The sequence below is a fragment of the Agaribacterium haliotis genome (assembly GCF_002312815.1).
Taxonomy (GTDB): domain Bacteria; phylum Pseudomonadota; class Gammaproteobacteria; order Pseudomonadales; family Cellvibrionaceae; genus Agaribacterium; species Agaribacterium haliotis.
In genome coordinates this window covers 461,370-518,921 of record NZ_NKQJ01000001.1, presented here as the reverse complement: position 1 = coordinate 518,921, position 57,552 = coordinate 461,370, and the positions used below count along the sequence as shown (strand labels likewise).

General features: G+C 52.2%; 52 protein-coding genes and 1 tRNA gene (2 of these 53 running past the window's edge). 37 read left to right on the top strand and 16 right to left on the bottom strand.

The annotated features are described in order from the left end of the window. Both ald and CFK45_RS02300 read left to right on the top strand, forming a co-directional pair. On the top strand, positions 1 to 987 hold the 3' portion of the coding sequence (gene ald / locus CFK45_RS02305; RefSeq protein ID WP_096084769.1) for an alanine dehydrogenase. It extends 129 nt beyond the left edge of the window; only the last 987 of its 1,116 coding nucleotides appear in the window; the start codon falls outside the window, past its left edge; its stop codon occupies positions 985 to 987. A gap of 83 nt (positions 988 to 1,070) precedes the next feature. Next, positions 1,071 to 1,910: a glycosyltransferase family 2 protein gene (locus CFK45_RS02300; RefSeq protein WP_096084768.1), complete on the top strand. Its 840-nt coding sequence runs from the start codon at positions 1,071 to 1,073 to the stop codon at positions 1,908 to 1,910. A 66-nt stretch (positions 1,911 to 1,976) separates the two neighbouring features. On the opposite strand, the gene CFK45_RS02295 is transcribed toward CFK45_RS02300, so the two are convergent. From CFK45_RS02295 to CFK45_RS02275, 5 genes are all read right to left on the bottom strand, one after another. After that, entirely contained in the window at positions 1,977 to 2,957 is a 981-nt protein-coding gene (locus CFK45_RS02295; RefSeq protein ID WP_096084767.1) for a glycosyltransferase family 2 protein, read from the bottom strand. A gap of 6 nt (positions 2,958 to 2,963) precedes the next feature. Then, on the bottom strand, positions 2,964 to 3,461 hold the full coding sequence (locus tag CFK45_RS02290) for a YqhA family protein (RefSeq protein WP_096084766.1): 498 nt from the start codon (positions 3,459 to 3,461) through the stop codon (positions 2,964 to 2,966). Positions 3,462 to 3,488: 27 nt separating this feature from the next. Continuing rightward, complete coding sequence (gene lpxL, locus CFK45_RS02285) at positions 3,489 to 4,412, bottom strand: LpxL/LpxP family Kdo(2)-lipid IV(A) lauroyl/palmitoleoyl acyltransferase (RefSeq protein ID WP_096084765.1); 924 nt, start codon at positions 4,410 to 4,412, stop codon at positions 3,489 to 3,491. A gap of 23 nt (positions 4,413 to 4,435) precedes the next feature. After that, positions 4,436 to 5,509 carry a glycosyltransferase family 4 protein gene (locus tag CFK45_RS02280; protein WP_239923510.1) on the bottom strand — a complete coding sequence of 358 codons (1,074 nt, stop codon included), beginning with the start codon at positions 5,507 to 5,509 and terminating at the stop codon, positions 4,436 to 4,438. A 97-nt stretch (positions 5,510 to 5,606) separates the two neighbouring features. Beyond that, a complete protein-coding gene (locus CFK45_RS02275; protein ID WP_158224581.1) occupies positions 5,607 to 6,599 on the bottom strand; it encodes a Stealth CR1 domain-containing protein in 993 nt (330 codons plus the stop codon). Between the two features lie 89 nt (positions 6,600 to 6,688). Between CFK45_RS02275 and CFK45_RS02270 the strand changes: the two genes are divergently transcribed. Then, positions 6,689 to 7,855, top strand: coding sequence for a glycosyltransferase (locus CFK45_RS02270; protein WP_096084763.1), 1,167 nt, complete (start codon positions 6,689 to 6,691; stop codon positions 7,853 to 7,855). A gap of 2 nt (positions 7,856 to 7,857) precedes the next feature. Here the strand turns inward: CFK45_RS02270 and CFK45_RS02265 are convergent, their stop codons facing one another. Together CFK45_RS02265 and CFK45_RS02260 are read right to left on the bottom strand one after the other, a co-directional pair. Continuing rightward, complete coding sequence (locus CFK45_RS02265; protein ID WP_096084762.1) at positions 7,858 to 8,697, bottom strand: glycosyltransferase family 2 protein; 840 nt, start codon at positions 8,695 to 8,697, stop codon at positions 7,858 to 7,860. 49 nt (positions 8,698 to 8,746) lie between these two features. Next, the gene (locus CFK45_RS02260) at positions 8,747 to 9,565 is read right to left on the bottom strand and encodes a glycosyltransferase family A protein (protein WP_096084761.1); all 819 of its coding nucleotides are present in this window, start codon (positions 9,563 to 9,565) and stop codon (positions 8,747 to 8,749) included. Positions 9,566 to 9,730: 165 nt separating this feature from the next. Between CFK45_RS02260 and ruvC the strand changes: the two genes are divergently transcribed. From ruvC to rimI, 20 genes are all read left to right on the top strand, one after another. Beyond that, positions 9,731 to 10,255 (top strand): crossover junction endodeoxyribonuclease RuvC, encoded by a 525-nt coding sequence (ruvC, locus tag CFK45_RS02255; RefSeq protein WP_096084902.1) that lies wholly within the window; start codon positions 9,731 to 9,733, stop codon positions 10,253 to 10,255. Next, complete coding sequence (gene ruvA / locus CFK45_RS02250; protein WP_096084760.1) at positions 10,252 to 10,866, top strand: Holliday junction branch migration protein RuvA; 615 nt, start codon at positions 10,252 to 10,254, stop codon at positions 10,864 to 10,866. The genes ruvC and ruvA overlap by 4 nt, the downstream gene beginning before the upstream one ends. 67 nt (positions 10,867 to 10,933) lie before the next feature. After that, on the top strand, positions 10,934 to 11,968 hold the full coding sequence (ruvB, locus tag CFK45_RS02245; protein WP_096084759.1) for a Holliday junction branch migration DNA helicase RuvB: 1,035 nt from the start codon (positions 10,934 to 10,936) through the stop codon (positions 11,966 to 11,968). Between the two features lie 6 nt (positions 11,969 to 11,974). Further along, complete coding sequence (locus CFK45_RS02240; protein ID WP_096084758.1) at positions 11,975 to 12,568, top strand: YbgC/FadM family acyl-CoA thioesterase; 594 nt, start codon at positions 11,975 to 11,977, stop codon at positions 12,566 to 12,568. Next, positions 12,565 to 13,242 (top strand): protein TolQ, encoded by a 678-nt coding sequence (tolQ, locus tag CFK45_RS02235; RefSeq protein ID WP_096084757.1) that lies wholly within the window; start codon positions 12,565 to 12,567, stop codon positions 13,240 to 13,242. Before CFK45_RS02240 ends, tolQ begins: the two co-directional genes overlap by 4 nt. Before the next feature lie 9 nt (positions 13,243 to 13,251). Next, entirely contained in the window at positions 13,252 to 13,665 is a 414-nt protein-coding gene (gene tolR, locus CFK45_RS02230) for a protein TolR (protein WP_096084756.1), read from the top strand. Positions 13,666 to 13,679: 14 nt separating this feature from the next. Further along, a complete protein-coding gene (gene tolA / locus CFK45_RS02225) occupies positions 13,680 to 14,420 on the top strand; it encodes a cell envelope integrity protein TolA (RefSeq protein WP_143247450.1) in 741 nt (246 codons plus the stop codon). A gap of 5 nt (positions 14,421 to 14,425) precedes the next feature. After that, the gene (gene tolB / locus CFK45_RS02220; RefSeq protein WP_096084901.1) at positions 14,426 to 15,706 is read left to right on the top strand and encodes a Tol-Pal system beta propeller repeat protein TolB; all 1,281 of its coding nucleotides are present in this window, start codon (positions 14,426 to 14,428) and stop codon (positions 15,704 to 15,706) included. 100 nt (positions 15,707 to 15,806) lie between these two features. Next, positions 15,807 to 16,301 carry a peptidoglycan-associated lipoprotein Pal gene (gene pal / locus CFK45_RS02215; protein WP_096084754.1) on the top strand — a complete coding sequence of 165 codons (495 nt, stop codon included), beginning with the start codon at positions 15,807 to 15,809 and terminating at the stop codon, positions 16,299 to 16,301. Positions 16,302 to 16,367: 66 nt separating this feature from the next. Next, positions 16,368 to 17,111, top strand: a complete 744-nt coding sequence (locus CFK45_RS02210) for a YbgF trimerization domain-containing protein (protein WP_239923509.1) — start codon at positions 16,368 to 16,370, stop codon at positions 17,109 to 17,111. Between the two features lie 144 nt (positions 17,112 to 17,255). Next, complete coding sequence (gene queE / locus CFK45_RS02205) at positions 17,256 to 17,906, top strand: 7-carboxy-7-deazaguanine synthase QueE (protein ID WP_096084752.1); 651 nt, start codon at positions 17,256 to 17,258, stop codon at positions 17,904 to 17,906. A 1-nt stretch (position 17,907) separates the two neighbouring features. Next, a complete protein-coding gene (queC, locus tag CFK45_RS02200) occupies positions 17,908 to 18,588 on the top strand; it encodes a 7-cyano-7-deazaguanine synthase QueC (RefSeq protein WP_096084751.1) in 681 nt (226 codons plus the stop codon). Positions 18,589 to 18,840: 252 nt separating this feature from the next. Continuing rightward, a tRNA-Lys gene (locus CFK45_RS02195) sits at positions 18,841 to 18,916 on the top strand. A gap of 104 nt (positions 18,917 to 19,020) precedes the next feature. Next, a complete protein-coding gene (nadA, locus tag CFK45_RS02190) occupies positions 19,021 to 20,067 on the top strand; it encodes a quinolinate synthase NadA (protein WP_158224574.1) in 1,047 nt (348 codons plus the stop codon). Positions 20,068 to 20,346: 279 nt separating this feature from the next. Next, positions 20,347 to 22,440, top strand: a complete 2,094-nt coding sequence (locus CFK45_RS02185) for an ATP-binding protein (protein ID WP_096084749.1) — start codon at positions 20,347 to 20,349, stop codon at positions 22,438 to 22,440. Positions 22,441 to 22,539: 99 nt separating this feature from the next. After that, positions 22,540 to 22,911, top strand: a complete 372-nt coding sequence (locus tag CFK45_RS02180; RefSeq protein ID WP_096084900.1) for a response regulator transcription factor — start codon at positions 22,540 to 22,542, stop codon at positions 22,909 to 22,911. Then, positions 22,904 to 23,356, top strand: a complete 453-nt coding sequence (locus CFK45_RS02175; protein WP_096084748.1) for a chemotaxis protein CheX — start codon at positions 22,904 to 22,906, stop codon at positions 23,354 to 23,356. The genes CFK45_RS02180 and CFK45_RS02175 overlap by 8 nt, the downstream gene beginning before the upstream one ends. 457 nt (positions 23,357 to 23,813) lie before the next feature. Further along, positions 23,814 to 25,361, top strand: coding sequence for a 2-isopropylmalate synthase (locus tag CFK45_RS02170; protein WP_096084747.1), 1,548 nt, complete (start codon positions 23,814 to 23,816; stop codon positions 25,359 to 25,361). Positions 25,362 to 25,448: 87 nt separating this feature from the next. Continuing rightward, entirely contained in the window at positions 25,449 to 26,438 is a 990-nt protein-coding gene (locus CFK45_RS02165) for a hypothetical protein (protein ID WP_143247449.1), read from the top strand. Then, complete coding sequence (gene rimI / locus CFK45_RS02160; protein ID WP_096084745.1) at positions 26,438 to 26,920, top strand: ribosomal protein S18-alanine N-acetyltransferase; 483 nt, start codon at positions 26,438 to 26,440, stop codon at positions 26,918 to 26,920. Before CFK45_RS02165 ends, rimI begins: the two co-directional genes overlap by 1 nt. 114 nt (positions 26,921 to 27,034) lie before the next feature. Here rimI and CFK45_RS02155 read toward each other — a convergent pair whose 3' ends face one another. Genes CFK45_RS02155 through CFK45_RS02145 form a run of 3 tightly spaced genes read right to left on the bottom strand, consistent with a single transcriptional unit; the run spans position 27,035 to position 29,811 of the window. Beyond that, a complete protein-coding gene (locus CFK45_RS02155; protein WP_096084744.1) occupies positions 27,035 to 27,595 on the bottom strand; it encodes a hypothetical protein in 561 nt (186 codons plus the stop codon). Next, positions 27,589 to 29,031, bottom strand: a complete 1,443-nt coding sequence (locus CFK45_RS02150) for a capsule assembly Wzi family protein (protein WP_239923507.1) — start codon at positions 29,029 to 29,031, stop codon at positions 27,589 to 27,591. Before CFK45_RS02150 ends, CFK45_RS02155 begins: the two co-directional genes overlap by 7 nt. A gap of 21 nt (positions 29,032 to 29,052) precedes the next feature. Continuing rightward, positions 29,053 to 29,811, bottom strand: coding sequence for an exodeoxyribonuclease III (locus CFK45_RS02145; protein WP_096084743.1), 759 nt, complete (start codon positions 29,809 to 29,811; stop codon positions 29,053 to 29,055). A gap of 93 nt (positions 29,812 to 29,904) precedes the next feature. Here CFK45_RS02145 and CFK45_RS02140 point away from each other — a divergent pair, with 93 nt between their 5' ends. Then, positions 29,905 to 31,323, top strand: coding sequence for a DNA recombination protein RmuC (locus CFK45_RS02140; protein ID WP_096084742.1), 1,419 nt, complete (start codon positions 29,905 to 29,907; stop codon positions 31,321 to 31,323). Positions 31,324 to 32,295: 972 nt separating this feature from the next. Here CFK45_RS02140 and CFK45_RS02135 read toward each other — a convergent pair. The 4 genes from CFK45_RS02135 to hemN all read right to left on the bottom strand — a co-directional run bounded on the left by CFK45_RS02135 (position 32,296) and on the right by hemN (position 38,982). Further along, positions 32,296 to 35,376, bottom strand: coding sequence for an efflux RND transporter permease subunit (locus tag CFK45_RS02135; protein ID WP_096084741.1), 3,081 nt, complete (start codon positions 35,374 to 35,376; stop codon positions 32,296 to 32,298). Between the two features lie 9 nt (positions 35,377 to 35,385). After that, entirely contained in the window at positions 35,386 to 36,510 is a 1,125-nt protein-coding gene (locus tag CFK45_RS02130; protein WP_096084740.1) for an efflux RND transporter periplasmic adaptor subunit, read from the bottom strand. A 122-nt stretch (positions 36,511 to 36,632) separates the two neighbouring features. Further along, on the bottom strand, positions 36,633 to 37,463 hold the full coding sequence (locus CFK45_RS02125) for a putative RNA methyltransferase (protein WP_096084739.1): 831 nt from the start codon (positions 37,461 to 37,463) through the stop codon (positions 36,633 to 36,635). Positions 37,464 to 37,575: 112 nt separating this feature from the next. Further along, positions 37,576 to 38,982, bottom strand: a complete 1,407-nt coding sequence (gene hemN, locus CFK45_RS02120) for an oxygen-independent coproporphyrinogen III oxidase (protein ID WP_096084738.1) — start codon at positions 38,980 to 38,982, stop codon at positions 37,576 to 37,578. A 631-nt stretch (positions 38,983 to 39,613) separates the two neighbouring features. Here hemN and CFK45_RS02115 point away from each other — a divergent pair. Beyond that, positions 39,614 to 40,861 (top strand): DUF5610 domain-containing protein, encoded by a 1,248-nt coding sequence (locus CFK45_RS02115; protein WP_096084737.1) that lies wholly within the window; start codon positions 39,614 to 39,616, stop codon positions 40,859 to 40,861. 18 nt (positions 40,862 to 40,879) lie between these two features. Here CFK45_RS02115 and CFK45_RS02110 read toward each other — a convergent pair whose 3' ends face one another. Together CFK45_RS02110 and CFK45_RS02105 are read right to left on the bottom strand one after the other, a co-directional pair. Next, on the bottom strand, positions 40,880 to 41,818 hold the full coding sequence (locus tag CFK45_RS02110) for a DUF4124 domain-containing protein (RefSeq protein WP_158224573.1): 939 nt from the start codon (positions 41,816 to 41,818) through the stop codon (positions 40,880 to 40,882). Positions 41,819 to 41,929: 111 nt separating this feature from the next. Continuing rightward, entirely contained in the window at positions 41,930 to 42,688 is a 759-nt protein-coding gene (locus CFK45_RS02105) for a TrmH family RNA methyltransferase (RefSeq protein ID WP_096084735.1), read from the bottom strand. A gap of 694 nt (positions 42,689 to 43,382) precedes the next feature. Between CFK45_RS02105 and gyrA the strand changes: the two genes are divergently transcribed. The 12 genes from gyrA to CFK45_RS02045 all read left to right on the top strand — a co-directional run. Further along, positions 43,383 to 46,025: a DNA gyrase subunit A gene (gene gyrA, locus CFK45_RS02100; RefSeq protein ID WP_096084734.1), complete on the top strand. Its 2,643-nt coding sequence runs from the start codon at positions 43,383 to 43,385 to the stop codon at positions 46,023 to 46,025. Continuing rightward, entirely contained in the window at positions 46,025 to 47,152 is a 1,128-nt protein-coding gene (gene pheA, locus CFK45_RS02095) for a prephenate dehydratase (protein WP_096084733.1), read from the top strand. Before gyrA ends, pheA begins: the two co-directional genes overlap by 1 nt. Before the next feature lie 3 nt (positions 47,153 to 47,155). Further along, entirely contained in the window at positions 47,156 to 49,387 is a 2,232-nt protein-coding gene (locus CFK45_RS02090) for a bifunctional prephenate dehydrogenase/3-phosphoshikimate 1-carboxyvinyltransferase (protein ID WP_096084732.1), read from the top strand. A 25-nt stretch (positions 49,388 to 49,412) separates the two neighbouring features. Beyond that, positions 49,413 to 49,973 carry an outer membrane beta-barrel protein gene (locus CFK45_RS02085; RefSeq protein WP_096084731.1) on the top strand — a complete coding sequence of 187 codons (561 nt, stop codon included), beginning with the start codon at positions 49,413 to 49,415 and terminating at the stop codon, positions 49,971 to 49,973. Positions 49,974 to 50,142: 169 nt separating this feature from the next. Further along, complete coding sequence (locus tag CFK45_RS02080) at positions 50,143 to 50,454, top strand: ComEA family DNA-binding protein (protein ID WP_096084730.1); 312 nt, start codon at positions 50,143 to 50,145, stop codon at positions 50,452 to 50,454. A 78-nt stretch (positions 50,455 to 50,532) separates the two neighbouring features. Then, complete coding sequence (pyrF, locus tag CFK45_RS02075; RefSeq protein WP_096084729.1) at positions 50,533 to 51,228, top strand: orotidine-5'-phosphate decarboxylase; 696 nt, start codon at positions 50,533 to 50,535, stop codon at positions 51,226 to 51,228. Further along, entirely contained in the window at positions 51,228 to 51,887 is a 660-nt protein-coding gene (cmk, locus tag CFK45_RS02070; protein WP_096084728.1) for a (d)CMP kinase, read from the top strand. Before pyrF ends, cmk begins: the two co-directional genes overlap by 1 nt. Before the next feature lie 10 nt (positions 51,888 to 51,897). Further along, entirely contained in the window at positions 51,898 to 52,326 is a 429-nt protein-coding gene (locus tag CFK45_RS02065) for a LapA family protein (RefSeq protein ID WP_096084727.1), read from the top strand. Further along, positions 52,319 to 53,500 (top strand): hypothetical protein, encoded by a 1,182-nt coding sequence (locus CFK45_RS02060; protein ID WP_096084726.1) that lies wholly within the window; start codon positions 52,319 to 52,321, stop codon positions 53,498 to 53,500. Before CFK45_RS02065 ends, CFK45_RS02060 begins: the two co-directional genes overlap by 8 nt. A 45-nt stretch (positions 53,501 to 53,545) precedes the next feature. Then, positions 53,546 to 54,976, top strand: a complete 1,431-nt coding sequence (locus CFK45_RS02055; protein WP_239923506.1) for a two-component system sensor histidine kinase NtrB — start codon at positions 53,546 to 53,548, stop codon at positions 54,974 to 54,976. A 486-nt stretch (positions 54,977 to 55,462) separates the two neighbouring features. Further along, positions 55,463 to 55,645, top strand: a complete 183-nt coding sequence (locus tag CFK45_RS02050; protein ID WP_096084725.1) for a hypothetical protein — start codon at positions 55,463 to 55,465, stop codon at positions 55,643 to 55,645. A gap of 304 nt (positions 55,646 to 55,949) precedes the next feature. Continuing rightward, positions 55,950 to 57,552, top strand: the 5' portion of a protein-coding gene (locus tag CFK45_RS02045) for a hypothetical protein (protein WP_096084724.1). Its footprint extends 176 nt past the window's final position; the window shows 1,603 of its 1,779 coding nt (coding positions 1–1,603); its start codon is at positions 55,950 to 55,952; its stop codon lies off the right edge, out of view.

Sequence of the window (57,552 nt, the reverse complement as noted above, 5' to 3'; positions counted from 1 at the left end):
GGTTACGACGATGAGCTCTACCGTCAGGCCGGCGCCACTATTGTTGAACAAGCCGCTGAGCTTTGGGCCAGTGTACAGCTATTGGTAAAAGTTAAAGAACCTCAGCCACAGGAATATGCTTTTCTGCGCGAAGACTTGATTCTGTTTGCTTATCTGCACCTGGCCGCTGAACCGGAGTTGAGCCGGGCGCTGGTCGACTCAAAGGTCACCGCCATCGCCTTTGAAACCGTTCGCGACTCGTTTGGCAAATTGCCACTTTTGGCGCCGATGAGTGAAATTGCCGGGCGCATGAGCATTCAAGCGGCTGCGCACTGCCTTGAAAAATCCCAGGGTGGCAGCGGCTTGCTGCTCGGTGGTGTGCCCGGCGTTGCCCCGGCCAAGGTGGTGGTGATCGGCGGCGGTGTGGTCGGCATTAATGCTGCGCGCATGGCTATGGGGCTCGGCGCCGACGTCTATATCCTCGATAAATCTCTTGAGCGCCTGCGCGAATTAGACGCGCTCTATGGCCCGGCCTTAAAAACGCTGTATGCAAGTGAGCAAAACGTGCTGGAGCTTTTGCCCAGTGCCGATGTGGTGGTCGGTGCGGTGCTGATTCCGGGGGCCGCCGCGCCCAAATTACTGAGCCGGGCCATGCTGGCCGAATTGGCGAGTGGTTCCGTGCTGGTTGATGTCGCCATTGATCAGGGCGGTTGTTTTGAAACCAGTCGTGCAACTACACACGCAGAGCCGACCTATGTGATCGACGGTGTTGTGCACTATTGTGTGGCGAATATTCCCGGCGCCGTCGCGAGAACATCGAGCCAGGCCCTGACGAACGCTTTGTTCCCCTACGTTCGACACTTGGCAGATAGCGCTTTAAAAGCGCTTGAGGCGGATAACAACTTTGCCGAGGGTCTCAGTGCCCATAAAGGCTCGCTAATCAGCGGCGATTTTGCCGAGCTTTTTGAGCTTCCCGCACTGCCACTTCAGCAGCTGCTTAAGCACTAGTTAAAGTGGTATTCTTGGCCGCTTAAATTTGCCCTGAACTCGCCGTTGATGTTTGGGGCTGGTGACAGCTGTTGAGGATAACTATGACCGCCGAATTTACGCTTGCGATATCGACCTTTGGCAACCGCCTGCTTATGGCGCAGGCGGTTGTTGAACAGGCTCAAAAAGTGCTGCCCGAGCTCGATATTGTGCTGATACATCAAGTGCCAGAGGTATTTGTGCTGGATGAGGCGGCGCTTAGGTTGCAGCAACGCTGGCAGCGCAGTGGCGATGTAAACTATGTGCTGTCCACGACTCAAGGCCTGACTAAAAGCAGGAATTTAGCGTTTGAACACGCCCGGCACGCGTGGGTGTGGTTAATGGATGACGACATTGTTTTTTGTGAGGGCGCGTTTTTAACGCTTTGCCAGCGGCTAGCCGGCGCTTCGCACTTGGCCTGTCTGTGTTTTGAATCGCTGCGCGAATCGGGCGGACGCCGCGCTGTGTATCCTGAGGACGGTGCTGAGCTTAACGCCAGGCAGCGGCTCCGTGTTGCGAGCTTTGAAATAGTGGTTAACCGGGTGTTTTTAGCCGAGCGCGGCGTCAGCATGCGCGAGGATATGGGCGTAGGCAGTGGCTGTGGTATCACTATGGGTGAAGAGAGTGTGCTGCTCAGCGATATTTATCGCGCCGGCGGCCTTGTGCAGCACTGCGCTAGCGCGTTAGTGGTGCACCCAGATATTTCCACTGGCGTTATTGTTAGCAAAGAAAACACCTACTCAAAAGGTGTGGTGTTAAAGCGCTGTTTTGATGGCGGCGAAAAGTTTAAGTTTTTCTGCAAGGACCTGCTAAAAATCCTCAAAGATAGAGATAAAACACGCGGTACTTTTTCCAAGCGCCTGGCTTTGTCTGCCGCCCTTTTTAAGGGCTGCTACCGAAGTTAGTTTTTGTCTCGCGTTAACAAGGTGTTTGGGCTTGGGTTTTGGCCGCGCAAGCGCTCGTTTTTCTATTCAGGTTTTTTTAAGTTTTCGCAGCACACTGCAATAGCGCTGATAACGAAATAGCGAAGGCAGTGTTGCGCGCGCTGTGAGCAAACTCAGCAGGTTTATCTGCCAGTCTTGCTGGCGTTTTACCATCGCTGCGAGCACGTCGCTTCGCATGCCCGGAGCGATATCGCGGCTTTCTTTTGCCATTTGCAACAGCGTGCGCACCTGCAAACTTTGATATTGACGTTTTTGCTCGGGTGTTGTGATAAACCTGGCGCAGCTTTCAATGCTGTCTAACCATGCATTATAAGCGCCGTTGTGATATTTATTTCCCGTGCAGCTACTCGAGTGCAAACGGTAGTGATAAACAATATCGGGCAATACAACCAGGTCTTTTGCCTGGCTGAACGCTTCGGCGCAAAAGATCAGGTCTTCGGCCATGGTTACGCCCGCCGGAAAGCGCAGCTTCTCTATCAGTTGCCGGCGAAATAACTTGCCCCAAGGGTGACCTCGAACGAGCTCGTGAGCAAACAAATTACTCAGTACCGCCGGGCCTTTGAAGTAGTGGGCTTTATCGGTATTTTGCCCAGCCAGGCTCTGTTTTTCATCGCTAAAGAGCGTGTGCCCGCCTTTGACGATGTCGGCGCCGTGTTTTGTTGCCGCCCGGTAGAGCAGGGAAACTGCGTTCTCGGGCAGGTGATCGTCCGGGTCGACAAAGGCGATATAGTCGCCCAAGGCCGCTTCAAGGCCAGTGTTCCTCGCGTGTGCGCAGCCGCTATTTTGGGGCAGGGCAATGATTTTACAGTTGCTTTGGTGTTTGAGTGTGTGCCGGGCTTTGGCGAGGCTGTCATCGCTGGAGCAGTCGTCGACAACGATAATTTCAAGGCCCAACTCAAACTGCTGCTGCAACAGACTGTTTAAACACTCTTCGATATAGCAGCCGACATTGTAGACCGGAATAACAATGGAAACGGCGCAGTTGATGGCAGGCTTAGTGTGCGGCATAAGCGGTTAGTTTTTTTTCAAATTAAGTAGTTTCAAACTGCCCGCAAGAAGGAGAATGGATATCGGTAGAACCAGTAAATTCCAGCTTAAGTTGTCGTTGTTCTCAAATGCAGCCTCGAGAAACTGCACAAACAGAATAATAACGATGACTTCGGCGAGTACGTGTTTTAAGTGGCTGATCGACGGCACGTGGATCCAGCCGAGCACTGGTGGGCGCGTTTTTGAATTGCCATCGTCAATAAATAGTGAATAGATACCGCAGGCAAAGATGTACAACACCAAGGCGATTAAAAAAACATCAAAGGCCTGGATCATATAGGTTGTGGCCTGGTCGATGCGATTTAAGTTACTTGTGCTTGCCGGCAGTAAGTGCGGGGCAAAGGCTGCGATATAGGCGTTATAGGTTTTTACCGCGCCGGCAATAAACATTAATAAGGAGCCCGCCAGAGAACAGGCAATGGCTATCCAGCTAAGCAGTCGAAAGGATCCAAATAGTTTGCTCATAGTTCAACTCAAACTTAATTATGCAGCTTAATAAAGTGTGGCCTCGCCGTCCGGGCGAGTTTTAAAACGGCGGTGTACCCACAAATACTGTTCGGTGTTCTGCCTGACTTCTTTTTCAATAAAGGTGTTGATTAACTCGGCATCGGCAAGCTCACCCTGGCCGAGTTTACCGTTGAGGCTGTCGCCAATTTCGATTAGGTATTTGTTTGTTTTAGGGCAGCGGCGTGTGACCCAGGTTAGCACTTGTGCGCGCCCTGCAGACGCCAGTTGGCTCGGCGCTTTAACCGTTGCGGCGGCGATGCCAAAGAACGGGCTAAAAACCGAGCGCCGCTTGCCGTAATCTTGATCCGGGGCGTAGTTAATGATTTTACCCGCCCGCAGTGCTTTGAGTATGCCGCGCACATCACCGTTGGGAATAACGCTGCTGCCTTTGTTGCGGCGCACACGCCCTTTGGCCTGCACCCACTCGTAGACGGCATTGGTGTGCGGCCGATAAAAACCAGAGATAGGAAACTCCAGGTTGACCATGGATGCGCCAATTTCGATGGTGGTGAAGTGCACACCTAAGAACAGTACACCCTGGGCGTCGGCAAGCGCTTTATCGATGTGGTTTTTGCCTTTAATTTCATAAAGCCTGCGAAAGCGCCAGTTGGGCCAAAACCATGCACAGCCGCTTTCAAAGATGCCGATCGCCGTTTCTTCGAGTATGCGTTTGACCAGGTGTTGCTGTTGGGCTTTGTCGAGCTCGGGGTAGCACAGCTCGATATTTCTTTCGGCAATGTGTTTTCTTGATCCGCCGAGTTTATAGAGCAAGCGCCCAACTCTGCGGCCAAGCCAGATCTGTGCGGCTAGCGGCAACAATTGGCAAAAGCTCCACCACAAACAAAAGGCCAGCCACGACGGCCAGTAGCGGGGGTGAAGCAGTTGTTTGCGAAATTGATCGGGAGTCATCGGTGTTAAAATTCAGTCGGTGCTCAGTTTAGTTTGGCGCTGTTAAAATCTGCCGCCTGCATGGCGCGGTATAGCTCGCACAGCTGCTCGGCTTCGTGTTCGATACGATAACATTTCAGCACACGCTCGCGCCCGGCCAGGCCCATGCTAATAAGTTTGTCCGTATCGCTGAGCATAAGTTCGAGTTTTTCGTTGATGGCCTGCTGCGCCCCGGTTGGCACCACCCAGCCCTGTACACCTTGCTCGATAATTTCCGGCCAGGCGCCGGCCTCAGTTGCCAGCACGGCGGCGCCGCTGCTCATGGCCTCAAGCACGGTAAGCCCAAAACCCTCGGTGTGACTTAAGGCCGCAACAAGGTGACTTTGACGAAAGAGCTCGGGCAGCTGATTAAAGTCGAGCTCGCCGGTAAATTCGATTCTTTGCTCTAAGCCTGCCTGCTTGATGCGCTGGCGCAGCTGATCAACCAGGCTTTGGTTCTCCGGGCTGATCGCGCCGACAATCAGGGCCTTGCAGTTGGGGAAGCGCGGCAATACGGCTAAACAGGCTTTGACAAACAGGTCGCTGCCTTTTTGTTTGCGCACGCGGCCAAACATAGCAATTTGAATGCTCTTATTTGAGCGCTGTGTCGCGGGGCGATAGATATCCGTGCGTATGCCGTGGGCGATGAGTTTGGCAGGCGGCGGGTTTAAGTACTTGCCGGCGGCGGCGCAGGTCGAGATAACACAGTCCATTTTACTCATCAACCAGCGGCTAAAACGGCTGTGATAGCGCTGCGCCGTTGAGGTAAAAAGAATGCGCATTTTTACCCGGCATATGTGTTTGAGAATCAGCGCCTGGATCATCTCGTCGTTGCGCCTGGCGTGAAAAACCCGAAAGCGGCCGTGCTCCAGTGGCTGCTTTAGCGCTTTTCTCAAGCTGTTAAAGCTGTAACCGAGCTCGCTGAGCTCGCCGTCGAGGTGGGCCTTGCCGAGCACGGCGATATCTGTTTCGTGGCGCTGGTACTCAAGGGTTTGCAGCATGGTTGAGCTAACACCCGAAAAGCGCTTGTTGCTGTTGCCGATGATAACTTCTATGCGCGGCTTCTGAGATTTTGACATGGTGGCGATCTGCTGCGGTTAGCTGGTTATTATGCCAGATTTACGCTGTTGGCGGGTGCCCTGGGGCCGGCAATGCTCGATGGGCAATGCCGCGCAGCTAGTGCCAGTACTTCTCGACCGGGATACGACTGCCGAGCCAGCTCTTAATGCTGCTTATCTGTGCCGGGCTGCCGCTGCTTAAACTTTGCACGCAGCAAAACATGTAGCTGCTGTCTTCATTTGCCTGCTGCATGAGTTTGTTTGTCTGCGCGAGATCTTGCCTGCCGGGGTAGAGCGTCAGGGTCTTGTGCTGTTTGTCGATGCAAAACTGGCCGGATTTTATATGGCGATAGGCACTGTAGGCATAGACCATAAACTGGCGGTGGTCTCGAAATGGCGGTGTTATGTTGTTGCTAAACAGCTCGCGTTTGTTGTGTTCCAGCTCAAGCATGTCTTGTTTGAGGCAGGGGTGGGCATTGTGCTCGAGTTTTAAGTAGCGGTATGTTAAGCCAGCGTGATACGCCGCCAGCTGTTGTGCATATAAATAACTCGGGCGCGGGCTGAAGCGCCGATTTAACAAGCTTTTCAGCTGGCGCTTTAGCCCCGACGGGTTGAGTTTTTTTGGTGGCAGCAGCGACCACTGGCCGCGCAGCACCATTTTTTTTTGTATAAAAAAGTCGTCTATTTCAACGTTCTGTAACAAAGCAAAGTCATCATTCAGATAGAGATAGCGCTCTTTTAAGCCGGGTATGCGGTGCAGCATCGTTTGGATGGAGCGGGCGTTAAAGCACGGCAGCTTGTCTTCGTGATCGCTAAAGATCTGTTGGTGATCGATTACTGTGATTTTGTTTTTGGCGCTTGGGCTTAGCTGTTTATTTAAAAACGCCGGTGTCTGCTTGTCAGTGACGATATAGATTTTGTGCAGCCACGGGGCAAACTCCAGCAGCGAAGCGACGCAGTATTCGATTTCGCCAAGGTCGCTTAAGCGGTCTGCGTTGACTGAGGCCGGGCGGCTAAGGCCGCGTTTGCGTAAATAGTCTGTGAGCTTATCCAGGTGCTTAGTGTCGCTGCCATCTACCCAGGTAATGACGGCGTCTATCTCGTTGTCCATGTTGTATTTTCGAAGCTGAGCTGAAAAACCCCGCATCATAGCAGTTTGATGCTGCGCTGGCTTGGCTTCGGGTTTTGGAGGGCGCGGCGATGTACGCTTTGCAGAATTTTTCTCACTATCTCGATCACTCTATTCGAGAGTTCCGCTGTTTTTTGTGTTTTAAGAGTTTTCAGCGCTATCGCAAGTTGCGTGCGCACTTTGCAGCGGCGCCGGTATTTTCTGTGCCTGAACAGAGCAATAGCGCCGTTGTGTTGTTTGATTTTTTTTCAAAGCGTATCGACGGGCCCCAGGGGCGGCGCTTTTATGCGCTCTACACTTTTTTTCAACGCGCGGGTTTTCAGCCTTTCGTGGTGGATCGCTATAGTTTTTTGAGCAACCTGCACCACAAACACAAAGCCTTTGTGCAGCAGCAGGCCCTGCAAGTATTGCGCGGGCAGGCGCCGGCCCAGCCTTTTGTGCTTGTCAGTGATGCACCGAAGCGCAGCAGTTATTTCAACGCGGCCCAGAAAGCCGTGCGGGTCAGTTTTGACAGCGATTTCAATGAGGCATCGACGGACTTCCCGATGCCTTTCCCTATGTTTTCCGGTGTCTATCGCAGTGCCCAGGATTTACAGCTTAAGCACTTGCGTCAAACCCGGCGCCAGTGGTCGGTGTTTTTTGGCGGCGGTGCTCAGGAAGGCAAGTACAGCAAAGCGGCGATAGAAAAAATATACTCGGTGATGCCGCGCGCCAAGGCCCTGGCCGTATTAAAGTCGGCTTTTGGGCCCCAGTGGCGTCAGACTAGCGAGCAGCAAACACTTGGCGAGCACTTAAATTCTGATTGGCCCGGTATTCAAGTGATAGAGAATTCACAGTGCAAGATTGGCGCCGATCAGTGGCTGGCAAGTTTGGCAAAAGCGCGCTTTTTTCTGGCTTTACCGGGGGTGCGCTACCCAATGTCCCACAACTTGATTGAGTCCTTAGCGCTTGGGGTTGTGCCTATTTTGCAGTACAACCGCTTGTTGTTTCCCGCGCTTGAGCACGGCAAAAACTGCCTTGTCTACAGCGATGACACTTCTCTTAAGCAGGTTGTTGCCGATGCCATGGCCATGCCCGAAACGAGGTGGCGACAGATGAGCGCCGCTGCGATTGACTACTACCAGAGTTATCTTGCACCAGAGGCGGCGATTCGCTCGCTGCTTCAGCACCCCGCTGACGGCAAACTTATCACCATGCGCCTTTTGCCTTTTTTAAAGCGCGGCGGTGGTTACGCCTGATTTTATACGCGATTTTTGCTGTCGATTTCGAGGCGCTGGCTGATGCCGACGGGGGTGGATATAACCTTGGCCTCAATGGTGTGGGCGCGCATTTTTCGGTTGGCTTCGATGCTTTCTTGTGTGGCGTAACCGCGCTTGTGGTCTAGATGGATAACAATGGCGCTATAGCGTATTTGTTTAGCTTTTAAACCGAGGTTTTTCAGGCGCAGGCCAAATTCGACATCTTGACCACCGTAGCCCATGCGCTCATCAAAGCCGTTAACTTTGAGCATGTCGCTTTTAAAGCAAGAGGCGTTGTGGCCGTTCCAGGTGCGTTTGGTTGGGGTGAGTGCGTTAAAAAGGCTTGCGCGCAGCGGGCCTGCACTTAGCTTCATCAGCTTGTGTGAGTTTTTTACGCCGTTTTTTAGCAGCCAGCTTTTGTTAAAGCAGCGACCACTTTGAATATCTTCCCGGTTGATTTGGCGACTGGTGCCCATGGGTAATTTGAAATAGCCACCGGATAAAAAGTGGCCCGGCTGGGCGTGCTGCCGGTGTACAGCAACAAAATCTTTGCGCGGAATGCAGTCGCCGTCGGTCATAATTATGTAGTCGCCGCTCGAGGCGATAATGGCTTTATTGAGTATCTCGCATTTTTTAAAGCCCTCGTCTTTGTGCCAAATATGCTTGAGTGAGAACTCGCCGCTTTGCTGGAAGCGTTCTATCACTGCTCGGGTCTCGTCGCCGGAGCCGTCGTCGGCAACCAGGACTTCAAAATCTTTGTCGGTCTGACAGCTAAAACCCCACAGTACTTTTTCAAGCCAAGCCGGGCTGTTGTAGGTGGTAAAAATAACGCTGATTTTCAAGCTCGGTGCCTATTTACTGTTAACTTTAAGCTGTTGTTTTTGGGTGATCTTATAAGTTGAGCGCAAAGTGCTCGGCCAAAGCATTCCACTGTAGCAGGTTGCCGTCTTCGCGCACATTGTGTTTTTTTAATGAAAAACTTTGGCTAAATGCGATCGGTTGTGGTTTGGGGCGGCTCAGTTCGCTGCGCCGGGTGTCGATGCCGGCGCGAAGGCTCATGGCTTTAAACCACAGATCGTCGGCGCGCGGCGCCAGCTGCATATACAGTTCGCGTTCAAGGCTCTGCTCGGGCATCAGGCCGGCAGGGTAGAGCACACCACCGTAACCGATGGCTAAGGTATTGCGGTGGCTGAGGCCACACTCTTCGCTCTGCCAGTATTTGTAGGGCAGGGTCTTACCCGATTTGTCCGTTGCAATGCGCCGGCACTCGTGGGCGATAACACTGTGCGGGAAGCGCTGGTGTTCGTGCCAGAGGCGCTCGAGCCAGTCCGGGCCGTAGAGCATGTCGTCGTCACAGGTGACCACACTTTTACCGGGGTAGTGGCGCATGGCCTCGACTAACTTGCGATGAGAGCAGCCCTCATCGACGTAGTTGATTTTAAATTGATCACTTTGCAGTTTAAGCAAGCGCTTGGGCACTTTGTTTTCAAGGCCTTTTTGCAGCCACAGAACAATAAAATCGGCTTCAACACTTTGGGCGAGCAGGCTGCGTACCGTTAGATGTACGACGTGCAGGCGCGGTGCTATCGAGGTGAATGAAACAATTAAACCTTCGGCGCGCTTGTTGGCTTTGGCGCTTAAGCTCGATGGCTTTTGCAGTGACAACTGAGCCGAGCGCAGCAGCGAAGCGGGGAGTTCTTTTAGTTTCATGAAGTTGGGATGCCGTGATTTTGCCGGCGGATTATAAAGCAATGTGCGCTTGCGGGCATTAATGCTGTTAGCGGTACTATGTCATCTCGCCAGCCTGTACTCAGCTTGACATCCCCTGGTGAAACTGAAAAACTCCGCCGAGAAATACTGAGTAAATATCCAGCTATGTCTCTAGTGCTAGGGGTGGACCCGGGCTCCCGCAAAACCGGTTTTGCTGTGCTTGATGCGTCGGCGGCGAAGCCTGTCTATGTTGCCAGCGGCCTTATTCGCATCCCGAGTGAATTGAGCTTGCCCGAACGCCTCGCTTATATTTACGACAACATGCTGCTTGTGATCGACAAGTACCGGCCCACGCACTGCGCCATTGAAGACGTCTTTATGGCCAACAATGCCCGCTCGGCCTTGAAGCTCGGGCAGGCGCGCGGTGCAGCCATTGTTGCGGCTTCGTGTCGGGGGCTTGCAATTAGCGAGTACGAGGCGCGCAAGGTTAAACAGAGCGTGGTTGGTACGGGCGCGGCCGATAAAACTCAGGTTCAACACATGGTCACCAGCTTGTTAAAGCTAAGTGCCGTGCCACAGGAGGATGCAGCCGATGCTCTGGCCGTTGCCCTGTGCCATATCAACAGTGAGCGAACGCTGGCGCAGCTTAAGCCAGGGCTGCGCTTTCGACGGGGAAGAATAAGCTTATGATCGGTCGCTTGCGCGGGTGTTTGCTGGAAAAGCAGGCGCCGTATTTGTTGCTGGAGTGTGGCGGTGTCGGCTATGAATTACAGGCGCCGATGACCAGCATTTTTGCCTTGCCGGAGCTTGGTCAAGAGGCCATTGTTTACACCCACTTTGCGGTGTCGGAGACAAACCAGCAGCTGTTTGCTTTTATCAGCAAAGAAGACAGAGCGCTGTTTCGGCTGTTGATCAAGGTCAGCGGTGTAGGCCCGAAAATGGCGTTGGCGCTTATGTCCATGTCGCGCGATGACATCGTGCGCTGTGTGATGGAAGAAGAGCTCAGTACCTTGGTGAAGGTGCCCGGCGTCGGTAAAAAAACCGCAGAGCGCTTGATCATCGAAATACGCGATAAACTCAAAGCCTGGGATTATCAGAGCTCGCCGGAGCCGCTTGTTAACGATGCCGCACCGAATCGCGCCCAGCAAAAGCTGGCCCTGGCCGAAGCGGAAAGTGCTCTGGTGGCACTTGGTTACAAACCGGTCGAAGCGGCCAAGGCTGTGTCTAAGGTTGCGCCCGAAGAGGGGGCAAGTGCCGAGGCTCTGATCCGCCTGGCGTTAAAGTCGATGCTGCCCGCCTAATTTACTTATGCATTGTCTGCTGCCTGAGCACTAAATCATTGAATTACAAAAGCACCGAACTGCGAGCATGATAGAAGAAGACCGTTTAATCGGAGCCCAGCCCCAGCCCAAAGAAGAGCAATTGGATAGGGCCGTTCGCCCGAAGACTTTGGCCGACTATATCGGTCAGCCGGCGGTGAAAGAGCAGATGGAGATTTTTATTGCCGCCGCTCGCAAGCGCGCTGAAGCGCTTGATCACACCCTGATTTTTGGCCCGCCCGGCCTGGGTAAAACCACGCTGGCCAATATTATCGCTGAAGAAATGGGCGCCAACCTTAAGTGCACTTCCGGCCCCGTGCTTGAAAAAGCCGGCGACCTGGCTGCTCTGCTTACTAATCTCGAAGCGGGCGATGTTATTTTTATCGATGAGATTCACCGCCTGAGCCCCGTTGTTGAAGAAGTTCTGTATCCGGCGATGGAAGACTTTCAGCTCGATATTATGATCGGTGAGGGCCCGGCTGCGCGTTCGATCAAACTCGATTTACCGCCGTTTACGCTGGTTGGTGCAACCACGCGCGCGGGTCTGTTAACGTCGCCATTGCGTGATCGTTTTGGCATCGTGCAGAGATTGGAGTTTTACAATCAGCAGGACCTGACTAGAATCGTCAGCCGCGCTTCGCGTTTGAGTGGCGTGGCCATCGATGACAGTGGCGCTGCCGAAGTGGCTCGCCGCTCGCGCGGCACGCCGCGTATTGCCAATCGTTTGTTGCGCCGCGTAAGAGACTACGCCGAGGTAAAAGCCGACGGTTTGATCTCGGCCGAAGTTGCCGACCTTGCTTTAAATATGCTCAATGTCGACAGCTTTGGTTTTGATCATATGGACAGGCGCCTGCTGTTGGCAATTATGGAAAAGTTTGGCGGCGGCCCGGTTGGCGTCGATAGCCTCGCTGCGGCAATCAGCGAAGAGCGTGATACGATAGAGGATGTGCTTGAACCCTACTTAATTCAACAGGGTTTTGTTGTGCGCACTCCGCGTGGCCGCATGGCGACGGATGCTTGTTATAAACATTTTGCGATGGCAGCCCCGAAGCGACAGCAGCAGGAAGGTTTGCCCGGACTGTAACTCCCTATGGCGGCAACGGAATTTTTCAGCCGCGTGCGTGTCTACATCGAAGATACGGATGCCGGTGGTGTAGTGTATTACCCCAATTACCTCAAATTTATGGAGCGCGCCCGCAGCGATTTTTTGCGCAAGAACGGTGTTGCTCAAGCGGCCCTGCCCAGCGCTGAACACGCGCTGGTGGTTGCCTCGGCGAGCATCGACTACAAAAAAAGTGCTCGCCTCGACGACGAGCTGTTTATCAGTGCCCGCCCCGTGAAATTAGGCCGCAGTTTTGTGTTGTTTGAACAGCAGCTTTGGCGACAGGGCGCAGGTTTATCTAAGCCGAGCGCTGAGTGCTCTGACACACTCGCCGCTGACGGCTCTGATCCAGCTGCTAAAGGCTTTGATTTGATTGCTAAAGGCTCTGATTTAATCGCTGAGGGCTATGATCTAATCGCTGAAGGCTTTGAATTGATCGCTGAGGGCTCTATCCGCATAGTCTGTGTCGACAGGGTGAGCTTTAAGCCTAAGGCGTTTACGCCGCAGTTGGCGAATATTCTCCGTGCGCATTTACCCCAATTAAATTCTATTACTTCTGAATCAGGAGAGACCGAGGCATGAGCCAGGATCCCTTATCTATTTGGCATTTAATCAGTGGCGCCAGCTTATTGGTGCAGTTGGTGATGCTTATTCTTGTGCTCGCATCGGTGTTGAGCTGGGCCATTATTGTGCAGCAGGGCTCGTACCAGCGCCGGGCAAAAAAACTATTTCGCCACTTTGAAAGTCACTTTTGGTCCGGCGTCGATTTAACTCAGTTGTATCGCAGTGGCAATGGTGACGAGCGCATAGACGGCGCAGAGAATATCTTTCGCGCCGGCTTTAAAGAGTTTTCGCGCTTGCGTCAGCAGGGCAGTGCCGATGCCGACGCCGTGATGGAGGGTACGCAGCGGGCAATGCGTGTAGCCGTCAGTCGCGAAGAAGAAAAACTCGAAAACAACCTGCCGTTTTTGGCCAGTGTCGCCTCTGTCAGCCCCTATATCGGTTTATTTGGTACGGTGTGGGGCATTATGAACAGCTTTCGCGGTCTTGCTAGTCAGCATCAGGCGACTTTGGCGACGGTAGCGCCGGGTATTTCCGAAGCCCTGGTGGCGACAGCGATGGGCCTATTTGCAGCGATACCCGCAGTGCTTGCGTACAACCGTTTTTCTGCCAATGCCGATGCCTTGGTCAGCGCTTACCAAACATTTTCTGAAGAGTTTTCATCCATTCTGCATCGTCAGGTTCACAGCAAGTAGGGCGCAGCGATGGCGACAAAAAAAAAGCACAAGCCGATGGCGGAAATCAACGTCGTACCTTATATCGACGTGATGCTTGTTCTGCTTATTATTTTTATGGTCACCGCACCGCTTTTGATGCAAGGGGTCAAGGTCGAGTTGCCGCAGGCGCCATCTAAACCGCTCGATAAAAAAGAGGCGGAGCCATTAATTGTGTCCATTAAACAAGATGGCAGTTTGTACCTTAATACCGGCAAACAACAAAAGGTCGCAAAACCGCTGAAAGACATTGCCGATACCGTGGCTAAGGTGCTGCGCAATAAACCCGATACGCCCATTCTTGTCTGGGGTGATCAAAAAGTTGAGTACGGCAAAGTTGTGCAGCTGATGACAGATTTACAAAATGCGGGCGCAGAATCTGTTGGCCTGGTGACAGAACCTTAAGTTGAGTTTGTCCTGTGCCCAGAGATCTTAGCCCACCTCGTTCAGTTTTTAGCTCCGGTGCTTTTGTGCTCAGCCTGGTGGCGCACCTGTTGTTGGGCGGAGTGTTCTTGTTTGTTTGGAAAGGTGAGCAAGAGGCAAAGCGTATTACGCCGCCGCCGCGCTATATCGAAGCTAAGTTGGTTAAGTTAAAGCCCGAAACCAAAAAAATACAAAAAAAAGCGCAGCCCAAAAAAGTGGATTTGACCAAAAAGAAGAAACCTGCGCCGCCTAAAAAAGCACCGGTTGTGGAGAAAAAAGCCCCGAAAAAAACGCCGGATCAGGACAAGCTAAAACAGCAGGAGCTTGAGAAGAAAAAGCGTGAACAGCAAAAACAAGAACAAGAGCGCCAGCGTATGCTCGAGCTTGAGCAGGCGCTTAAAGATGAGCAGCTCGCCGTCGCTGAACAAGAGCAAGAGCTCGAAGCGCAGAGCTACATAGCCGCAATTAGTCAGCGCATCGAGCAAAACTGGAGCCGGCCGCCGTCGGCGCGCAATGGCATGCGCTGTGAACTGCTTATTACATTGGTGCCGACCGGGCGGGTAGTGAATGTCGCGGTGGTTGAGACGAGCGGCAACGCCGCTTTTGATCGCTCGGCGGAGCAGGCGGTGCAAAAAGCGGAAGAGTTTCCGGAAATAAAAACTATGTCGGCGCAGGTGTTTGAGAAGTATTATCGACAGCTGCGTTTGGTGTTTAACCCTCAGGATTTAAGACAGTGAGATTAATTAAAAGCTTTAGTGCACTGGTTTTGTGTGTAATTTGCGCAAGCGAGGCACTTGCGCAAATTACGATTGAAATTACTCAGGGCATGGACGATCCAACACCGATTGCGGTGGTGCCGTTTGCCGGTATTAAACCGAAGTCCGACGACAATATTCGCAATATTGTCAGCAACGATTTGCAAATGAGTGGCTTTTTTCACTCGATTCCCACCGCAGATATGCTCGCGTTTCCGAGCTCCGAGCAGGATATTTATTATCGCGACTGGCGCCTGCTTGGCGCAGCTTATATTGTTATTGGCCGCGTCTATCAGGACGGCGAGCTCTACGCGCTCGACTACCAGCTGTTTGACGTGTTGGCCCAGCGCAAAGTCTTTCAGAAGGTGACAAAAGGGCGCGCCGAGGCGATACGCGATATTGCCCACGCCGCCAGTGATCAAATCTACGAGGCGATTACGAATATTCGCGGTATTTTTTCTACCAAGATGCTTTATGTCGAAGATATGAATGTCGAGGGCCCGACGCGTTATCGCCTTGTCAAAGCGGATATCGATGGCGCCCGCCCTGAAATATTATTTAAGTCGTCCGAGCCGCTAATGAGCCCGGCGTGGTCGCCGTCGATGAACCAGGTGGCCTATGTCAGTTTTGAAACCTCGCGGCCGGCAATTTTTCGTCACGATTTGGTCAGTGGTGTGCGCGAACAGCTGACAAATTTTCGCGGCCTCAATGGCGCCCCGGCGTGGTCGCCCGATGGTAGCAAGCTTGCATTTGTGTTATCGAAAGACGGCAACCCCGAACTCTACACTTTGGATTTGGCGACAAAAAAATTAACGAGGGTGACACACAACCGTGCTATCGATACCGAACCCAATTGGTCGCCCGATGGGAAATCCCTGATTTTTACGTCAAATCGAGGCGGAAGTCCGCAAATATATCAAATAGGGCTTGCCAGCGGGCGCGTAGAACGCTTAACCTTCGACGGTGATTACAATGCGCGCGGAAGGGTTAGTCCAGACGGGCGCAGTATTGTGATGGTGCACCGGGAAAGTGGGGTTTTCCACATTGCCTGGCAGGATATAGCCAGTGGGCGGATGCGAGTGCTGACCGAAACTTGGTTGGATGAATCGCCGACAATAGCACCAAATGGCGCGATGTTGCTGTACGCGACGCAGTACAACAATCAGGGGGTACTGGCAGCAGTATCTATGGATGCCGGTTTGAAGTTTAGACTGCCATCTAAAAAAGGGGACGTTCGCGAACCGGCTTGGTCGCCGTTTGTGAATTAAACCAACTAAAGAAAACGAGTTTCGATAGCCGCGATTTAACAGGGTTAAAGGGACTGCACAAAGTTTCGACTTGCTTTAAAAAAATACCGGGAGTGATCTAATGGTTAAATCATTTAAAACTGCAATGACTGCAGCAACTCTGGCTGCGCTGGTAGCCTGTTCTTCAAACCAAGAAGCAGAAGATACTTCTGACGCCGACGCTGCCGCCGCTGCTGAAGCTGCTGCTGCCGAAGCTGCCGCTGCTGCTGAAGCCGCCGAAAAACAAAAGTGCGCCTCTGCCGCAAGTGTTTTCTACTTTGATTTTGACCAGAGCCTGCTGACTGCTAACTCTCGTGCAGCGCTGTTGGTTCAAGCTGAGTGCCTGAAAAAATACACCTCTTCAGTTCGTTTAGAAGGCCACGCTGATGAGCGCGGTAGCCGCGAATACAACATGGCTCTCGGCGAGCGCCGTGCCAACGCTGTACGCGACTTTTTAGTACTGAACGGTGTCGCCGCTGCCGACATCGAAACTGTTAGCTACGGTGAAGAGCGTCCTGCCAAGACTGGCAGCAACGAAGCTTCCTGGGCTGCTAACCGTCGCGTTGAACTCAAGTAATTTTATTCATCAATGATGAGTAAGCTTCCAGTAGCCGTTGCCCTTTGGGCAGCGGCTTCTTTCGTTTTGGCTCAGGTCGAAGTTGTTGACCGGCCCGTCTCTGAGCCCACTAGCGAACAAGCCCAAGACAGTGCCATTGAGCGACCTGTCGCTCAAACCGCAGCGCCTGCCAGCAACAATATTGCAGAGTTGTTTTACCAAATCCAGCTCATGCAGCAGGAATTGATGGAGCTGCGTGGCCAGGTCGACGAGCAAAACCACCTGATCAAACAGTTAAAGCAGCAGCGCCTCGACGACTATGTCGACCTCGACAGGCGCATCGCAGAACTGGGTCAGGCGGCGCCAGCACCTGCCGGCGCGACACGCAGCCCCGCTGCAAGTTCGTCGTCGCTGCCTGTAGCGAGCCAACAAGCTGCGCAAGCGGGGCAGGCCGACAGTGCCTCGGAAATGGCTCACTACAAAAGTGCAACCAAGCTGATCTTAGTTGAGAAAAACTACGATGCCGGCGTTGCGCGTTTGCAGGAGCATTTAACGCTGTACCCCAAAGGCCGCTATGCCGGTAATTCAATGTATTGGCTCGGAGAGGTTCACCTCGCCAAGTCAGAGTTGCCCGAGGCGCGCCAGTGGTTCGAGCGTTTACTGGCTGAATTCCCTCTGCACAGTAAGGCAAACGACGCCAAATACAAATTGGCGACCGTGTTACATCAGCAGGGTGACGACAGTCAGGCCAAAGCTTTATTGCAGGAAGTCTCGATCAGCAATAGCAGCGCCGCAAAGCTGGCACAAAATTATCTTCGCGAGAATTTCTAAGCCGCTTTGATGTGCTTGTGTTTGTAGTAAGGGGCTCTGTCGAGCTCCTTTTTACCCGGGCTTATCTCGCTGGCTGAGTTTGTTTTAGCTCTCGCGCTTTGTGCTAATAGCCGCTAGAATCCGCGCTTTTGCATGAGGTCAGCTATGACTGAGCGCAGTTTGCGTATTACTGAAATGTTCTTGTCGCTACAGGGGGAGGCCTTGGCCGCTGGCCTGCCGACAAGTTTTGTGCGCCTGACCGGCTGCCCTTTGCGCTGTCACTACTGCGATTCAGAATACGCTTTTCACGGCGGTGAGCGCCTGGACTTTGAGCAAATTTTTGCCCGCTTAGACGAGTTTGGCGCGCGCCAAGTGTGTGTGACCGGCGGTGAGCCGCTTGCCCAGCCGGCTTGTCTGACACTTCTAAGCGAGCTGAGTAAGCGCGCTTATCAAGTTTCGCTGGAAACCAGTGGCGCGATGGATATTGCCGGTGTTGACGAGCGTGTCAGTGTGGTTATGGATTTGAAAACTCCGGATTCCGGTGAGCTCGAGCGCAATCGCTGGCAAAATATCGAGCTGCTTAAACCGAGCGACCAGCTCAAATTTGTTATTTGCTCTGAGCGGGACTTTGCCTGGGCGGAGTTAAAAATTCGCGAGCTGAATTTGTGTGAGCGAGTAGCTGCGGTGCTGATATCACCGAGCTTTAATCAAGTTGATCCGAGTCAGTTGGCGCAGTGGGTCATCGACTCAGGTCTGAATCTGCGTTTTCAGCTGCAACTGCACAAGCTTTTATGGGGCGATAAGCCGGGAGTTTGATATGAGTGCAAATAAACGAGCGGTTGTGCTGAGCTCCGGTGGTCTGGACTCAACCACGGTTATTGCCATCGCCCAAAAAGAGGGCTACGACTGCTTTAGTTTGAGCTTTGACTACGGCCAGCGCCATCGCTCAGAGCTCGCTGCTGCAGATAGAGTTAGCGCGGCGATGGGGGTTGTTGAGCATAAAACCGTCGGCCTCGACTTGCGCTCGATTGGCGGTTCGGCATTGACAGATGCCAGCATCGACGTGCCCGAGACGGAATCTGAAGGCATTCCTGTTACGTATGTGCCGGCGCGCAATACGGTGTTTTTATCGATTGCGCTCGGCTGGGCAGAGGTACTCGGTGCCGAGGCTATTTTTATCGGCGTCAATGCGGTTGATTACAGCGGCTACCCCGATTGCCGGCCCGAATATTTAAGTGCCTATGCAACGATGGCGGCGCTGGCGACAAAAGCCGGTGTTGAAGGACGCCCGATCGAGCTCAAGGCGCCGCTGCTAAAGCTGTCAAAGGCTGAAATTGTGCGCCGGGGTATTGAGCTCGGTGTTGATTACGCGTTAACCGTTAGTTGTTATCAGGCCAACGAAGCCGGTGAAGCCTGTGGCAAATGCGATAGTTGCCGCTTGCGCGCCGAGGGCTTTAAGGCCGCCGGTATCGCCGACCCAACCCGCTATCAGGCGTGATGGCGGCCGATGAATTTGAGGCCGTCTGCTGCAGTTAAGGCCGCAGGCAAGCTTGTTTAAAAAAGTGCAATAAAGCGCTTGTGTTTTCAGGTTAAATCATTACTATATGCGCCTCTTTGAGGCAGCTGGCAAAACATCGCTAGCACGCTAAGCGCTTTAAAAGACCTAGCTGTGTGCTCAGGCTCGATTCACCAAGATCGATCAGCGCTGGTGCAACCTACTGTGTTGCGCAATACATTGTTAAAGAATTATGGGTCGTTAGCTCAGTTGGTAGAGCAGTTGGCTTTTAACCAATTGGTCACTGGTTCGAATCCAGTACGACCCACCATAGTCAAGGAAACAATTAAGCTGTTTCCTTTGAGAAAAAGGCCACCTTTGGGTGGCCTTTTTTGTTTCGGTATAATGCTAAGCAAATCCACGACTGCCTTTCTTATGACAGAGACTGCCCCCACTCCCCAAGCGCTGCGCGAGCAGGTTAAGCACTTCTTAGATCAGGCCTTAGCTGAAAAGCACGAGCGGCCCAAAAATGCCGAAGCGTTAAAGGGAGAGATCAAAACCCTGCTTGAGCGCGAAAACGCCGTGCTTGTGGCTCACTATTACTGTGACCCTGAAATACAGGCCCTGGCAGAAGAGACCGGCGGCTGTGTGGCCGACTCGTTAGAAATGGCTCGTTTTGGTCAAAACCACGAAGCCGAGACTCTAATTGTCGCCGGGGTAAAGTTTATGGGGGAGACCGCCAAAATTTTATCTCCGGAAAAACGCGTGTTGATGCCGACACTCGAGGCGACCTGCTCGCTTGATTTGGGCTGCCCGGCAAAAGAGTTTGCCGAATTCTGTGATCAGCACCCCGAGCGAACCGTTGTTGTTTACGCCAACACCTCGGCGGCCGTTAAGGCGCGAGCCGATTGGGTGGTGACATCGAGCATTGCTTTAAAGGTTGTTGATTATCTCGATAAAAAAGGCGAGAAAATACTGTGGGCGCCGGATAAACACCTGGGCTCCTACGTTGCCAAAGAGACGGGCGCCGATGTACTGCTTTGGGATGGTGCCTGCATTGTTCACGAAGAGTTTAAGGCTCAGGGTTTACTCGAGCTAAAAGCTCAGTACCCCGATGCCGCAGTGCTTGTGCATCCCGAGTCGCCAGCCCCAGTGGTTGAGTTGGCCGATGCCGTAGGCTCCACTTCTCAGCTTATTCAGGCGACGGCGACGCTGCCGAACCCGCAGTTTATTGTTGCCACCGATCAGGGCATTTTCTACAAGATGCAGCAGGCTTGCCCGGACAAAGAGCTGATTATTGCGCCGACAGGCGGCAGTGGTGCCAGTTGTCGCAGCTGCGCAAATTGCCCGTGGATGGCAATGAACGAGCTCGAGCGCCTCGCCGCTGTTTTTGACAAAGCAGATAATGAAATTGAGGTTGATGCCGAGCTTGCTAAACAAGCGCTACTGCCTCTGCAGCGCATGCTCGACTTCAAAGCATAATTAACAAGCGGTTATAAAATGGTCTTAGAACCATTTTATGCGTTATAAGTGCGCATGCGTATTTACAATTTGTAAAAACGTGGTGCGCAGCATGCCCCGTTTTTTTCACCTTTTTATTCTTTTTTTCTTTTTTGGTCGCTTATTGAGCGTCGCCAGTGCGTAACTGGTGCATTTTCTGTATTTTTCTAATTCTTTTTTATTAAGTTTGTTTTTGTGGCACAAGCCCTGCAAAGCGAGTCCTATTGCAATAACGCTTAATGGATCTTTGAGGGGCGGTTTGTGTTTGACACGCTTATGGGAAAATATAGAAACATTGTTGTTTCGATTGCTCTGTTCCTATTACTTGATGCGTCAGTTCTGACGTTAAACTTTTATATCAGTTTTGAAATTGCCGACGATGCAGTTGGAGTGAACTTAAGTGGTCGCCAGCGTATGTTGAGTCAGCGCATGGTAAAAAGTTTGCACGATATTCAATACAGCGCCGGGGATGAGCAAGCCCGGCAGCGCGCACTTGATGAGCTCGATTTAACTCAGCGTCTATTTTCGTCGACCTTAAATGCTTTTGACCAAGGCGGTGAAGCGATCGGTGCCGATGGCAGTGAGGTTGTGCTGGAGGCGGCCAACAGTTCAGCTGCGCGTTTGGCAATTGTCGAAGCAAAAGAAATCTGGCAGCCCTACAGTACACTTATCAATGCCGTGCTGAATGCCGACGGTGAGCTCGCCTTAAATCAAGCGCTGATGCCGGCGCTGGCCTACGCCCGCGCGAACAATTTGGCTTTGCTCAAGCTTATGAATAATTTAACGGTTGAACTTGAGCACGTCGCAACCTCAAAGGCGACGCGCCTGCGCTGGATTCAAACCGTCGGTATTACTTTAGCGATTATTAACTTCTTAATTATTCTTGTGCATTTTCTCGGGCAGCTGCGCGAGTCCGATAAACAAATTGAAAGTGCGCGTAAAGAAACCACGGAAATTCTTGAAACCGTCGGCGAAGGCCTGTTTCTACTCGATAAAGAGCGCATTATCAGCTCGCAGTATTCACGAGCACTAGAAACCATGTTTGTGCGCAAAGAGCTCGGTGGTTTGAGCCTTGAAGCTTTACTTGAAAGCATGGTTAGCGATAAAGATTTGCGCACTGCTCAGCGTTTTATTGCTTTGCTTTTTCGCGAGGATATCAAAAGTAATCTTATTGGCGATCTAAACCCGTTAAAAGAAATTGAGGTAAATATCAGCGATAACCAAGGGCACTATTTAACCAAGTACTTTAGTTTTACCTTCGAGCGTGTTTACGACGACGGAAAAATAAAAGACATACTAGTGACTGTTGTTGATGTTAGTGAAAAAGTTCGCCTCGAGCGCGAACTGGCTTTGAGTAAAGAGCAAAACGAAAGGCAGATCGAAGTACTTACCAGCATATTGCACGCAAACCCCGATTTGCTGAAGCTGTATTTAAAACAGGTCGAAGAGGCCGCCGACGATGTCAATACGATCCTTAGAGAACCGAGTAAAGGTCATGTTGCGTTAAAACGAAAACTCGATCAGATCTTTGTGGCGATACACCGTATTAAGGGGGAGGCCTCAGCTTTGAACCTCGAAAGTTTTGAGGAGCTCACACACGAGTTTGAACTCAATATCAAAGATGTACACGGCAAAGATAATATTACCGGAGACGACTTTCTGCCTTTGGTTGTGCGCCTGGAAAAACTAGTAAAACACACCGAGTCGGTACAGGTACTGACGGCGAAACTCGGTGCATTTTCAAGCGGGGCCAAGGCGCCTGCTCGCAGCGAGTCGATAAGCAGTGATTGGCATCACCTCGAGGACCTGCTAAACAAAAGCAGTTTGCGCTGTGGCAAGCAGGTGCAACTGTTTACCAGTGGCCTGTCGGAAGTGCCGATGAGCAAAGAGCTGTCCGGCCTGCTCAGCGACTTTGCTATACAAGGTATCCGCAATGCCGTTGCCCACGGCATCGAGACACCAAGCGAGCGCGAGCAATTGAATAAAGATATCGAGGGCAAAATCGAGCTGCGCCTTAGCCAGTCTTCGAAAGGCGAGCTTGAGTTTGTGGTCAAAGATGATGGCGGCGGTATTGATATTGACCGTATCCGGGAAAAAGCCGCCGAGCTCGGCATCGCCTCGGAGACAGAGCTGGAATCCTGGAGTGCCAAGCGTCTGACCTCGCTGATTTTTGAGCCGGGCTTTAGCACCGCGGCCGAGCACACGATGGATGCAGGTACCGGTGCGGGCATGGATTTACTGCGCCAGCGTGTCAACGCCATGCGCGGGCGTATTCGCATTGCCAGTCGCAGCGGCCACGGCACCAAGATATCGGTGTTTTTACCGGCGCCTGCGGCGGTATCTGAAGCGGCTTAGCCGGATACGGCTGAGCTCGCACTTGTTATTTAGCCTGATTTTTTGTTTGAGCTAAGCTCGCCGCTGCGCAGCTTAGCCTCCTTTGTTCAAGGTAGATTTATGTTAAAACTGATGATCGTCGATGATAGCAATATCATTCGGCGAAAGATTGAGCGCAGCGCTGATGCCGCGCGTTTTGATGTTGTTGGCATGGCACGCAACGGCGCAGAAGCGGTAGCAATGCTCAAGCGAACCGATGCCGAAGTCGTGACCATGGACTTAACGATGCCGGAAATGGACGGCATTGAATGTGTTGAACGCATCACTGCTATTAAGCCCGAAACACGCATCCTTGTGGTGTCGGCACTTAGTGATGTTGAAACCGGCATTCTCGCTTTGGAAAAAGGCGCGCGCGGTTTTTTGTGTAAGCCATTTAGCAGTGAACAATTAAACGATGCTCTTGGAGAGCTGGTGGAGGGCATTGATGTCTGAAGATACGCTTAAAATTTTTATCAATGGTGTGCTCAATTATTTTCAGCACACCTCCGACAAAGATGTCAAAGTGGGTGCGCCCTACCTGGTTGAAAATAGAGATCCGACCTGCTTTGATTACACCGGCATTATCGGTGTTAGCGGGCCCTACAAAGGCACCGTCTATTTCACCGCGCCAAAGATCCTACTGACTCACCTGTTGCTGAGCCTCGGCGAGCAGGATACCAGCAACGAAAATATCATGGATATTGTTGGTGAAGTTGCCAACACCATCAGCGGTAACGCCCGCTCTGAGTTTGGCCAGGAGTTTATGATCAGCGTGCCGGTAATGATTGAAGGCGACGGCAGCAAAATCCAATTGCCCGAGCAGCTGCGCTCTTACGTTATTCCTATCTACTGGAAAGCCTATAGCGCGGCAGTAGTAATTTGCTTGGAAAACGTCTGATCGTAGGATGGGCGTTTTCTTTCTTCCGGTCTAACCCGAAAATATGTGTTTTTTCATCCTAATATATCTATTTTGTTAGGATGGATCTTGATGCGTGCCTGTGTAGTGCTTAAACTGTGCTCATTGAATAAGCCAGATTGAGTTTACAGGCCGTGTCTATTTCCCGCGACAACAGTGTTTTTTGCCCAGCCGTTCCAGGCTGTGCGATGCTGTCTGCCTGTTTTTCCGCGCTGGCTCGCAGTCTTAGTCTAGGCTGTCGACTTATCTAGCTGATTCAGTGGCTTCTTGGTTGTCTGTAAAGAAGTTGTTTGAATCAGCGCTCCAATATTTGCTTTGAATTAGCTGTTGTTACACGTTTGTTCAATACAGCTCTAAGCAAGCGTTTCTATGCACAATCCATATAAACCGTATTCACAAAGATGAGCTTGGCCAAAAGCGAAGCCTATAGGAAAAAACCATGTCTAAAGACAAGTTAGTGATTTTTGATACGACGCTGCGCGATGGTGAACAAAGCCCCGGCGCGTCGATGACTCGCGATGAAAAAGTCCGCATCGCCAAAATGCTTGAGAAAATGCGCGTCGATGTTATTGAGGCCGGCTTTGCTATTGCCAGCCCCGGTGATTTTGAAAGTGTCAAAGCGGTGGCCGAAGCCGTGCGTGAAAGCACGGTCTGTAGTTTGGCCCGCGCCGTTGATGCCGACATTGACCGGGCGGCCGAAGCGTTGAAAAACGCCGAGCGCTCGCGCATTCACACCTTTATTGCGACGTCGCCGATCCATATGAAATACAAACTGCGTATGGAGCCGGACGCAGTACTTGAGCGTGCGATTCACGCCGTAAAGCGCGCGCGAAATTACACCGGCGATGTTGAGTTCAGCCTCGAAGACGGTTCGCGTTCAGAGTTTGACTTTATGTGCCGCATTGTCGAAGCGGCGATTGATGCCGGTGCCGGCACCATCAATATTCCCGATACCGTCGGTTACGGCGAACCGGGCGAGTACGGCGCCATGTTTAAGCGCTTGATCGAGGCGGTGCCCAATGCCGATAAAGCAATTTTCTCAACCCACTGTCACAACGATTTAGGGCTCGCGGTGGCGAATTCGCTGTCTGCGGTGATGAACGGGGTGCGCCAGATTGAATGCACCATCAACGGCCTCGGTGAGCGCGCCGGAAACGCGGCCTTGGAAGAGGTGGTGATGGCCGTGCGCACACGCAAGGATTTGTACCCGGTTGAAACGGCTATTCAAACCGAGCATATCGTGCCGACCTCGCGCTTGGTCAGCACTGTCACGGGGTTTCCTGTGCAGCCGAATAAAGCCATCGTTGGCGCCAATGCTTTTGCGCACGAGAGCGGCATTCACCAAGATGGGGTGCTTAAGCACCGCGAAACTTACGAGATAATGAAAGCCGAAGATGTCGGCTGGAATACCAATAAAATTGTTCTCGGCAAGCACAGCGGCCGCGCGGCGGTAAAAGCGCGCTTTGAAGATCTTGGCATCAGCTTTGATTCTCAAGACGCTTTAAATTTAGCGTTTGCGCGCTTTAAAGAGCTGGCCGATAAAAAACACGAAATCTTTGACGAAGACTTGCAAGCTCTGGTCTCATCCTCGTCTCACAAGGACATGGCTGAGAAATTCCTGTTGGTTGATATGGAAGTGAGCTCAAAAACTGGCCAAAAGCCTCATGCGCAATTGAGTTTGCAAGTTGACGGCAAAGATGTGAAAACCAGCTCCGATGGCAGTGGCCCGGTTGATGCCGCCTACAAAGCTGTTGAAGCCGTTGCTGAAAGCCGGGCTGATCTGCAGCTGTATTCAGTCAACGCCATTACTCAGGGTACGGATTCTCAGGGCGAGGTCACGGTTCGCCTTGAAAAAGACGGCCATATTGTCAACGGTGTTGGCTCTGATACCGATATTGTTGTGGCTTCGGTGAAGGCTTATTTAATGGCGCTGAATTTACTGTCGGCGCCGGCCAGCAAAAGTCACCCTCAGCACGACGGCGTGTAGAACGCGTGTAATTGTTGGCAAGTTTTGCAGCGCCCCCTAACTCGCTGCAGCGCAGTTTAGGGGGCGCTTTCCTGTTACACTGGCGCCATGAATGAACTATCCCGTATGCACTACCTCGATGCCATGGGCATCGAAAGTTTTGTGCCGCGGCGCTTATTACTCAACAGCGCCGCTGCTCGCGCCTGCCCACTGCCGATAAAGATTGTCGACACAGAGCATGAGGCGCAACAACGTGCTCAATCTTATAATTCATCGCCTGGCTCAGCGCCTGATACGGCGCAAGACAGTGGTGCAACGGCCTCAGGCCTAACGGGCCCAACCGCGCTTAGCAGCGTCCTGCAGTCTCTTACTGGCGAGCCTGACAAAAAACCAGCTGCCGCCAAGCGTTCAGCACCGCAAGCAGCACAGGCCATTGCCGAAGCCCCCGCGGCGCCTTTTAATAGCGAGTCTTACTCTTCACTATCCACTACAGATGCTGATAAAGAGCCTTCTGCCAATACAGAGTCATCGGCTAATAAAGAGCCTTTAGCTAATAAAGAGCCTTCAGCCCATGAAGAGCCCTCAGCGAATAAAGAGCCCTCCGGCCCGGAAAAAACAGCAACACCCGCAGAAGCTGAGTTTCAGCTTGCCCTTTACAGCGCGGCGCAGCTGCAATTTATTGATAGCCAGCAGCCCGGTGATGCGCTGCCGACGCAAGCGCTTTTACACGCCGTGTTAAAGCGCTGTCTGGCTGTCACCGAACTCCCGTCGATGGAGCTTCAGCGCTGGCCGTTAGAGGGCACTGCGCTTGAAGATAGAACCTGGCAGGCGGCGGCGAATATGATGTTTGATTTTTTTGACAGCCGTTTTCACCGGCAGCCGCCAAAAGCTTTTGTGGCAATGGGCGCGGACGCCGCCCGGCTCTTGTTAGCGCCCCAGCGCGATATCGCATCGTTTGATACGATGTGTTTTTCGCTGCAGCACAGCCCTTCGTATCAGCTGCCGGTATTACTGTTACCTGCACTTAGAGACTTGCTCTATCAGCCGCGTCTGAAAGCCCGTTTGTGGCAGGCCCTGACGCTCGTTGCCAAGCTGTGATGAGAGCTGAACTTTGCCACTGGCAGAGCGAAGATGTCGATGCGTTAGCTCGCTTAGAGTCAGCTGCGTCACCACACGGCTGGTCGCGTCAGGCGCTTGAGCAGGCAAGCTTGGCCCCCAAACGGCTGCGCTTAGCTATGGTTTCTGAAGGCCATTGGTTGGCCCACGCTGTTTTTAGTTTTGTCGCCGATGAAGCCGAGCTGCTAATTATTTCCGTGCATCCAGCGCATCGCGGCCAGGGTTTGGCTCAAGCTTTAATTCGCGCAGCTATCGATGAGCTGGGGCCAACGATCAATTCGGTTTTTCTGGAGCTTCGGGCGAGCAATGACGCCGCTAAAGCTCTGTATAACAAGCTCGGCTTTAGTCTGTGCGGCCGGCGTAAAAACTACTACCGCAGCGGTGTTGCAGATGGCCGTCGTGAAGATGCGCTGCTGATGAGGCTTGACCTAAAACAGGCCCGGGCAAACACAGAGCGAGTCTAAGTCTGACGGCTGTGCGACTTAAACTCGCCTGTTCTGTTGTTTTTAGTTGTTGTTTGGTCTCTTTTTTAAATCGGGCTCAAGCCAGTACCAGTATCAGTACCAGTAACACTAACACTAAAAGTGCCAGCCCAACTGCAGGGCAAGCGAGTTAAAGTCCAAAAACAGATCCGGCTGCACAGAGCCGTCTTGTTCATCGGGCAGTTTGTCTCTGGCCAGCCCTTCACCGCGGCGCAATTCGGCTTTGAGGCTGAGTTTGTCTTGCCATACAAAAGCGCCGAGCGATGCGCCAAAGTAGTAACCGTTTTGCGGATAACCACTGTCCAGGCTGGCCGCGCCGATATAGGCACCAGTGTAAAAACGTTCGCTAAAACGCCACTGGTAATCAATCGCGCGAAAGCCTTTTAAGGCCATTGATTCGAGCTCGTAATAATCAAAGCCGGCGCCAAGCCAGTGGCGCTGCTTAGTATCGATGTTGTTGTAGAGCACCAAGCCAAAGCTTGGCGATGAGCCGCTGAGCTCAAGCGTGCCGTCGCTGCCGTCTTGTTGCGGACCCTTATCCTGGCTGCCATCGAACTGCTGAACACCGGCCTGCAGCACAAGCTCGGCGGCGAAGGGTGCCGCTGAGCTCAGTAGCAGGCTAACAGCGATACCGACAATAGCGAGTTGTTTTACCATCTCAGACCTCCGCTAATACGGCTAAAGCTTTCGTCAAAAACGGTCTGGCCGGCACTGATATTGACGTTGAAAATCATTTCGCCGGCAGCCTGGCTGAGTTCCAGCCCCCACTCTTCACCGGTGCTGTAGATGGCGCTGTTTGTTTCTTTGTTGCGTACTTGCCGCCAGGTTGCGGCCACAGACGTTCCTGAGCGCACATCCCAGTAAAGCTTGAGGCTGTCGGTGCTGGCGCCAACGGCCTGGCTGAAGTTTCTCTGCTCGGCGCCCCAGTGGCCGATAATGGCATCCCAATGGCGCAGGCCATCGCCGTAGTTGCCGTTGGTGTACCAGGCGTTTTGCCATTCCCCGTGTTCCCAGTTCAGGGCAAAAAACTTGCCGAGGCGGGGAAGGTTGATGCCGTAAAGCAAGGAGGTATTGCCAAGCAAGCCGCTACTTGAAGCTTCGGAAGTATCTTCGCCGGCGTACTCCATGCTCAAAGCAATGGGGATAATGTGTTCAAAGCTGTAGCTTACGGTAATAGAGCTGACTTGGTTGCCAAAGTCATTGCCCTGGCCGCCTTTGTTGTCCTGCTCATAAGGTTGAAAAAAGGCTTTAATCAGCGTGTTAAAGCTGTCGTCCCTATCGGCGCCGCCATATTGCATTAAGCGGTTAAGGCCGAGCTGAAAACCGTCAAATGGCGCAAAACCTAAGTGCATACCAAACAATCTGGGGTTGCCGCTAAGGCGCTCGGGCGGGTTTTCAGCGCTTAGAATTTTGTCGCTTTCGGACATCTGCTGTAAGAAAATTTCGTAGCTAAAACCGAAGTCTGTCAGCGGTTTAATATTGCTTAAGGTGATGCCTGGCATCGCCGCTGCCTGTGAACTTAGCAGCATGGCGCTGTCTTGCAGCGGGCTCCACCAGTGGCTGCGATAACCGATGTCGGCCTGCAACCAGTCGCTGCCGATGGATAAAAAACTGCCCTCGGCGTACTCGCTCAGTGCATCGCCTTCGCGCTCGCCAGCCATGCCGCCGACATTGACCGCAAATAAATCGTTGACCACCCAATAAGCATTGGCGGAGACCTGGTAGCGCGACTTGCTGTCGTAACCGCGGTTGTTGGGCTCGACATAGGTGGCACCACTGCCGTCGGCAATTTCAGCAGAGACATGGCTCAGGCCGACTTTGTGGCTGTAGCGCTGCAAGTAGTTGCGCACACTTGAGCTTAAGCCCGGGTGGCTGTCTTCAACTTTTTCCATCGCCTGATGAATTAGTTTGACCGGGTAGGGCTTTTTTACCTGAGGCATCTGTGCAACAACAAAGAGTTCGTTGATGCGCCGATCAATCTCGGGCGATACGTTCAGCGGCATATACAAAGAACCGGCGCTGCTGGCGTGCGCAGTAAAAAACAGCGCGGCGGCAAGCAGTGTCTTTGCATGGCGTTTTATTGCTTTGGACATAAATTCGCTTTTTCTCAGTACTTATATTTCCAGTACAACCGGGCAGTGGTCGGAACCCATAATATCGCAGTAAATATCGGCATCAGTAATGCGCTCTTTGAGTGTTGCTGAGCACAAAAAATAATCAATTCTCCAGCCGACATTGCGCGCGCGGGCCTGGGCTCGGTAACTCCACCATGAGTATTTAACTTCTTCGCCGCGCTGTTCGCGAAAACTATCAATAAAACCGGCGTTGATGTAATTGTCCATGCCGTCGATCTCTTCTTGCATGTAACCTGCGGCTTTGTTGTAGTTTTCTTTTGGGCGTTTAAGGTCGATTGCCTGGTGTGCGACATTGAGATCGCCGCAGAGTATCACCGGTTTTTGTTTTTCTAGCTCTTTGAGATAGCTTAAAAACGCCGTGTCCCAACTTTGGCGATAGGCTAATCGTTTGAGCTCGGAGCCCGAGTTAGGGGTATAAACGGTGACTAAAAAGTAGTCGCTGTATTCGGCGCAAATAACGCGGCCTTCCTGGTCGTGCTCGGCAATGCCGATGTCGTAGCTGACCGATAGGGGCTCTTCTTTGCTGATGATGGCCGTACCGCTATAACCTTTCCGCTCGGCGCTGTTGGTGTAAATATGCCAGCCATCAAGCTGCTTGAGAGCCTCGAGGGTTTGCTCGTCCTGCGCTTTGGTTTCTTGTAGGCACAGGACATCGGGCGCCATCGCCTCGAAGCTCTGCATAAAATCTTTTTTCATTACGGCGCGAATGCCGTTAACATTCCACGAAATCAGGCGCATGCTCTGTGTCTATCCCCCTGTAAAAACGCCGCATAGCCTACCTTAACTGGCCCTGTCGGCCAACGGCCAACGGCCCAAAAAGTGAGCTCTTCTATGAATATTGACGCCGCGCTTGTACCGCTCTTAAGCGCTGCTGGCACCTTTGCTTTTACCTTGGTTTTTTCATTGCTGCTAATGTGGTTGTTTTTGCACCGGCAAAAGCAAGCGTTTGAGCTGCGAGCTGGTGAAGCAGCTTCGACACACAAAGCGCTTGAACAGCAGCTCGCTGCCGATGCCCTGGCGCGCGTGCAACTGCAAACAGAGCTTGAGGCTAAGGTGCAGGGCCTTAAGCAAATGCAAGACGAACGAGAGCGCCTTGAGTTGGAACTTGACAAGCAGCGCAGTACTGCTGTCAATGCACAAAAGCAGCTGGAGGTTAGCGAGGCCACCGCAAAAGAGCGCGAGCAAAGCTTTGCGCGGCAACTCGAGCAATTTGAAACACAAAAGCAGAGTTTGAAAAAAGAGTTTGAGCTACTCGCGGCAAAGATTTTTGATGAAAAAGGCAAAAGCTTTGACGCTCAGAGCCGAGGCCAGCTCGACAGTGTGCTCAAACCTTTTAAAGAGCAGATGCAGGCCTTTCAGCAGCGTGTCAATGAAGTGCACAGCGAGAGCCTGCAGGGCACAACAAAGCTCGAAGCGCAGATCAAACACGTGCTCGACGTCGGCCTGAAAATGAGTGATGAAGCAAAGACCTTAGCGTCTGCCTTGAAAGGTGATAAAAAAGCCCAGGGCAGTTGGTCGGAAGTTCAAGCAGAACTACTGTTGGAAATGAGCGGTTTGGTTCAGGGGCGCGAGTACTTGCGCGAAGCCAGTTATAAAACGGAAGACGGCCGCGATCAACGGCCCGATTTTATTGTGAACCTGCCAAATGACAAACACATTATTATTGACAGTAAAATTTCTCTGGTGGCTTACATAGAGGCGACCGCTGCTAAAACAGAAGAAGAGCAGCAGTTGTGTATGAAGCGCCATGTCGAGGCCATTCGCAGCCACGTAAAAAGCTTGAGTGAAAAAAACTACGCGCAGCTTAAAGGGCTCAATAGCCCTGAATATATTTTTATGTTTATCGGCAACGAGGCCGCGTATCTTGCCGCCGCAGACTACGAACCGGCGCTGTTCCAGGAGGCCTATCGCAAAGGCATTGCCATCGTGACGCCAAATACACTGTTGTCGAGCTTGCGCATTGTTGCCCATCTGTGGTCCATCGATAAGCAAAATGCCAACACTCGCCAGCTCGCCGAACAGGCGGCCAAGGTCTATGACAAGTTGAGGGTTTTTGCGGAAAAAATGCAAAAGCTCGGCACACAAATAGGGACGGTGCAAAAAACCTATGACGAGAGCTGGAACACCTTAAAAGATGGCCGCGGCTCGCTCGCCAAGCAGGTTGATAAGTTTGTTGATATGGGGGTCAGCGTCAAAGAAAAACTCCCCGCCGCATTGACGGAAAAAGAACTATTAGATTCTAAAGAATAAGCGTTGCTGCCGTTTTCGCCCTTGTCAGCTCAAGGGCGCTCGCGGGACGCTGTGGATACATCCGTGTAAGCTAAACGATGGCTTCCCTGCCATCGATTCCCGCTCAACCCTTGAGCGGGCAAGGGCTGACAGTGTGCAAGCCCTAGTATTGTCTTGTTATATTTTTCCAATTATTTCTTTGTTTTCCCAATTAGTTAAAGCTTTTTAAAAAGTAGGCCGTAGCTAGCCGAGAAGTGGCTTAAGGTGTGAGCCGGAATCAGAGCCATGGATGGCGATGTTTAGCCTACAGGGAAGTATTGACGGCGCCGGTGATGGCCTTAAGCCACTTGTCGGCGGAAAATTAGCACGGTCAATATTTACAAATTAACATCGTGTTGGGAAGTGCTGCTGCCGTAGCTCGCCCTTGCCAGCTCAAGGGCGCTCGCGGGACGCTGTGGATACATCCATATAAGCTAAACGTTGGGCTAAACGATGGCTTCCCTGCCATCGATTCCCGCTCAACCCTTAAGCGGGCAGGGGCTGACAGTGTTTAAGCCCTAGTATTGTCTTCTTACTATTCTTCCAATTAGTTAAAGCTTTTTAAAAAGTAGACCTGAGCTAGCCGACAAGTGACTTAAGGTTTGAGCCGGAATCAGAGCCATGGATGGCGATGTTTAGCCTACACGGAAGTATTGACGGCGCCGGCGATGGCCTTAAGCCACTTGTCGGCGGAAAATTAGCACAGTCAAAGTTTACAAATTAACAGCTTGTTGGGAAACGCTGCCGTAGTTAGCCCTTGGCTGCTCAGGGGCTCTCGCGGGACGCTGTGGATATATCCATATAAGCTAAACGATGGGCTAAACGATGGCTTCCCTGCCATCGATTCCCGCTCAACCCTTAAGCGGGCAAGGGCTGACAATGTGCGAGTTCCTCTATACTCACTCAATCCTTGAGCGGTAAGCGCTGGTAAGCGCAAATATCACGCATTATTTATTAAGCGTGCGCCTGTTCAAGCTCCGGTTTTTGCTGTTTGGCTTGATTAAAATCTCGGGCAAAAAGCATATAAATGGCCGGAAGCACCACCAGGCTAAACAAGGTGCCTATCGCCATGCCCAGTACAAGTACCAAACCGATGGAGTTTCGTGCCTCTGCACCGGCGCCGGCTGCAAAAATAAGCGGGGTATGGCCTGCGATGGTTGCAATGCTGGTCATCAATACCGGCCTCAAGCGCACAAAACTGGCATCTTTAACGGCTTGCAATTTACTCATACCTTTTTCTTGCAGATTGTTAGCAAATTCAACCACCAAAATGCCGTTGCGCACAATCAAGCCTATTAAGGTTACCAAACCCACCTGAGAATAAATATTCAAGGTACTGGTCCAGCCGTCTGTCCAGTGGGGCATAAACGACTTTAAGAAAGTAAAAACCAATGCGCCGAAAATGGCCATAGGTACCGAGCCAAGTAAAATAATCAGCGGGTCGCGGAAACTATTAAACTGCGCTGCCAGCACCATAAAAATAATAATGGTGGCAAAACTAATGGCCGGAATAAATTTATTGCCTTCCGTGCGCAACTGGCGAGACTCGCCGGTGTAATCGATAGAATAATTACCCGGTAAAATCTCCGCAGATTTTTGCTCCATAAATTGCAGGGCGTCATCCAGTGGCACGATAGGGAAGCCGCTGAGTTTGACCGCATTTAATTGCTGGAAGCGGTTCAGTGAACGCGGCACGGTGCTGTCGCTGATGCTGGCGATTTCCGCAAGGCGAATGAGCTCACCCTGGGGGCCGCTAATATAAAGATCTTTTAAATCTTCCGGCGTTAAACGTGCGCTGCGTTGAACCTGGGGAATAACACGATAACTCATGCCGTGCATATTAAAGCGGTTGACGTAATTGCCGCCGAGCAAGATAGCAAGATCGCGGGTAACGGTTTGTAGGTTTAAGCCGTAGTCCGCAACTTTATCTTTGTCGATCAACACCTGGGCGTTGGGCTGGTCGTATTTCATATCGAGCATAGGCGGAAAAGCAAATTTGCCACTGGCTGCCGCAGCCTGCTGTAACTCGCTTGCAAAATTGTAGATTTCTCCGGCTGGCGCCGTCGATAAAATGACAAAATTCACCGGGAAGTTAGAGCCGCCGGGCAGAGACGGTGGCGTAGCCGGCATTACATTAAGGCCTGCAACCTGGCTCAAAGACGCTTGTACTTCGGGCAAAATCTGAAAAACGGTGCGCTCGCGCTCACTCCAGGGTTTGGTAACCATGCCGGCAAAACCGCCAGTGGGGAAGGTCACCTGAAAGGTGAAGTCGGTTTCTTCAACATTTTGAAACGCCGTGTTGACTTGCTTGGCGTAAAACGCGCTTTGATCGATGGTGGCGTCGGCCGGGGTCTCAACAAAACCAAAAATAACGCCCTGATCTTCCGTCGGTGCCAGCTCTTTGGGAGAGAGCACATAAAGGGGGACGATCATCAAGGTCAGCGCAAACCACAAGAAGTACACCGAGTATTTATGGCGCAACGTTGCGTCGACAAACGCCGAGTACCAATCGCGAAAGCGCTCAAACGGCGCTTCCAAAGGCCCGGCCATTTTTTTGTTGGCCTGCAGCAGTTTGGAGCCGAGCATGGGGCTCAAGGTTACGGCGACAATGGCGCTGACAACAATGGCGCCGGCGAGGGTAATGGCAAACTCCCGGAATAAAGAGCCGGTCAGGCCACCCTGGAAAGCAATTGGTACATAGACCGAAACAATGGTGACGGTCATCGAGATAATGGGGCCTATTAGTTCGCGCGCGGCATCAATGGCGGCGTCAAAGGGGCTTTTGCCCTCTTCGATATGGCGCTCGACGTTCTCGACCATGATAATCGCATCGTCGACCACCAGGCCAACGCTGAGAACAATCGCAAGCAAGGTTAGCAAGTTCAGCGAGAAACCAAAGATCTGAATAATAAATACCGCACCTATCAGTGACAGCGGAATGGCCAAGAGCGGAATCAGCACCGAACGGCTAAAGCCCAAGAACAAAAAGATCACAATGGTGATGATGATCAGTGTCTCGATTAGGGTGGCGGTGACCTCGGTAATGGCTTCGGCGATATAGGCCGTTGCATCGTAGCTGAGTTCGGCGTCGAGGCCGCTCGGCAGCACCGCTTGGATAAGGTCCATTTCTTTTTTAACGTCGGCGATAACATCGAGCGCATTGGCGGTTGGCAGGACCCAAACGCCCATAAAAATAGCCGTTTTACCGCTGTAGTTTACAACCGTGTTGTAATCCTGGGCGCCGAGCTCAACATCGGCGATATCTTCCAGGCGAATGGTGCCGTCGGGGCTTTGGCGCACTATCAGTTTGCGAAAATCTTCAACGGTGCGAAGGTCGGTGTTGGCGCTTAAATTAACTTGCGTCAGTGCGCCTTTGGTTTGGCCGAGCGTGCTCTGCACATTGTTGACCGCCAGCGCTTGGTAAACCTCTGCCGGGCTGACTTTGTACGCGGCCATGTTTTCGGGTTTAAGCCAGGCGCGCATGGCGAAGGTGCGGCCGCCGAGAATATCGGCTTTTTGTACACCGGGCAGGGCGGACAGACGCGGCTGAATCGCGCGCACCAGGTAGTCGGTGATCTGGCTTTGGCTCAGCACATCGGAGCTAAAGCTCAAATAAGCTGAGGCGACCTCTTCATCGGGCGAGGTGATCGTTAGTGCCGGTATCTCCGCTTCCGGTGGCAGCTCGCCGCGAATCTGGTTGACCTTGGCGCTGATCTCGGACATCGCGCGCACTGGGTCGTAGTTGAGCTTGAGCACCGCGTTGACGGTTGAATAGCCGAGCGCACTGACGCTCTCGACATAGTCGATGCCGTCGGCGGACGAAATCGCGCGCTCGATCGGCGTGGTGATAAAACCCTGAACCAATTCGGCACTGGCGCCAACGTAGACCGTTTGAATGCTGATCACCGCCGAGTCGCTCTCGGGGTATTGGCGCACGGTCAGGTTCATCGCCGCCTGCAGGCCGGCGATTAAAATAAGCATGCTCACGACAATGCTTAAAACCGGCCGGCGGATAAAAATATCGGTAAATTTCATCGTCGCCCCTTAGCTGTCTTGCGGCTGAGGATTTAGGCTGTACTCAGCTTCTTCGTTGTCGGTGATAATCACCGGCTGGCCGTTAAAGAGCTTGAAGGCGCCCGCACTGGCAACTTTGTCGCCCACGTTCAAACCCTTGCCGATGGCAACAAAATCGCCCCGGCGAGCAATAATTTGAATAAATTGCTGGCGCGCTTGTAGCTGACCGCTGTCTTTGTTTTCTTCGATTAGAAAGACGGTATCGCCGTAGGGGGCGTAGATCACGGCGGTTGACGGCACCACCAAAAACTCTTCCCGCTCGGGCAGGGCCACACGCACCTCGACCGCCATGCCAGGCAGCAGTTGGCCATCGACGTTTTCAAGGGTGGCCTGTACGTCGATATTGCGGGTAATTTCATCGACCGCCGCACCGACGGCACTAATGCTGCCGGCGACATTGGCGTCTTTGTTTTCGATCATATTGACACTCACCGCTTGGCCGGGCTGTACCTGGGCCAGCCAGCGCTGCGGCACCGGAAAGTCCACTTTCAGGTTGTTGTGGGAATACAGATCAACAATGGCGCTGCCGGCGCGCAGATCTTCGCCGATGTCGACTTCGCGAATACCCAGGCGGCCGCTAAAGCTTGCGCGAATTTCTTTTTTGGCAACGGCGCTGGCTAGGTTTTGTACATTGGCCTGGGCGGCGTCGAGATCTTGCTTGGCGGTTTCGTACTGGCTTTCACTGACGGTATTTTTACGGCGCAGCTCGTTAACCTGCTTGAAGTTGTACTGAGCCAGGCGCAGTTGAGCTTCGGCGGCCTTTAGCATGGCGCGCTCACTGCTGCTGTCTTGCTTTAACAGCAAGTCGCCGGCGTTAACGCTGTCGCCGGACTTGAAGTGTATGCTTTCGACGCGGCCGGCAAGTTCGGCCATAACGGTGATACCCTCATCGGCGCGCACGGTGCCGATGGCGCGAATAGAGTTGCTCCACTGCTGCTTTTCGGCGGCAAATACGCTGACCGCCGATGGCGGAATACTGGCATTGGCGCCGGCTTCTGCCATGGATTTAAATTGCAGGGCTTTGATGCCGCCAACAACAATAACAATAAAGAGAACGACGCCGAGAACGATCAGTGGCGCTTTGAACTTGCTCATACAGCTGCCTTACTTGGGTGGGGGCCGAGGCCTAAATTTTGGAGCAGCTATGGTACTTGATTCTCATCTAAAGCATACGTTGTCAGGCCTGTTTTTTTGTGCGTCTATCGATTTTTTTGTAATTACGGTTTTTTTAATAGCTGAAATTTAAAATCGAGCTGTATTTCCGTGGCTGTCATTTCGCGAAGCGCCTGTTTGCAGCTGTCGTCGGCGCTCCAGTAGTACGGCGTCATCGTCAGCAGTTCAAGCAGCGCCGGGCCGTCGAGCTCCACGCTGTATTTAAGCTGTTCTTCACAGGCAAGCTCAAGTGATAAACCGAGCTCAAGTTTGGCGCCCTCGTGGTTTTTGGCCTGTTTGTAGACTCTGGCGGCAAGTTGCTTGAGATGCTCCGGGCCTGCGCCGGCAATAAGTAGCAGGCCTCCGGGCTTTAACACTCGCTCGGCTTCGGCAATATTCAGCGGAGAGAAAATACTCAGTAACAGGTCAAAGCTGTTGTCAAAGTAGGGCAGGTTTTTGGCGCTGGCTACACTGAAGTGTGCTTGTTTGTGTTGTTTGGCACTGAGGCGCGCCGCGCTTTTAGCAATATCGATGCCGTGCAGATCGAGCTGATTGGGCGCGAGTTTTTCCGCAAGCTGCATAAGGTAATAACCGTCGCCGCAGCCAATATCGAGTACGGCATTGATGGCGCGAGCGTCGCGAATTAATTGCTGTTGAATCAATTCAAACTGGCGCTGGGCAAAGCGCTGGTAAAAGCCGCGCTGCAAAAATAGCCGGCGGCTTTGCATCATTGCCGGGCTGTCGCCGGGCTCGAGGCTTTTTTTATTCTGCACGGGCAGCAGATTGACATAACCTTCTTTGGCAACATCAAAGCAGTGTTTGTTTAAGCAGTGCCAGCTTTTGTTTTCGAACACAAGCGTTTGTTCACACAGCGGGCAGCGATAGGCCGGGGTCATGGGTAAGTCTCGGTGCAAAAGCGCGCAGTGTACTGCTTTGGCGCGCGGCTGTTAATGCAGGCGCGCCTGGTTTGGTCAGCGCAGGCGTTTGTATCCGAGCCCGGCGCCGGCTTTAAATAATACGCGAATAGCGGTTTTGATCGGCGGCTGAACGTTTGGCGATGTACTGATCAAAGAGCTTGCACACACTGCGCGCCAGCAGGCGCCCGGCGTCGAGGATCTCCAGGTTGTTGTCGCGCAGCACGATAAGGCCGTCGCTGTGCAGTTCGTGCAGCGCGGGCAGGGCGTCGGAAAAATACTCGTGAAAATCGATGCCAAAGTTTTGTTTTAGCTGCATAAAATCGAGTTTAAATTGACACAGCAAGGTATTGATCACGTCGCGGCGAATAAGGTCGTCTCGGTTTAAGTCGTAGCCTTTGTCTAGAGGTAAGGTGCCGGCATCGAGCGCGCCGTAATATCGATCGAGTAATTTGACGTTTTGCGCGTAGTGCTCGCCTAACGAGCTAATGGCACTTAAACCAAAGGCGTGCAGAACGCCGTTGTTGTGGGTGGCGTAACCCTGGAAGTTTCTCTGCATGCTGCCGTCGAGCTGGGCGAGGCTAAGGGCGTCGCTGTTTTTGGCAAAGTGATCCATGCCGATATAACGATAGCCATTGCTGCACAGCTGATTAATGCTGTTGTGCAAAATCTCAAGCTTTTCTTGAGGCTCGGGCAGTTCACTGGCATTGATCTGTTTTTGTGATTTAAACAGGTGCGGCATGTGCGCGTAGTTAAATAGGCTCAGTCTGTCGGGGCTGAGTTCGATGACTTCATCGAGGGTCTGTTGAAAGCTGCTGGCACTTTGTTTTGGCAGGCCGTAAATCAAATCAACGGAAATGGAGTTAAATTCGAGCTCGCGCGCTTTTTTGATCAGCGCCTGCACTTCTTGTTTGCTGTTAAAGCGGTTCACCGCTTGCTGAACCTCGGGGTTAAAGTCTTGCAGGCCCAGACTTAGGCGGTTAAAGCCGATGTTTTTTAAATGCTCAAGGCGCTGGCCGTCGACACTTTGCGGATGGATTTCAATGGCGCATTCAAAGTTGTCGCTGGCAAAACGAAACTGCTCGGCAATAAAAAGCATTAGTGCCTGCAGTTGTTCATCGTCTAAGTAAGTTGGGGTGCCGCCGCCAAAGTGAATTTGCTCAACTTCGGCGTAGTCGGGGATGCGTTTGGCTTTAAGGGCGATCTCTTTTTTTAAGTAGTTCAGATACTTTGCCGCGTGGCTGCGGTTGGCGGTGACAATTTTACTGCAGCCACAGTAATAACAAATGGTGTCGCAAAACGGGATGTGCAGGTAGAGCGAAATGCGCTGGCTGCGGTTGAGCACACTGTCGCTTGCCTGCTGCCAATCTTGTTCCGAGTAATTGCCATCAAATTGTGGTGCGGTCGGGTAGGAGGTGTAGCGCGGGCCGGTTAAATCGTATTTGCGAATCAGTTCAAGATCCCAGAACTGATCTCCTTGCGTTTCGAAAGTTAAAGCCATGGTATCCCCCTCGTTAAGACATAGCGCTGCGCTGGACGTGGTGCTGGGCTTAGTGCCAAGCGTGGTGCCAAGCGTGGTGCCGGGTGCAGCGCAGCAGCGCACATCGCAATTGTGCTCTATTTATGTTGTTGATCGGCGACAGCTCGGCGTCCCTGGCGAGCTTATCGCATTTGACCGGCCAGTATGGCCGTGTTCTGCGCGCTGCTTTTGACGGGGGTCAAGCTTGTGTTGTTTGAATGCATAAGTGCAGCGCTGCATATCGGCGCTGCTGTTACTGATCTGGCCGGCCTGTGTGCCCGGCCTTGTGTGTTCGACCTTGTGTAATTGAATAGACACTTGGCATAAAAATCATTGTGTTCAGTGCTGAACGGTATTGAAGTTTTGACCGGCCCTGCCGATGACTGGCACTAGGGAACTCGTCTGTACCGCTTAGCTTTCTAACAGCGGCGAGATTTCTAATATTAGGGAGTTTTTAACAAAGTCTTTGCTCAAGACCTTCGTAACTTAGACCTTCGTAACTTAGGCCTTGGGAATTTAGACCTTTGTAAATTAGACGCTTGATAAAACAGGCGTCGTTAATTTAAGCAGGCTGCAGCTCGGAGCTTTGCCATCGATGAAATCAGGAGGCCCCATGACACTTTCTACGTCGAATACTGCGCTTCACCAGCGCAACCACTATCAACAATTGCAATACCAACGCTCGGGCTCCGGCGTACAAAGTTCACAGCGCGGCGCGGATGACGGGCACACTTCGGCAGCCGGGGGCGCCGGGAATCAGGCCTCAGAGGCTTCTGCGTATTCGCAACCGGCGTCAAAGGCACTCGAGGGCTCCGGCCGCACTGACGCCGCTAATACCATTCTTGCGTTTATTAATGGCCGCTTGCAGATCGACGCCGCCGAGGGCGCCAGCGACGAGCAGTTAGTCTCGCGCCTTGAAGCCGGCCTCCAGGGTTTTTTGCAGGGTTATCATGAAGCTTACGAGCAGCTAAGTGCCTTGGCGATGCTTTATCCTGAAGTCGAAGAAGCGATTGAGCAGACCTTTAGTGATGTGCTCGACGGCATCGACGCGATCGCAGAAGATCTCGGTATCGCCTCGCCGGTGACAGACCAGCTTCGCGAACAGCAGGCCGAGCGCCGCGCGACGGCAAAACTAAATAGTGTTGAGGCTGAGCCGCTGCCTGTATTTTCGGCGCCGGCGCAGGCTGGTGAAACAAGGCCGGGGGGCAACTCTGAAGCCGATAATTTGCGTTCACTGATCGAGGCTTCAAGTTTTGATTATCGTCGCAGTGAAAGCCGAAGTTTTGCGTTTGATTTAACTACGAAAGATGGTGATCGTGTACAGATTCGCGCGGCCTATGCCCAGGGCAGCGTCTTGCAGGGGCAAAAAGTGGCCTATGGCGATGAAACGCTGTCGGGCAGTTTTCACGCGGCTGCGGGTTTTTATCTCGATATTCAGGGCGAGCTTGACGATGACGAGCTCGCTGCCATCGAAGATTTGCTCACCCAGGTGCGCGAGGTCAGCGATTTATTTTTTAACGGTGATATCAATGCCGCATTTGAGCACGCAAGCGAGCTTGGTTTTAACAGCGAAGAAATTGCGCGCTTTTCTTTGAAGCTGCGCTACGAATACAGCGCTCAAACCGATACAACTTATGCTTCCGCGCCGGCAAAAGCTGAGGCGACCGGTGAGCCATTTGATAAACACGATGAGCAATTAATGCTGTTGGCGCGTTTTGTTCAGGCGCTTGAAGATATGAGGCATAAATCGCAGGCCTTGGGGCTGTTTTCTGCGCTGCCCGAACAGTTAGTTGAGCAAAGTGGCGCTCAGGCAGAGAGCGTGATGGCGCAACTTATCGAAGATCTGGATGCGCTCGCTTAGTATCGCTTAGGGCTTATTTCACAGGGTGATGCTTTTGTCACCCGGTGTCTTAGCCCATCGCCGCCATTTTAATTCCAGGGTTTTAATGCCGCCTACATAATTATCATCCACAAGGTAGTAGGATAGGGTTCTGTCGCCGCGGACAAAATTATGTAATAAGCGTGAGATAAAGCTTCGATCCGGGCCGGTTTGCATAAGAAGGTTAACAAATTGCCCTGCCTGGGATTGTAGGCTGGAATTGTTAGCCATATGTCGCCCCCAATCGCTGCTTTTCATTTTTAGCAACTGTTCAACGCTTAATATTTTCCCGGTTTTAACATCTTGTTGGACTATGCGTTGATTTATCTTGTGGGCTTGAATGTTCAGGCGCCCATTGTTTTTGCTAATAAACTCCATTTGCTCGGCGAGGCCTTCGTTTAGCCAGCGCGGGGTGTACGTGCTTAGCGTGTCAACAATTGCGTGGCTAGTTTCATGTTTAATTGTTCTAAATGTTCGGCTGCGATCTTGTTCGTTTATATAGGTATATATTCTATTGTGTGAGCGCAGATAAACACCCAGTGAGTGGCGGGCGTCATAGTGGTAAGTTTTTTGTAAGTGGCTGATGTAGGCGCTTTTGTCACTTAGAACAGTGATGCTTACCGGAACGGTTTTGTAAAAATCAAAAAACAACACACGATCATAAAACTCGTAAACCCAGTTTACACCTTCGGCAATCTGCCTTTGCTCGTTTGCGCTCAGCGTCGCGCCTATGGTTTTGACTTCAATGTTATAGCGGTTCCACGCACTTTGTTGGGTGTCGAGTGTGATTTGCTCTTGTTGAATATGCCCGTGTTTTTTATCGCTAAAATGAACCTTGCCATTTGCGTCTGTCCACTTGTATATCCCGGCGCTTGTTGTGCCGGTCGCGGCGGTTACTAGTACTAAATGATAAATTAGCGCGCTTTTAAACAAGGACATGGATGTTTGTAGTTGAGGTGGTTTAAAGTGAGTGTACGTTTTGCGCATTTGTTGATGCACAAGGGTTGAGCACAGCAGTTCAACACAACAGTTGATTGCAAGGGCTGCAAGTTAAAGCTGCGTGCGAAAAGCAATTAAGCTCGCCGTAACGGCAACATTCAGTGATTCAACCCCGCGCGCCATAGTGATGCGCAGGCGTTCGTCGCAAAGTGCCTGCAGTTCTTTACTTATGCCTTCGCTTTCGTTGCCGAGTACAAAAATGCGCGTTTTGCCTGAGCTGAGTGTGTCAAAGTTGGCATTTGCATTTAAGTCGAGCCCGCTAATGATGGCTCCGCATTGTTGAGCGCTTGTTAAGCTTTTAACTAAATGGTCGCAGCGCAAAATAGGGCAGCGAAATAAACTGCCGGCGCTGGCTTTTATGACCAGAGCATCGAGCTTGGCGCAGCCTTTGCGCGGCAGGATCAAGGCTTTAATTGGCGATGCGCAAACGCTGCGAATAATCATGCCGAGATTTTGCGGGTTGGTGACGCGATCCAGGGCAATATATTCCCCGCTCTCAAGTGCGCCAGCGTCAAATTCGGCCAAGGCTTCGGTGTGTATGTCCAGCGCGACACCCTGGTCTTGCTTGCTGTTTTTGCTAATTCGGGAGAGCGCTTGTTTATCGTGATACAGCACTTCTGCACCCTGGGCGACGGCCATCGCTTCGATGTCGTCGAGTACTTTTGCTTTTTTGTTGCTGCTGGCCAGGTGCAGTCTCCGGGCTTTCACCCCAACCATGCTCAAGGCTTCATAGACGGTATTTCGACCGTAAATCGTTAACATCTGAGCAAAGCGTTTTTTGCGTTCTAAATAAGCGTCGGAGTCAGTCATAAAGCAGCCTGGGTAATTTCGACGGCATTATACGATTGTTCTAGGTTTTCCGCTTCAGCTGGCTCTGCAGGCATCGTGGGACGCTGTGAACCCATCCATGGGCGCTTAGCCGCTGCATCCGGCTGCTCTTATTGGTTACATCCATGTAACGACCATGCGGCACCTCATTCCTTTAAGAGCGGCCCAATCAAGCTCCTGAGCCAGCTTAAGTTGCTGTGTGCCAATCCTATTAAGCCGGTCGATATAGAGAATAGGGGGGAGCGTGCGTTAAGCACCTTTTTCTGAGTCTCGATTGTATGCCGGTTCAAATGGTGTTTAGTTTGATCCGGTAAGTGAAAGCATTGACTCGGTGGTGTTGGCACTTTGGTAGCTTTGAGTCGCAGGTGAAGGTTGAGAGGCTTTCTTAAAGGCGAGAGGTGCCGCATGGATGCGGCGGCTAAGCGCCCCTGGATGGGTTCACCGCGTCCCTCGATGCCATTGCCTGCGACTCAAAGTGGAAAGCGAAGCTAAAAATGGCGGGGTGTTCGTAATTTGACCAGTTAAACGAGGCAGTAAGAACTTAAGTCTGCCACTGCATTTGTGCTAACATAGCGTCCTTTTATGTGTCCGCGTTTGCCCAGGCTCTGGGGCGGGCAGTTATTGGACCGAAACGAGACCAACAAAGCTCGCTGACAATAAGGAAAATCACGGTTTCATGGGTGATATAGCAAAAGAAATTTTACCGATTACCATCGAAGACGAGCTCAAACAGAGCTACCTCGATTACGCCATGAGTGTCATTGTCGGCCGGGCCCTGCCCGATGTGCGCGACGGCCTTAAGCCGGTGCACCGCCGCGTGTTGTTTGCGATGGGCGAGCTCAAAAATGACTACAACAAAGCCTTTAAAAAGTCTGCGCGTGTTGTTGGTGACGTCATCGGTAAATACCACCCGCACGGCGACAGTGCGGTTTACGATACCATCGTGCGTATGGCCCAGCCTTTTAGCCTGCGCTACATGCTGGTTGACGGCCAGGGTAACTTTGGTTCGATCGATGGCGACAGCGCGGCGGCGATGCGTTATACCGAAATTCGCATGGCTAAAATCAGCCACGAAATTCTCGCCGATCTCGACAAAGAAACCGTCGACTATGTAGAAAACTACGACGGCACTGAAAAAATTCCCGAGGTCATGCCCACTCGTGTACCCAACCTGTTGGTAAACGGCAGCTCCGGTATCGCTGTTGGTATGGCGACCAATATCCCGCCGCACAATTTGCGCGAGGTGGTTAAAGGTTGTATTGCGCTGATCGATAATCCCGAAACTGGCATCGATGAGCTGATGGACTACATTCCCGGGCCGGATTTCCCTACCGGTGCCATTATTAATGGTCGCGCCGGCATTCTAAAGGCTTACCGCACCGGTCGCGGTCGCATCTATATCCGCGCGCAAGCGGAAGTTGAAATCAACGAGAAAAACAATCGCGAGCGCATTGTTATTCACGAAATTCCCTACCAGCTGAACAAAGCGCGCCTGATCGAGCGCATCGCCGAGCTGGTGAAAGAGAAAAAACTTGAAGGCATCAGCGAAATTCGCGACGAGTCAGACAAAGACGGCCTGCGTGTAGTTATCGAAATTAAGCGCGGCGACAGCGGCGAAGTGGTGCTCAACAATCTCTACTCCCAGACCCAGCTGCAAAGTGTCTTTGGCATTAATATTGTTGCCCTGGTCGATGGCCAGCCCAAGGTACTTAACCTCAAAGAGCTGCTTGAGCACTTTATCAAACACCGCCGCGAGGTGGTCACCCGCCGCACTGTTTACCTGCTGCGCAAGGCGCGCGAGCGCGGCCACGTGCTCGAAGGTCTGGCGGTGGCGATTGCCAATATCGATGAAGTTATCACCATGATTAAAAACTCTGCCAGCCCGGCAGAGGCACAAGAAGCTTTGCTGGCTCGCGCCTGGGATGTCGGCCTGATTGGTCAGTACCTCGAGCGCGCCGGCGCCGATGCCTGTCGTCCGGACGGCCTCGGCGAAGAGTTTGGCCTGCGCGACGGTAAATACTATTTAAGTTTGGCTCAGGTTAAAGCCATCCTCGAGCTGCGCCTGCACCGCTTGACCGGTATGGAGCACGACAAGCTTGTTGCCGAATACGAAGAGCGCCTCGCGCAAATTGTTGAGTACCTCGAAATTCTCGGTAACAGCGCGCGTTTGATGGAAGTGATTCGCGAAGAGCTTGAAGCGATTCAGGCCGAGTACGGCGACGAGCGCCGCACCGATATTCAGGAGAGCATGCTCGACCTGAACGAAGAAGACCTGATCACCGAAGAAGAGCGTGTGGTCACCATCTCTCACGGCGGTTACGCCAAGAGCCAGCCGCTTGATGCCTACCAGGCCCAGCGCCGCGGCGGCATGGGTAAATCGGCGACTTCGGTTAAAGACGAGGACTTTGTTGAGCACCTCGTTATCGCGAATACTCACGACTACATTCTGTGCTTTACCAATGTCGGCAAGGTGTTCTGGCTGAAGACTTATCAGATCCCTGTGGCCGGTCGCCAGAGCCGCGGTCGCCCGATTGTAAATATGCTGCCGTTTGAAGACGGCGAACGCATCACCTCGATTCTGCCGGTGAAAGAGTTCGACGAAGATCACTTTATTGTGATGGCAACGTCAAACGGCACCGTTAAGAAAACCGCCCTGAGCCAGTACTCGCGCCCGCGCTCGGTTGGCCTGCGTGCGATTAATCTCGATGAAGGCGATCACCTTGTAGGCACCGCCATCACCGATGGCCAAAAAGATATTCTGCTGCTGAGCTCCGACGGCAAAGCCGCGCGCTTTAACGAAGAAGCAGCGCGCCCAATGGGTCGTGTCAGCCGCGGTGTGCGCGGTATCAAACTTAAAGACGAGCAGCGCGTCATCGGCATGATCATTCCTGAAGAAAACGGCAATGTGCTGACGGTAAGTGAAAACGGCTACGGCAAACGCACCGCCGTCACTGAATTCCCAACCAAAGGTCGCGGATCTCAAGGTGTTATCGCCATGCAGTGCACAGAGCGCAACGGAGCGCTTGTTGGAGCCACGCAGGTCTTTGACGGCGAAGAAATTATGCTGATTTCCGACCAGGGCACCTTGGTTCGCACCCGCGTTGATGAAATCGGTGTGCTCGGTCGCAACACTCAGGGTGTGCGCCTGATTAAGGTGAAAGAGGGCGAGCACATTGTTGGTGTTGAGCGTATTGAAGAGGGTTTGGCTGCCAGCGCAGAAGTCTCTGAAGACGGCGAAAGCGCACAAGCAGCTGATGCCGAAAACAACACGGCAGCAGCTCAGGCGCAAGGCGCATCAGAAGAGGGCGGTGACGAGTAATGGCAGACGATAAGAAACTCAGTGAGGCCGAAGAACTTGGCAAGCTGCGTGACAAAATCGACGCAATTGATACTCAAATTGGCGAGCTGATCTCTGATCGCGCTCGCTGTGCGATGGACGTGGCTAAGGTAAAAACGGCCAATTCCGGTGGCAGCAAAGGCCCCGAAAGAGCACCAAAGTTTTATCGCCCTGAGCGTGAAGCCCAGGTATTGCGCAAGGCCATGCAGCGCAACCAAGGGCCCTTATCCGATGAAGAATTTGCCCGGCTTTTTCGCGAAATTATGAGCGCTTGTCTGGCACTTGAAGAGCAAATTCACGTTGCTTATCTTGGGCCCGAAGGCACCTTTACTCAGCAGGCGGCGCTAAAACACTTTGGCCACAGTGCCAAAGCGGTATCGATGACCGCCATTGATGAAGTTTTTCGCGAAGTGGCCTCTGGCGCTGCTCACTACGGTGTGGTGCCGGTTGAAAACAGTACCGAAGGTGTGGTGACTCACACGCTCGATAACTTCCTCGACAGCAGCGTTAAAATTTGCGGCGAAGTGGTTTTGCGTATTCACCACAATATGCTGGTGAGCGATGTGACACGCACCGATAGCATCACCCGCATTTATTCGCACGCGCAGAGCTTGAGCCAGTGCCGCAAGTGGCTGGATGCGAATTACCCGAAAGCCGATCGCATTGCCGTAAGCTCAAACAGCGAAGCGGCAAAGCGCATCAAAGGTGAGTGGAATGCCGCTGCAATTGCCGGCGAGATGGCCGCCGAGCTCTACGACCTGCAAGTGCTGAACAAAAATATCGAAGACATGCCCGATAACAGCACGCGCTTTTTAATTATCGGCAGTGAAATGGTCGGCCCGAGCGGCGACGATAAAACCTCGATTGTTGCTTCGACTCTGAACCAGCCCGGCGCTTTGCACGACTTGCTCGAGCCTTTCCACCGCCACGGTGTTGACCTGACGCGCGTTGAAACAAGGCCATCGAGAAGCGGCGTGTGGAACTACGTGTTTTTTATCGACTTTGTTGGCCACCAAAATGACGCCGCAGCCCAGCGCGCATTAGATGAAATTGCCGGCCGGGTCAGCGATTTGAAAGTGCTCGGCTCTTACCCGCGAGGCGTGCTCTGAAGCATGGCAAAAACGCGTACTCTGGTTGTCATTGGCCTCGGCCTTATCGGTGGTTCACTTGCCGCTGCCGCACGTAAAAATGCCGCGTGTGAGCGCGTGATTGGCATCGCCCGCCGGGCTGAAGTGTGCGAGCGCGCCCTCGAGCTCGGCGTCGTTGATGAAGCTGTTGTTGGCCTTGAAAGCATTGCTGCCGAACTCGGCGAAGGCGATGTGGTGTTTATCTCGGTGCCGACACTGAGCACACGCTCGATACTCGAGCAGTGCCAGGCCCTGCTGGCGCCCACTGTAACCATCACTGACGGCGCCAGTGTCAAAGGTTCGGTTCGCGAAGATGCCCGCGCTGTCTACGGTGATCTGCCCGCTCAGTTGGTGCTTGGCCACCCGATAGCCGGCTCTGAAAAAAGCGGTGTCGACGCTGCCAATGCCGAGCTCTATATCAATCACCGCGTGATTTTGACGCCCGCCGAACAGACCGGTGCCTCGCACCTGGCGCGAGTGCGCGAGCTTTGGCAGAAGGTCGGTGCCGATGTGCTGGAAATGGATGTCGACCTGCACGATGAGGTGCTGGCGAGCACCAGTCACTTGCCGCACGCAATTGCCTATTCGCTGGTCGATACCCTGGCCCACGATAGTCAAAATGAAAATATTTTCCGCTACGCTGCTGGCGGTTTTCGCGATTTCACCCGCATAGCATCGAGCGATGCAACAATGTGGCGTGACATTATGCTCGCGAACAAACAGGCAGTGCTCAGTGCCATCGACATGTTTCTCGACAATATGGGGCGCTTGCGCACCGCTGTTGAAAACGAAGATGTCACCGAACTCACCGGCGTATTTACGCGAGCCAAAGCCGCGCGTGATCGCTTTACCCTAATGTTAAGTCATCAAGCCTATAGTAGTTCCATGAGTAACCCAGATAGCCCCAACGTCACCTACATCGCCGAGCCCGGCGGCCAAGCCAACGGCGAAATTCGCGTACCTGGCGATAAAAGTATTTCTCACCGCTCCATTATGCTCGGCTCGCTGGCCGAAGGTACGACCCATGTTGAAGGGTTTTTAGAAGGCGAAGATGCACTTGCGACTTTGCAGACCTTTCGCGATATGGGCGTGGTAATCGAAGGCCCGGAAAACGGCAAAGTCACCGTGCACGGCGTGGGTCTGCACGGCCTTAAAAAGCCGGCAGGTTCTTTGTACGTCGGCAACAGCGGCACCTCTATGCGCCTGTTAAGCGGCATCTTAGCTGGCCAGCCGTTTGCGAGCGAACTGACCGGTGACGAGAGCCTGACCAAGCGCCCAATGAACCGTGTCGCAATTCCCTTGCGTGCTTTGGGTGCAAGCATCGACACCGCCGAAAACGGTCGCCCGCCGATGCAGATTCGCGCCAACGAAGGTGGCCTCAAAGGTATTCACTACGACATGCCAATGGCCTCGGCCCAGGTGAAGAGCTGTGTACTTCTGGCTGGCCTCTACGCCGACGGCGAAACTTCAGTAAGTGAGCCCGCGCCAACCCGCGATCACACCGAGCGCATGCTGCGTGGCTTTGGTTACGATGTTAAGCGCGAAGGCAATGTCATCAGCCTGAAAAGCGGCGGCAAGTTAACGGCCTGTAATATCGATATTCCAGCCGATATTTCTTCTGCAGCGTTTTTCCTTGTTGCCGGCTCTATTACTCCGGGCGCGGATCTGACCCTGACCCATGTTGGCATCAACCCAACCCGCGACGGTGTGATTAATATTCTGCGCATGATGGGCGCCGATATTACTCTTAGCAACGAGCGCGAAATCGGCGGTGAAACCGTTGCCGACATCCGCGTGCGTCACGCCAAACTCAAGGGCATACAGGTGCCGGAAGAGCAAGTGCCGCTGGCCATCGACGAATTCCCGGTACTGTGTATTGCCGCAGCTTGCGCTGAGGGCAGAACCGTTGTTAGCGGTGCTGAAGAACTGCGCGTAAAAGAGACCGACCGCATTCAAGCCATGGCCGACGGCCTCGTGACTCTTGGTGTGAAATGCGAAACCACTGACGATGGCATTATCGTTGAAGGCGGCCCAATCGGTGGCGGCGAAGTTGAAAGTTTTGGCGATCACCGCATCGCGATGAGCTTCACTGTCGCATCGCTGGCGGCGACAGATACGATTACCGTGCGCAACTGTGCCAATGTTGCGACCTCGTTCCCGAACTTTGCTGAACTTGCGACTAAAATCGGTATTAAGCTAGACGTTATTAGTCAGTAATTATCAGTTAAGAAGTGAGTGAAGTGTGATCAGAGCCGCCGTCAGTGTTGTTTGTTGTCTTCTGTTGGCGGCGCCCGCTGCAGCCGAGCGCGATTTTGGCCTTTATCTCGGCGGCGGCGGCCTGCTTGTCGCTGCTAAAGACCAGGATGTATTTGAAAAAGACCTGAGCTATCGTGTTGCCGAATTTGTTGGCGGTGCTTATTGGCGCTGGTTGGGCCTGGAAATGCGCGCAGGTCAGGGCCTTGCCAATGAGACCGTCAGGTTAAACCCGGCGCCCGGCGAAGATTTTGGCCGGCTCGCCGAGACCAGCCTCGATAACTACACCAGCTATTATCTGCGCTTGCAGTACGATCACGACGTTGCCCACGCCTACACGTTAATTGGCTCGACAACCCTAAATAGCAGCAGCTATTTCCCCGATGACAACAGCGTTAGCCGCAATATCAGCAGCGGCATGTCCTGGGGTTTGGGCCTCGGTTTAAAAGTCAGTAAACGTGTGCACGCCTCGCTCGAATACCGCTCGCTGGTCGAGAGTGATATCGACACGTTTACCGGCATCGGTTTTAATCTGCTCTTTCGTTTTTAATTCGGCTCGCAAGCTGGCTGATGCTGGCGCTGTTACCCATAGCGGCAGCTCAACCTAGGCTGCGCTGGTGTTCTTATCTATTTGTCCTACCCTAGATTTAGCGGCGCGTTTTTCTAGGGCCGCCTATTGGCCAGGAAGGCCGTTCAATTAATTGCATAAGGAAGATGCCATGATCCCTATTAGAAGTTTTGTTTTTGTTCGTTTTGTTGCCCTGCTGCTCAGTTGCGCTGCGTGTCTTGTTAGCCCATCCATTGTGCACGCCGAAGCTGAGGCCGCGGTGGTTGATGGCCGCGTGAATATTAATAAGGCCAATGCCGAAGTGCTGGCCGATATGCTCGATGGCGTCGGTGAAAAAAAGGCCCAGGCGATTGTTGCTTATCGCGAACAGCACGGCGAGTTTTTAAGTGTTGAGCAGCTTGTTGAAGTCAAAGGCATCGGCGAGGCGACCCTGGCTAAAAACAAAGCGAAGTTAACCCTGTAAAAACAAAGTGCTACAATCTGCTCCATTCTGAACCCGGCTCAGGCCGGGTTTTCTTATTCAGTCCATACGGAAACAAACTTGAGCGACGCCAAAATTCTCGTAGCGCTCGACTACGAAAACAAAAATCAATGCCTGGAGCTGGTGAAACAGCTGGACCCAAAGCTTTGTCGTTTAAAGATCGGCAAAGAGATGTTCACCTGGTTTGGGCCCTCTATTGTCGAGTCGGTGCAAAAGCTCGGCTTTGATGTATTTTTAGATCTGAAATTTCACGACATCCCAAATACCGTCGCTAAGGCCTGCGCCGCTGCGGCCAGTCTTGGAGTGTGGATGGTGAATGTACACGCATCCGGCGGCAAGCGCATGATGGAAGCCGCAGCTGAGGCGCTTGTGCACAGTGAACACAAACCCCACTTGATTGCCGTGACGGTGCTGACCAGCATGGCTGCAAGTGAGCTGCTTGATCTAGGCCTTGAAGCCGATGCCGAAGGGCAGGTGCTGCGCCTGGCAAATCTGGCCAAACAAAGCGGCGTCGACGGCGTGGTCAGCAGTGCCCAGGAAGTGGCGGCAATAAAAACCCTGTGCGGTTCGGACTTTCTGTGTGTAACCCCTGGCATACGCCCAGCTTTTGCCGACAAAGGTGATCAGAGCCGCGTGATGACACCCGCCGAGGCTTTGGAAAAAGGCAGTGACTACCTGGTTATCGGCCGCCCGATTACCCAAGCGCAGGACCCAATCGCGGCCTTGACAGCAATATATAAGGAGATGGGCATTTAATGGCGCTTATCTGTATTGATGGGCCGAGCGGCGCGGGCAAAGGCACCATCGCCCGTTTACTGGCCGACAAGCTCGGCTACGCCCTGCTCGACAGCGGTGCGATTTATCGCATTGCCGCGCTCGCAGCGCTAAAGCACGGCTGTGATCTAAATGATGAAGCCGCGCTGGTAAGCCTGGCCGCGGCACTTGATATCGAGTTTAAAATTGACGCGCAGCAGACTCAAACCCTGTTAAATGGCGAGGATGTCAGCAAGGCTATTCGCGAAGAGCAGACCGGTATGGCGGCATCGACCATTGCTGCACTGCCAGCGTTGCGTCAGGCTTTGCTCGAGCGCCAGCGCGCCTTTAATCGGGCACCGGGTTTAATTGCCGACGGCAGGGATATGGGTACTGTGGTATTTCCCGAGGCCGAATATAAGTTCTTTTTAACGGCGTCGGCCGAAGAGCGCGCTCGGCGCCGGGTTTTGCAACTGCAGCAAAGCGGCGCTAATGATATCGACCAAGACAAAATTTTGGCCGATATTAAAGCGCGCGATGACAGAGATATGAACCGCGCCACGGCGCCACTAAAACCCGCTGCCGATGCGGAACTAATCGACAGCACCGAGCTCTCAATTGTGCAAGTATTGGATGTAATAACGTCTAAATTAACGCTTTAAGGAATAGAGCATGGCCAAACTGCTGCGCCTAATAAAACGATTGAGTTTTGTCATTATTGTACTGGCGGCGCTGATTGCCGGCGCTTGGTTTGCCAGTGAAAACCCCGACTTAGTCGCGCCGTTATTGTTTGGCCTGCAGCTGCCCAAACTCTCGCTCGGTTTGTATTTCAGCGCCTGCATTGCCGTCGGTGTGCTGGTGGCCTTTTGCTGGAACTTTGTTTATTACCAGCGCCGCATTCTCGGTCTTAGAGCTGAGATTCGCAGCTTAAAAAAATCGCTGCGCAAGGCCGAAAGTGAGCTTGACGCTACTGGTGATACAAAATCCGATCTTTCTGAAAAGGGCGCTGCCAGCGTGCCCGCCGCTGCCGACTCGGTCAACGAGCCCAATGCGCCAAACAAACTAGCGCAGCCTCAGCCGAGCGCTAAAGGTCATGGCTGATCTGCTTGTTTTTGTTGTCATTGCCCTGGTGCTCGCTGCGCTGTGGTATCTTGCCGACGCCCAATTGCGAAGCGCTGTGAAGAATTTTTTGCTTCAGCGCCGCCTCAAGCCCAAACTCACGCAGCAGCACAAGCTCAACTTGCCGAGTTTTTTTAAAGACCGTCAGGCGCAAAGTGTTGAGCAATTAATCCGCGCGGTTGATGTTAGCGAGCAATCCATCGATCTTTTTCTCGATCTGGCCTCGTTGCTAAGAAGCCAGGGCGATCTTGCCCAGGCATTAAAATTACACGAGCATTTATTGCAGCACCACGGTGGCCTGCCATTGGCGCTTGGGCAAAAAGTTCGCTTTGAGCTCGCCTGTGATTATTGGGGCGCAGGCCTTCTTGGGCGGGCCGAGTCCGAGCTGCAGGCATTGCTCGACTGTGCCAACCTAAGTGTGCATGTGCGCAAACAAGCGCTAAAAGCGCTGTTAGATATTAAGCAGGAATTCTCAGAGTGGCTGCAGGCCATCGATTTGGCCGATCAGCTGACGACAGCCAAGTTCTCTGCCGAGCCGGATTCGTGGCGGCGCATGCAGGCCCAGTTTTGCTGTGAGTTAGCCGAGCAGGCGCGCGCACAAGCAGACATGGGGGAGTTGCGTTTGCGCTTGAGCCAGGCACTGCGTTTTGACCCCGATTGTGCCCGCGCGCACCTTATTGAAGCCGAGCAGCACCTGGCTGATGGCGATACCAAGTCTACCTTGATTGCACTTGAGCAGTTAGTTGCCCGACGCAGCGACTTGGCGCTTTTGTGTTTGCCGTATTTTCAGCACTGTTATCAAGATGATCAGCAGGCGCTGCTAGACAAATTGCTGCAGCTGCAAAGTAAGCAGAGCAGCTTAATTTTTTTACTGGCAGCGAGCGGGTTGATGTTTGAGCTCGGTGAAAAAAAAGCTCAGGCGCAATTATGGCGCGAGGCCATGGTGCAATTAAAGGCATTGACACCGTGGCGAGCGATGTTGGAAATTGTATTAAATGAAGGCCGGGCTGAGTTGCCGCGTTTTTTACAAAGCTTTGCCGCCGCGTTAAATACCGAAGCCCAGTGGCACTGCAGCCACTGCGGCGCCCACAGTGTGCAGATGCAATGGCGTTGCCCGGCTTGCCATCACTGGGATAGTTACGAAGCTTCGTGTTGAATGCCCATTGTCGCGTTATACTCTGCAATCGAAGAAAAAGAATTGATGATTATTAAGATGTTTAAATATCTAAGTCTTGCCCCGGCACTTGTACTTGGCTTCAGTATTGAAGCTTGTGCGCTCGATGTGTTTAAGGATGAGGACGGTCACACTAAGTGGCAGCACGTAGCGAATTTCAGCGGCTCGGTGCTGATTATTTTGCTTAGCATTACCATGGCGAGCTTGCTGTTTAGCCGCTTTAAATTGCGCACACGCAACCGCGAGCTTAGGGAAATTAAACAAAACCTAGAAAAGACCGTGGCCAAACGCACGGAAAACTTGCGCCGCAGCAACGAGGCGTTGGAAGGGGAAATTGCCGAACACAAGGCGACTTCACAGCTACTGCAGAGCTCTGAAAATTATTTGCAGAGCATTCTCTCTTCAATGCCGTCGATGTTGATTGGTTTAAATAACGAGTTTGAAATTATTACCTGGAACAGCATGGCTGAGAGTATTTCAGGTTTGAGCGCTGCAGATGTTGAAGGTAAAAACCTGTGGCAGGTCTATCCAACCATAACTGTCAGCGAAGCGCAGGTAAAATCTGTGCAGCAGGGCGGGCAGCCGCAAAGTATCAAACACAGTCAGCGCGGCCAATATTATTTTGATATTACCATTTATCCGCTCGGTGGCAGCAGCGACGGGGTAGTTGTGGTCGTCGACAACGTCACTCAGCGCAGCCTCGCTGAAAATATGTTGATTCAGCGCGATAAAATGGCATCGATGGGGGAGTTGGCAGCGACCATGGCCCACGATGTGAATATTCCTCTGCAGGGTATTTTGCGCGATGTGCAAGCGGTTGCCAGTGAGCTTGGTTTAAAGCACCCGCAGTTAGTTGCGCTGCTTGAAGATGCCGCAGATCGCGGCAAGCAGGCCTCGGCCATCGTTAATAATTTGCTTGAGTTTTCCGAGGCCTATGCTTCGGAAAAACATGAAGCGGATCTGTGCTCGATTCTTGATCACTGTATTGAGCTTGCTAAAAATGTATTGGCCGAACCCCAGGGCTTGCGCTTTCGTGATATTCACTTAAGCCGCCACTACAGCGATGGCCTGCCAAAATTAATGTGTTACAGCGCCGAGCTACAACAGGTATTTTTGAGCCTGTTTCGCCACTGCGTGCGTGCAATGGACAGTAAAAAGCGCAAACGCGGCGACTACGTTCCCGAGCTCTGTGTAGAGATAAATGAAGCCTACGACGCGCTCTGGGTAAAAATTAAGCACAACGGGGAAGGCCTGAGCCCGCAAGAGCAGCAAGAAGTGTTTGAGCCTTTTGTGCAGCATACAAGCCCGGCCCAGCCCAAACCCGTACTGCAGGAAAACCGCCTGTCGTTTTCTTATTTTATTGTTACCGAACATCACGACGGTGAGCTTGCTGTGACGTCGGACGCCGAGCAGGGCACCGTTTTTCACGCGCAATTTCAGCTGAAAAAAGCCGGCTAGCTTATACAGCTAGCGCCAATGTTGGTGTCGGTTTTTTTTACGTACTTTCTTTGTTAATAAGCCCAGCTTTTTGCTCTTTCCATAAAAAAGCATGAACTGCGTCGCAGTTCATGCCGCAAGGCTCGACGCTTCGATGTCGAGAACCTTTACGCCAATAATCTCTTTCTCTGCTTTACCTGTAAATGGCTACTAGCTAAGTTGCTGATACATAAGTGATTTTTATTTTTATCGCTTTTGCTCGTGGCCTGGCACAAGTTTCGCTCTTAAACGCCAAGGTATGTACAAAATACAGCTTCTGCAATGTGTTTGCTGTGATAGCTCAAAGGCAAGTTGATCCGCTCGGCTGGCAACAATCTGGTCAAAGGATTGTCTCTCGGCCCAGCTAGATTAAGCAAAGCGTAGAACAGCGTACGCTGGTTAAGCATTCGGCATTAAAGCATTAGGCATTTAAGCAGCAGCTAGCAAGGTAATAAGGCGGTAAGCTCCATGACCAAATTTACAGCGGTAATCAAACTTGCGGTGCTCGGCGCCTTAGCTGCCCAGCTGACCTTTGCTTCAGATAGCCAAGCCGGTGTGCACCTCGCTTCTGCTGAGCCGCTCTACCTGAGTTTATGTGGCTTAATTTTATTGACTTTGGGCATGCTCAAAGGCCGCAGGCAGGAATCCTAACCCGCCCATATTTATGTTGTTCAGCGTTAGCTGAGCAAACAATGATTACTCCAAGTCGAAAGACTAGTGTTATTAGCCCGCTCCCCAGCGGGCTTTTTTTTGGGTGGGGAAGCTAAAGCATTCTAGAGTTTTTTGTTCTGATGTTTTAGAGGGTGTGACCTTTCCTTGGTAGGAGCTTTTCTAACGTACTCTTGTCCTTCTTTATTTGGCATTTAAACAATCGTTTAACTGAATCTTAATTATTTCCAATAGTGCTTGGCGTGTATTCTTTATATTTCGTTTTGGCATATATGAGGGAGTAACAATGGGGTTTATTAAGAATGCACTTGCAGGGATCATCATAACGACGGCTGCACAAAGTGCGCTTGGGGACGACGGTTGTTCTAAGTTGTTTTTCTTTGAAGATGATTGGCGAGCTTGCGCTAAACAAAAACTTGCAGACTCAGGGGAGGCACTTATCGATGATGCCGGCTCAGCTCTTGCCGAAATGCTAGCCCAAACGGCAATTGAGTACATATCCCCTTCATTGGCGCTAATACTATTCGGTGACGATGGAAACGCTGCTCTTGACGCCGCAGTGCAAGCTATTATTAAAGAAATTCGTCAATCGGAACAAAATATAATCAACGCGATAGATGAGCTTGTTGTTAAGAGAGACTACGCAAACTTTGATCGTTTAGCTGAAGCCGTTGAGTCCTACATGGCTCTATCATCATCTAGAAAGCTGCAACAAAGCTACAAGACACTTGCGGTTAACTTAATCGAAGATCTTCGGGTAGTTCGTTATGACTTTCAGACTCACCCGGATTTTGACGTTTATACCCATGCAAAGTTGGTTTCAATGCAGTTGGCTTTGCAGGCTCTTGTCATGACTGCTTCAGCTGTGGAGAGCGGTACGCCTTACGATGCGTCGTCTGACTATTTGGAGCAAGCTCGAATCACATTGAAAAATGTTGCTCTATTTTACGATAAAGATCAGGCATTTTTTTCGACAACATTCGGTGAAGCGTTACTTGATCAGCCATTTAGCGAGTATTACCGAAATATTTGGGGGGCGGGCTGTGACTTAATTGATGATGGTAGGTTAAATAAACGACCTGCGGTTGGCAAACAATTAGTTGCGTTAGATGATTCGGGATTAGGTGTAATTACAGATTGCGATGCTAGGGAGTCTCTCGGATCTGGTTACGGGTATTGTGCGACTAGCTACCGTTTTCAAAAAGGCTCAGCCGGCGAGCGCTTTGTCAACGATTATACCTTCCTGAAAGGGGCAAAAAAATACTCTGAATCAGACTGGTTAGATGCGAGAACCTATGGCATACGAAATGCTTCGGACCATTGGAGAGACAGTGACAAAACGGTCTTGTTTAGTGCGCGTTATAACACTCGATGTGCGAGTAAAGTTTTTCTTGATGTGGTGGACTTTCTTCATAATCCGACTGTTGACTCCCGTCATGCAGAGCTGTTTTTTCATGAAGGAGCTTTTAACTATACCTTATCTAAAGAGCCACAGTTTGCAGACCTGATAAAGTATTCAAATGAATGGCGGGGCATCTACGCCCCTATTTCGGAGACTTTGATGTTTCGTGCCGTAGCGCTTGCTTATCGCGATATCGATGGCGACGGATTGAATTACCTAGAAGAGCGGGCTTTAGGGGCGAACAACTTTTATGCTGACAGTGATAACGACGGCTATGGCGATGCGGTGGAATCGTATTGTCGTACTGGTATACGTCATAAAAATAGTCCTCGTATGAAAGGGTACTTTGAAGATTGTTTAGGTGAAGATAATTTCGAGACATTTCAAGGTCGTGGTGATTGGACAGTAACAAAAAGACTTCTTTCCGGTCAGAGCTACGCCTACGTGGCTCGAGAAGAGCTAAAATGTGGTGGTGATTATTATGAAG

Coding starts and splice junctions, on each gene's coding strand:
- CFK45_RS02110 (WP_158224573.1), bottom strand. CDS start 41,818: ATGTCCTTGTTTAAAAGCGCGCTAATTTATCATTTAGTACTAGTAACC.
- CFK45_RS02125 (WP_096084739.1), bottom strand. CDS start 37,463: ATGACCCCGGCCTATCGCTGCCCGCTGTGTGAACAAACGCTTGTGTTC.
- tolR (WP_096084756.1), top strand. CDS start 13,252: ATGGCGACAAAAAAAAAGCACAAGCCGATGGCGGAAATCAACGTCGTA.
- hemN (WP_096084738.1), bottom strand. CDS start 38,982: ATGGCTTTAACTTTCGAAACGCAAGGAGATCAGTTCTGGGATCTTGAA.
- queE (WP_096084752.1), top strand. CDS start 17,256: ATGACTGAGCGCAGTTTGCGTATTACTGAAATGTTCTTGTCGCTACAG.
- CFK45_RS02080 (WP_096084730.1), top strand. CDS start 50,143: ATGATCCCTATTAGAAGTTTTGTTTTTGTTCGTTTTGTTGCCCTGCTG.
- nadA (WP_158224574.1), top strand. CDS start 19,021: ATGACAGAGACTGCCCCCACTCCCCAAGCGCTGCGCGAGCAGGTTAAG.
- CFK45_RS02115 (WP_096084737.1), top strand. CDS start 39,614: ATGACACTTTCTACGTCGAATACTGCGCTTCACCAGCGCAACCACTAT.
- CFK45_RS02290 (WP_096084766.1), bottom strand. CDS start 3,461: ATGAGCAAACTATTTGGATCCTTTCGACTGCTTAGCTGGATAGCCATT.
- CFK45_RS02065 (WP_096084727.1), top strand. CDS start 51,898: ATGGCCAAACTGCTGCGCCTAATAAAACGATTGAGTTTTGTCATTATT.
- ruvA (WP_096084760.1), top strand. CDS start 10,252: ATGATCGGTCGCTTGCGCGGGTGTTTGCTGGAAAAGCAGGCGCCGTAT.
- CFK45_RS02170 (WP_096084747.1), top strand. CDS start 23,814: ATGTCTAAAGACAAGTTAGTGATTTTTGATACGACGCTGCGCGATGGT.
- CFK45_RS02150 (WP_239923507.1), bottom strand. CDS start 29,031: ATGTCCAAAGCAATAAAACGCCATGCAAAGACACTGCTTGCCGCCGCG.
- CFK45_RS02155 (WP_096084744.1), bottom strand. CDS start 27,595: ATGGTAAAACAACTCGCTATTGTCGGTATCGCTGTTAGCCTGCTACTG.
- cmk (WP_096084728.1), top strand. CDS start 51,228: ATGGCGCTTATCTGTATTGATGGGCCGAGCGGCGCGGGCAAAGGCACC.
- CFK45_RS02145 (WP_096084743.1), bottom strand. CDS start 29,811: ATGCGCCTGATTTCGTGGAATGTTAACGGCATTCGCGCCGTAATGAAA.
- CFK45_RS02135 (WP_096084741.1), bottom strand. CDS start 35,376: ATGAAATTTACCGATATTTTTATCCGCCGGCCGGTTTTAAGCATTGTC.
- CFK45_RS02300 (WP_096084768.1), top strand. CDS start 1,071: ATGACCGCCGAATTTACGCTTGCGATATCGACCTTTGGCAACCGCCTG.
- CFK45_RS02105 (WP_096084735.1), bottom strand. CDS start 42,688: ATGACTGACTCCGACGCTTATTTAGAACGCAAAAAACGCTTTGCTCAG.
- queC (WP_096084751.1), top strand. CDS start 17,908: ATGAGTGCAAATAAACGAGCGGTTGTGCTGAGCTCCGGTGGTCTGGAC.
- CFK45_RS02260 (WP_096084761.1), bottom strand. CDS start 9,565: ATGAAACTAAAAGAACTCCCCGCTTCGCTGCTGCGCTCGGCTCAGTTG.
- pheA (WP_096084733.1), top strand. CDS start 46,025: ATGGCAGACGATAAGAAACTCAGTGAGGCCGAAGAACTTGGCAAGCTG.
- CFK45_RS02280 (WP_239923510.1), bottom strand. CDS start 5,509: ATGTCAAAATCTCAGAAGCCGCGCATAGAAGTTATCATCGGCAACAGC.
- CFK45_RS02090 (WP_096084732.1), top strand. CDS start 47,156: ATGGCAAAAACGCGTACTCTGGTTGTCATTGGCCTCGGCCTTATCGGT.
- CFK45_RS02270 (WP_096084763.1), top strand. CDS start 6,689: ATGTACGCTTTGCAGAATTTTTCTCACTATCTCGATCACTCTATTCGA.
- ruvB (WP_096084759.1), top strand. CDS start 10,934: ATGATAGAAGAAGACCGTTTAATCGGAGCCCAGCCCCAGCCCAAAGAA.
- CFK45_RS02165 (WP_143247449.1), top strand. CDS start 25,449: ATGAATGAACTATCCCGTATGCACTACCTCGATGCCATGGGCATCGAA.
- tolQ (WP_096084757.1), top strand. CDS start 12,565: ATGAGCCAGGATCCCTTATCTATTTGGCATTTAATCAGTGGCGCCAGC.
- CFK45_RS02295 (WP_096084767.1), bottom strand. CDS start 2,957: ATGCCGCACACTAAGCCTGCCATCAACTGCGCCGTTTCCATTGTTATT.
- CFK45_RS02055 (WP_239923506.1), top strand. CDS start 53,546: ATGATTATTAAGATGTTTAAATATCTAAGTCTTGCCCCGGCACTTGTA.
- CFK45_RS02275 (WP_158224581.1), bottom strand. CDS start 6,599: ATGGACAACGAGATAGACGCCGTCATTACCTGGGTAGATGGCAGCGAC.
- pal (WP_096084754.1), top strand. CDS start 15,807: ATGGTTAAATCATTTAAAACTGCAATGACTGCAGCAACTCTGGCTGCG.
- CFK45_RS02180 (WP_096084900.1), top strand. CDS start 22,540: ATGTTAAAACTGATGATCGTCGATGATAGCAATATCATTCGGCGAAAG.
- CFK45_RS02240 (WP_096084758.1), top strand. CDS start 11,975: ATGGCGGCAACGGAATTTTTCAGCCGCGTGCGTGTCTACATCGAAGAT.
- CFK45_RS02130 (WP_096084740.1), bottom strand. CDS start 36,510: ATGAGCAAGTTCAAAGCGCCACTGATCGTTCTCGGCGTCGTTCTCTTT.
- CFK45_RS02140 (WP_096084742.1), top strand. CDS start 29,905: ATGAATATTGACGCCGCGCTTGTACCGCTCTTAAGCGCTGCTGGCACC.
- CFK45_RS02060 (WP_096084726.1), top strand. CDS start 52,319: ATGGCTGATCTGCTTGTTTTTGTTGTCATTGCCCTGGTGCTCGCTGCG.
- lpxL (WP_096084765.1), bottom strand. CDS start 4,412: ATGACTCCCGATCAATTTCGCAAACAACTGCTTCACCCCCGCTACTGG.
- ruvC (WP_096084902.1), top strand. CDS start 9,731: ATGTCTCTAGTGCTAGGGGTGGACCCGGGCTCCCGCAAAACCGGTTTT.
- CFK45_RS02175 (WP_096084748.1), top strand. CDS start 22,904: ATGTCTGAAGATACGCTTAAAATTTTTATCAATGGTGTGCTCAATTAT.
- gyrA (WP_096084734.1), top strand. CDS start 43,383: ATGGGTGATATAGCAAAAGAAATTTTACCGATTACCATCGAAGACGAG.
- CFK45_RS02050 (WP_096084725.1), top strand. CDS start 55,463: ATGACCAAATTTACAGCGGTAATCAAACTTGCGGTGCTCGGCGCCTTA.
- rimI (WP_096084745.1), top strand. CDS start 26,438: ATGAGAGCTGAACTTTGCCACTGGCAGAGCGAAGATGTCGATGCGTTA.